Here is a 57,671-nt window from a genome sequence, read left to right on the forward strand (position 1 = left end):
TTTTTAATATTTTTTTATTTTTTTTGAAGTTATTCTTATAAATGCTGTTTAAGCTTAATAATTATAACAAAAAAGAGGCTGGGACAAAACAAAAGATAAGCTTTCTAAACACGAATAATAGAATTACAACTAAAATTTGAAAAATGAAGGTTGTGTCTAAATAAAATTTTGAGTTAAAGTTAGTTCGTTTCATTGCGCTGCACCCACTCGCTTTCCGCGGGGAGGTATGGAGCCTCCTCGTCTTCGCCTGCGGGGTCTCATCCTTTCCTCTATTTCCCTTAGTAGTCGAGTGGCCTCCGATCCATTCCACTAAAATTTCTAATTTTTTGTATTTAAACTAAAAACAAAAAACCGAACTATTTAATCAATAGTTGATTAAGTAGTTCGGTCTAGCTGGTTCACATACTTATGTCCCAGCCTCTTCCATTCTATCTTATTGTTTGTAAAAAGGTGGAACACGCAGCCATTCATGTTCATCCAAGTATTGTTTAACCGTCATACCTGCAATTGTCTTTTTCAAAATAAATTTTGAAAACAATAAACCGACATCTGCCCGAATCGATTCCGTCAGCCCCCTTGCCCCGTAATTAACACCTGCAGCTAAGTTATAGGAAAGTAGATTAGCCATTTCTTCATCATTCAGCTTAGCACCAGCTGGAATATCTTGAAAATCCCCAAGTGGTTTTTGAGGCGTAGTCGGTGGTAGTGGAACTCCTTCCTTTTTTAAAAATTCCTGCAGCTCATCTCGCATTGGAATATGTATTGTGTCTGTTATATCCTTTATCAAAGACTTCAATTTCGGGTCTTGCGCTAAATTATAGGATATTTCTTCATTACGAAGTGTCGTTTCTGTAGCTAACAAGTAAAACCACAAATTAGAGACTTCCATAACGTTTAAAGGCTTTTTTTCGCCATCCAAAAATGGCGCAAATGCATCATGCATAACATCCATCAGTTTCATATAAAAATCCCACCTATCTTAAGATGTTTTTCTTAATTTTTCCGAAATGGCCAAAAAACATGCTAAGAAAAGTAAGTTTCTATTATTTTTTCTGCTGTCCGCACAGCCAGCGCCTGTGTTGTAAGGGTTGGATTGACGCCGCCTAGTCCATTTACATGCACACTGTTGTCTGCGATATAAAGCCGTTTTACTTGATAAGCTTCACAATTGCTATCGACTACTCGGCCAATTCTCATCGTGCTCTCCATATGAATCATAATACCTGAGGGCCAATTAGAGCGAAGAACTTTTTTTGCTCCTGCTTTTTTGAGGACGTCAGCAGCAAGACCTGCCAGCTTTACTTGCTTCCTCTCCGACTTTTTTGTTGCTTTATAACGGATGACTGGGACAAACCCATTTTCATCAGACAGAAGTGGATCAAGTGTCACACCATTTTGCTCATCGACTTCATCATCTGTTGTCACTAATATACTTAATGACCGCGGGTATTCATCCATCCATTTCCTTAGGAAGGGTCCTGCAAGGCCTCCCTCTACATCCCATGAACTTTTTGAAGGTACATTCTGATTAAAGTAATAACCAGATTCACTTAAACTGTAGAAGGAAGCGGTTAAACCCGGACTTAATCCAGTTGTCTGCAACGCCCCAAGTCCAGGATAGTCAAGCCTTGCTCCACATGTATTCCCAACAAAAGGTCTTATTTCCCTGCTCCCTAAAATAGAAATCAAATCCTTTTCATCAAAAATGCCGGTTATCCAATCCATATTATGTGTTACTAAGCCTTTGCCTACAAACTGGTTTTTTGGCAAGTTCGAATTCAACCACAGTCTTGGTGATTCAATGCTTCCGCATGCCAACACGACTGTTGCTGCCCTTAGCTCCTCCTGCTCCCCTGTCCAAGTATTCCGTACTTCCACACCGGTAGCACGCAGCTCTGAATCAATTGTTTCTGTCAGAATCTTTACAGCAAATGCATTTGGCCTTATACATACATTTCCAGTTTTTAAGGCAAGGGGAATATAGCTTACATTCGTTGAACGCTTGGCAATTTTGTCGACAGACGGACCATGAGGGCACCCGTTAATACAGTGGCCTGCCAACGTACAGCCTTCCATCCACGAAAGCTGCTCATCTGTGACACCAGAAGAATTAAGGATAGCCTGATTTGGGGGAAGAATAGCATTCGGCTGTGGACGATAACCGGGCCATTGTACATTTAATACTGGAGTGAAGTTCATGCCAAGCCTGCTCGCACCATAATAAAATAATTCTTCCTTTGCAGTAGCAGCTGCAAAATGGACAGGCAGCTCTGCTTCAACCTTTTCATAATAAGGAACAAGCTCTTTGTAGGAAAATGGCCATACACCGTCAATCGCATGTGGATATGCTCTTGGACAATTTGCCGTATAAACTTGGGTAGTGCCACCAACGCCTGCTGTTTGCCAAATCATTGCCTTTTGTTTAATGTTGCGAAACCATTGCGCCTTGCTTCGATCCGCAGGACCCCAACGAAACCTTCCAGTGACAAGATCATTCATATTCATTTCTTCCTTATTCAATAGCTCCTTATATAGATGAATATTTAAATCAGTCAAAGCACTGCTGGATTTTCCGCCTGCATCCAGATTAGGTTGGGGCCATTTTTGATTTCCATACCATGGACCTGCCTCTAGCACAAGCACCTTTAAGCCTTTTTCACCTAATTCTTTTGCAATAACAGCACCTCCACCGCCAGATCCAATCACGATAACATCATGCATTGCCCATCACTTCTTCCTCTTATTAGGCATGAATGCTTTAAAACCTCTAAAATCCCGATATGCGTAGGAAGGGCCTGGATAATGTGTCTGTTCCCATCCAACCGGAACGTATTCCAATCTTCTTTTCTCAGGAGGAAGTGTAGCAGAGCTTCCATAACCAGTCCATTCAGAGTAAAATCCAAATAATGTTAGTTGATTTAATACATCCATCATATTCTTTATTAATCCAAGATTATCTTTGTAAGGCAAACTTAAATGCTTTTTATTAATCTGAAGTCGATCTATTATAGAAATTGCCTTAAGCCTGTCTATTTGTGATAAATAGGTAAAAGGTCCGCCATAAGGAAAACCAGACACAGTTAAAAGATTTACATTTTCACCTGACTGTATTAATGCAACAGCACCACTATCAAGTAGTTGTGCTGTTGACTCAGCCATTGATGCAACATTCATTTGACTCTTTATCTTTTGCGACATGGACTGATGCAGTATAGCCAATATATATTCGTAAATCCTAAGTTCTAATGCTCCTGGTTCTATTTTGATTGATACATTTTGAAAATAATACGCTGGTGGAATAACAGCCTGTGCAAGTGATTGAAAGGTTGACGTTATGTAAAGGTCACTGCTTCCTTTCCTAGTCATGGTTAACCCCTTTAAGCTTTTATTTACTCTGTTAATAGTATTCAAGGCTGATTGTGACTATGTCGGGTATTTGCATAAAAAAAGCATAAACAACATTGTGTTCATGCCTTCCGATAGTAATAGTTTTATGCTTAGATTTTTTTCAAGTGTGTATTTAATTGATAGACAAAATCATTTTACCATCCGGCTTTCTAATCGGCCTTTTTTCTTGAAGTTCAGTTTCACTTCTGATACAACCAACCCAGCTAATGTCAGGAGAATGCCCAATGCTGACAGCTTTGTTAGTTGTTCCTTTAATACAATCATGGATGTTACAACGGTAATAACAGGTACCATATAAATATAAACACTCGTTTTAATAGCGCCTAATTTACTGACAGCCATATTCCATGTTACAAAGCAAAGGGCAGATGCGCCTATGCCGAGAAACAGAAAATTAAATAAATTGACTGGACTTGTAAACCTGTTAAGTCCTAGCTTAAAGTCAGATAAAAACAGCGCTGGCAGCATTAGGATAAGACCATAAAGAAAGACTTTTCTTGTTGCCTGAATGGTATGGTAGCCGTAGCTGGAGATTTTTTTCGTTAACACAGAATATGCAGCCCACACAACTGTCGCAGCAATTGCCAAAATATCTCCAAGCGGATTTATTTGAAAATTCGCTGTGCCATTGTAGCTGATCAGGAATATTCCCATCATCGCCATGGCAAAGCCGGCAAAGAAATTCACCTTTAATGACTCATCCTTTAAAAACAGCATCGTAAGCAGTGCTGTTGAAAATGGCACCATCCCGCTGATGACACCGACATTGGAAGCCAAAGTCATCGTTAAAGCGATATTTTCGAGAAGATAATATAATGTTACGCCACATAAACCAGCACATATAAACAGTAGTTCATGCTTTTTATGCTGGAGTTTCATTCTGTATGGAAATATAATCAGCAATACGACAAACCCAAGTACAAAGCGAAAGAACAAAATCTCAATTGGTGTAAAATCAATCAGCAGCAGCTTTGTTGAAATAAACGTAGTTCCCCAAATTAAAATAGTCACAAGTGCTGCGATATGACCATTTGATGCATAATTTCTCATTGTAATGTCCTCTTATTCTTTTATATTCAGGCTTGCTTCTTTTCTCTATAAATGTCGCGATATTGGCCTGGTGTTAAACCGATAAATTCTATAAAAAAATTACTAAAATGACTTTGATCAGCAAAGCCTATCTCCACTGAAACATCTAGTGGCTTCATGCCATGCTCAAGCAGTTTTTTTGCTTGATTAATTCGGACTGTTTGCAAGTATCTATAAGGAGTTATTCCAAGCTTGCGGGTAAATGACCGCAAAAAGGTATATTTGTTCATGCTACCTACACTTGCTAAGTCATCTAAAGTTAAATGGTTTTTATAGTTTTCTTCTATGTATCTGCAAACAGCATCAAGACGTTTATCAGCTGTACTCGCTTTTCTGTCCTCTGGAGCTGAACTCCATTCTTTTATTAAGTATTCCATCAAAAAATAAAAGCTTTCTTCCTTTTCAAGACCATTTTCATTTTTCATTATCATCTCATGTAATTCCTTTAATAACGATGCATAACTCGTTTTAACAAGTACAGGTGAAGTGAAATACGGAAGATAATCCTTACCCATAATTTCCTTGGCCACCTTAGCCATTATTTCTGGATTGATATTAAGACAGCGATAATCTAATGCAAGATAGTCAACTTGTTCACATGCATGGTTATCAAGTGGATTGAAAATGACCATATCCCCTTTATTGATAAGATATTCCTTATGCTTACATGTCAGTTTTCTTTGTCCGTTCTCTATAAACCCTATTACATAATATTCATGAAAATGGTTTGGGAATTTCTGCATGATTCCATTAAAGTGATATGCCTCAATCTGCAGCTTTTCATCATATGTTACAGTCCTTTTCTCCCTGCTCATTAGTAATTCTCCTTTCCATATGCTTATCATGAAACAAGTGTAGCATAGTTGATTGCGGACACTCTTGTATGATATTGACAATTCACATAAAAAAAGCCTTGCTGAGTAAAAAGCAAAGCGACAAAATTTGTATTAGGTTAGAGCTGGAATTTTTCCTTGATGATTAAAGCAACTTCAGCAGGACTTTTGGTTGTATTATTAATCTTTAAATAATTTTCCATATGCAGCTCCCCTTCATTCGAATTTAAACGATACTTCTCAAGGGAGCTTTTAAGCTCAGCTTCCGACCAGTCTACATTCCTTTTTGTCGGTTTATGTTCAAGCCTGTTGGGAGTTTTGTTTCTTAGCAGCCGCTCCTTTAGGTCTGCCTCCAATTCAACATAATAAACGGTGCCGCCTTGCTTTTTAAAGATATCACTGATTTTTTCAACATACTCCCAATCCTCTTGCAGGTTAAATGCCCAAACATAGGTGAAAATTAATCCATGGAGATTACTCTTTGCAACTGATTCGAAAATTTCCTGCCGAAACAAATGGACAAGACGGTTGCCTTCTGCGGTTCCATACCCAAAAAAATTACTTACTAAATCAATCGACATATGATTATGAAAAAGCTTTAACTCTGTTAATGCTGCTAGTTCCTGGCCAACAGTCATTTTACCAACAGCCTGCGGACCGAATATTAAAACAAACTTCATTTGTTACTCCTTTCCAGATTCCCTTAATAAGAAAAATCCTCTACTACATGATATTAGGAGAACATGGCACTCAACCACTCGATTTTTTTTATAAATTTCTTAAACTGGAGACCAATGTACTTAACTAGAAAAAAGTGCTAGTTACACAGGCTGACCTGGAAGACCCTTCCCCCACACCTGTTTAAATGTGCTGATCCTTTCCATTCCAGTGATGAGCGGTTTTGCTTGCAGAATCAACGATTGGACTGCTTCAAGTGATAAAGAAGCTTCATGAGCGTCTTTATCTGTCCATACTTCATAAACATAAACACTATCAAGCTCTGTGTCTGAAAGATTGATTGTATACAGCTCACAGCCTTCCACAGCCTCCATGGAGGAAGCGGCTTCCATTAAAATTGCTGCAAGCATATCTCTATTCTCAGGTTTTGCTGTAAACTTACCGTACAATCCGAATTTATCCATGATATCTTCCTTCTTTCTCTCTAATTTAATTGAAATCTGACTAGTAGAACAAGCCGTCTTTCTCACGTCTTAATCGCTTCACAAGAATGTACTGACTGCTTTCCTTTATCGTATGCTCTTTTATAACACCTGCAATCTCATACCCGTGCTTGCGATAAAATTCGGGGGCTTGAAAACTAAAAGTATCAAGTTGAATATGGCTGCATTTGTATTCAAGCGCACACTCCTCGATTTTCTGCAAAAGGCCGCTCCCACACCCACACCCTCTGATTGTCTCATCAACCCATAATGATTCAATTTGCAGGTGATGCCAAAACATTACTGCAGTAATCCCGCCTATAATTTGGTCGTTATCATCTCTAGCAGTAAAACAAATTTTGTTAACAGGATGTTTTATAGTGTCAGGCAATTTTGACAGATTATATTCAACCACTCTCTTCCGAAGAAAATCACTGTTTTCAGAATAATCTTCCCTGCAAATGTTCATTCTATTTTCCTCCCTTCATCAATTTGTATTTTACGAAAATTTTATCACTTTAGTTTGTTAACGCTTACCAATAACTTGATTTAAGAAGCAGCTTCTTCGTTTATTCCTACTATTAGCCATTACCCTCCTAATCCGCTTCATTAACCAGCTTATCTAGTTTTGAGTAATGGTTTTCTACATTTTTTTAATACATTCTTTCGTTTGATTTTACATGGAATAATTCTCCACTTATTCCCTTTATCCCTTCTTATCCTTCATGCAAAATACAAAAAAATAAGAGGTGTGAACAAAAATAACCTATCTGAATATTAATTAATTTCCAGTTACTTTTTCAAAATGGCAGAAATATAGTTTAGATGATATTTAATACAGATAGGTAAGGGTTTGAGGTTATCGCTCCCTTTTCCCCCTGTTCACACCGTACGTGCGACTTTCACCGCATACGGCGTTCCAACTAAACCAATTTATTGTTTTCTATGTATTTAAGCAGTTAGAGTGCTGGATTCCAATGTTAGATAATTTCATTTTGACATTTTAATCGTAGTTTATTTACTTTTTCTTTCTGCTTTCTATCTAGATTTAAAGATTGTAAAAGATTTTTTATTTTAACTTTGTCTCTTAGATGTATCAACTGATGTATTGCTTTATGAACAACAATCAAGTTTGAATAACTGTCATCTCTGGACAGTGAAAAAGGAGTTATATGATGGCAGTGCCATTCATTAATTCCTAACTTTTCATCTAATATGGCACATTTTCCATATTGTGCGATAAACTTACTGATTCTGTTGTCATTGTACTCAATTGTTCTGTTTGGAATGTAGTTTTTCATGATATAAGAGAGCGTTGTTTTATCAATAGCTTTCAGGCTATTGTGTATTTTATCTCTACCTTCGGTAGTAAAGTTACAAATCGTTTGCGAGAAACACAGTGGAGTTCTCCAACGCTGGGCATGTATGGGGACAAATACCATCTGTTGTATCTTAAATAGTCTCACATTATAACCCTTGTACCTCTTCTGTAAGGTTTTTGTCATATCATGAATACTTGCCTCTGTTCTAATGTTCTTTAATTGATTATATATCGATTTACGAAGATGAGCGTTTAACTGATTAAGATTAATAGTAATGTTTGTTGCGAAAGCGTAATAGTTTTGGATACCCATAACGACAGTATTGAAATTCCAAACAGTTTCAGCACAAGGTTTTCTTTTGACTACTTTTATAGCCTTTTTAATCTGTCGGGAGGTATTTTCTTTAGCCTTTTTGGACATATCAGACCTCGCTACATAACCAAACCTTGTTTTTCCTTTCCTTACAGCCTTTATTAAGAATCCAAGGAACTCGGAAGAGTTTTTCTTTAGATTTATTACTTTCGATTTCTCCTCGCTAGTTTCCAACTGCAGTCTTTTTCTCAAGAAATCTCTCAATGCGTAATTCATTCTTATTGCTTGTGACCTAGTTCTGCACAGTACCTTAAAATCGTCCGCATAACGGATGATAAAACATTCTTTTAACGACGTTTTCTTTAGCTGCTGATATTTATTACCAGAGGTGGAATAGGTATATCTGCTTTCAAACGTTTCCCATTGGTCACTAACCCACCAATCTAATTCATTTAACACAATGTTAGATAATAAAGGTGACAGTATACCTCCTTGCGGAGTACCTTTAATAGGTACTCCTTCCCCTTCAATCTCTGCTTTAAGTAGCCTAGATATAATGGAAAGAAGTGATTTATCCCTAATACCTATAGACCACATTTGCTTCAAAAGCTTGCTATGATTAACGTTATCAAAGAATCCTTTAATATCCACATCAACACAATGATATAGGCCCGATTGGTTAATGAGAAACTCAAGTCTGGCTTTGGCATGATGCGTGCTGCGATTCGGTCTAAATCCATAACTATGTTTATGGAATTTTGCTTCGCAAATTGGCTCTAAAATTTGAAGTATGCACTGTTGAAAAATTCTATCCCATATGGTTGGAATACCCAAAGGTCTAGTTTTCCCATTTCCTTTTGGAATAAATACGCGCCTTACTGTTTGTGGTTCATACCTTTTAAACATAGATTGAACCTTTGCTATTACATCTTCTACTGTTAAATGCAAAATATCATTAATTGTTAACTTGTCAGTTCCACCAGTTTTACTACCAGTGTTCCTTTTAATGTTCCGGTAGGCAAGTCGTATATTATCTTGAGAACTCATTAATTCTGTTAATTCATAGAAGCTATGACCACTGACACTTTGAGAATATAGTCTGTCAAAACAATCTTGCATACTATAATACTCGCTGTGCCTCAATTTCTTCCGTTTCAATAAGTTGGTGACTCCTTTCGGAGTTAAACCTCTTTTAGTCTTACGAGAACCTTATTAATCGATAAAGAACTGCCTTACTTGGTTCAATAAATCTTTATTAGTCTAGTGGCTATCCCTCCATGTGGATTAGACATTTCATAGGTACTGTGCCACCACTTTCACTGATATAAAGACAAGTTATGCAGTAACTAGTATCATTATTGCTTTCCTTGTCATCGTTTCATTAGAAGTAAGTCCTCCACGTTATCAGTTTACAACGTTGAGTTATATCTATTATAGAATGAACTTAGGTGCTTCCTTTAAGCCTGTTAACGTTCATACGCCTGTAACGTATCATGGGTTTTTATATTAGTTATTCTTACTCACCCACAGCTAACCTCACAATTTGGTGATATACACATTTCTATGTATCGCAGTTATAGACCCGTACATTCAGAAATTTGTCAGCTTAACCTTTACTTTTAGGTTTTTTCGCATTCTCACCATATTCATTCAACTCAAGCACCATGAATTACACCACTCCATCGAGTAGGCTTTCGTCAGCCGAACTGATACGGTAATTTCTCATGCCTTTTCATCGAGCTTATAACACTTTCATCCTTACTAAATCAGTGCTATTCGACTAAGAGAGAACCCTTCCGAGCGTTACCTCATCATTTGATTCTTTGATATAACCCTTCAGTTCCGAAAGGAACTGCCTAATCTTTACCGGAGTAATGTATCCATCCTCCATTTAAACTAGGAACATTTCGCACAACTAATCTGCCAAATCTGTTAGGCTACATTCCTTGCAGTGACTTTCTATATACTGCAGCAAATTTAGAACTTTCAAGCCTTTTTGTAATATTGTTTCTCTCTATGCTTGTTAAGCTGTTGCTATGGCGCATTAACTCCGTAAACATGATAAATAAATGAGCATCTATCATTCCAGAAGATAAGGCATCTGCCTTGATAAACATAGATTAGCTCAATGTATTGATGGATATATAATGGTACAAAGGCAGTAGGTAGGCATTGCGAAATAAAGATATTATCCTCAATTCTACCTGATACGTGTTTTTTATACGGTTCCAATCAGTAGAAGCCATTTTATCCTCCCTCCTTTATATAAAAAGACAGCACTGCGATGCAGTACTGTCATTTAAACCAATCGGCTTGCTCCATATGAACAAAGGGAATGTCTGTATCAATAAATCCTTCTACTTTTTCAATCAGTAAATTCTCGCCATCGAGCCACTTTGCAAAATCGAATTCAATTGGCTTTTGATCACCGCCAAGTACAAACCACGCTTTTTGAGTTTTTGGAAAATAAGCAGAGGTATGGATTGTTCCAGCCCAAGCCCCATACAGCTTGGAGAATATGCCTGAATCACTGCCATTCAGCAGCTTAAATGCTGCTTCTCCATCCAAATTACCAGTTTGATTTTCCTCGATAATTTCCAATCTTCTTTTTGAATCATTCAAAACATGACGATTTTCTTCTGTCATGATATTAAAATGATTTGTGCACGAGTACCCTCTTCTGACCTCTACCCGTCTTGGGGAGGTTTCGACAATGAATGGAGTGTCACAGCTTTTATCAAACAGTACATAGCTAAAGGAATGACGGTGCGGAATTTCCTTCAGCAAATCAGCCGCTTCTTCGGCAGAGCCGCAAAGCTCTAAAATAAGCCTTCCGATCATATTGCACACAAAGCCAGTACCAGGGCGTTTTCGATTCATAAAATTATAGCCCATCGTCAAGCCTTTTTCATTCATGCCGTCCATTCGCCCTGTTCCTCTTTGGCTAGGGCCGATAATCGCATTCCCCCCGTCTGTCGGTTTAAAAATTGTATATCTGCCGTCATAGGTTTTTGGATGATAATCATAATTACGGATTAAATAATCATTTCCGACATAAATGGAACAGCCTGACTTGTCAATATCAAGACGGTAGCCGCAGAATTCCAAAAGCACCCGTTCCATCGGCCAGCCTAATGCATCACGAAACCCTTCCAACTCCTCCCAGATAAGCGGGGCAAATCTAGCAAAAATCTGCCTTGTTTCTTCTACATCTATCGAAAATTTTGGCTTTCTTACCTTCCATTGTTTTTCTCTGTTTTTTACTAGTATAGAGTCCTTGAAATACTCACCCTGTTTAAAGCCAAAATTATAATGTGTCCCCCGAAATTGCATAACATCTGCATAAACTTTTTTCATTATGTATCCTCCCATCTGTTCTATATTTTAGGATACTGGTAAAAGTAGACGATGAAAAGGAATAAGCAATATGAAAACGTGAAAGAGCCAGCCCCAAAATTTTGAGGCTGGCTGCTATTTATACTTTAAACTTACTAATCAGATCTTTTAAGCTTTCTGCCAAATGAGACAATGCTTGTGCAGATGCTGCGATTTCCTCCATAGATGCAAGCTGCTCCTCTGCTGAGGCAGCGACATTTTGCGAATGCATGGATGTTTGTCCAGAAATATTTCGTATTTCTGAAACAGTTGCTGCAACACCCTTAGTACCTTCTGCTAGTATTTCAGATGTTCCCGCCATCTCATCAATTTGCGCTGTCAAGCTTTCCATAAATTCCATGATTTCCGTAAAGTTTGCTTTTGTCTGCCCGACAATTTCAAGCCCTTCTTGCACATCCAATGTGACTTGCTCCATGGAAGCATTTGATTGCACCATATCTGCTTGAATTGTTTTAATAAGTGCTGAAATCTGTGCAGACGATTGCTGGGACTGCTCTGCAAGCTTTCTGACTTCATCTGCAACCACAGCGAAGCCCTTTCCATTTTCACCTGCTCTTGCCGCCTCAATCGCTGCATTTAATGCAAGTAAATTTGTCTGATTAGCAATATCTGTTATGACATTTGTGATTTTCTCAATTTCCTGTGAACGAGAATCAAGATTTTTTATTGCCTCGCCTGTTTTCGCGACAGAATGATGAATTTCTGTAATCTTCTGGACTGTTTTATCCACAAAAACTCCACCATTTTTGGCCTTTTCTGTTGCCTTTATGCCAACAGTAGACACTGATTGAGCATTTTGGGCAATAGATTGAATTCCATCTGTCACTTCCCCAAGAGCATCAGCACTGTCTTGTACATTTGTTGCTGATTGGTCAGCACCATTTGCAACCTGCTGGATAGATTCGGTAATGACTTCTGTAGCCTTGCTCGTCTCTTCTGAGCTTGCAGTCAATTCTTCAGAGGAAGAAGCAAGCTGCTCAGATGTTGAGATGACTTCATTCATCATTACTTTTAAACTGTCCGCCATTTTATTGTAGCTAACAGACAGATTTTTCAGCTCATCAGAGGATTTATCAGAAACACTTGCTGTAAAATCTCCGTTTCCTGCCAGCTCCAGTGCAGTAGTGAGATTTTCAAGTCTATTTTTAATTGTTCTTGTAAATATGAAAATAACCACAGAAGCAATTACAATCACCACAACCAGCACAATAATAAACTTTGTTAAGAAAGCAGATAAAATACTGTCGATCATTGCTTCTGAAGCACCGACATACATAATTCCAACAACTTCTCCAGCAGCATTTTTTAGTGGCTTATATGCTGTCTGATATTCTTTTCCGAGTACATTTGCTTCGCCATAGAAGGTTTTTCCATTTGTAAGTACTGTGTCAATCACTTCTTGAGAGGCTTGTGTACCTGTAGCCCTTTTTCCATCTTTCTGTACATTTGTTGCAATTCTCGTATCATTTAAGAAAAATGTAACTGTATCGTCTGTTTCCTTACCAATCAAATCTACTAACTGGTTGTTATCATTTATAACAGTTTCACCCTTTAAAAGCTTGTCCCCCACGACAGTCCAATCACCAGGGTATTTACTGTCAACATAGTTGTAACCAAGTGCAAGGTCACCCTTCGCTTTTTCTATCGCAAATTCCTTTATCCCCTTTGTAATCTCACTATGTGCCAAAAAACCGATCACAACGGATAAAACAATTATTATAGCAAATACAATTAAATTAATTTTTGTGCCTAACTTTAATTTAAGCTTTAACTTCATGCTTCTTCCCATCCCTTAACAGTTTAGCAAATTATTTTGCTAATGGTTGTATCGGTACAATTAAATAAAGTTTTATAGCTTTTTAAGGCAATAGAAAAATATTGTTGTATAACAGAGGAAAACCCTCCCACAACTTCTATATATTAGAAAAAAAGACGGTAAAAAAGCTTATATATATGCTTTTTTACCGTCTCAGTATCCTATTTATACCATTATTTCACCGTTAAGATGACTCTTTGATAATGCTTTAACTCATGAGCTCCATCATCCTGTACTTCTACGATTATATGAAGAGTATCTCCAGATTTCGCATCATCTGGAACAGTGAAGCTAACAGTATCACTGTCCTTGCCTGTTAGTTCAATCGTATCTGTTGTTTCTCCTTCTGCCAGTTCACGTTGAAGACCAAGCTGAAGACCATCAACAACTTCAGGGACTGTATCTTTTTTGGCTACCTTTGACTCTTCGTACGTATCTGCTTCAAAGTATCTCCACCATTTAAAGGACAGCTTGTCACCATCAGGATCACTGCCTTTCGCATGCAACGTAACCTTCTCTCCCTTTTCCACTGTTAAATCCAATCCTTCTGTGACTTCAACCGTTGGGTTATGGTTTGCATCCTCATAACTTTCTGCCGTCAGCCAATCTGCGCGTGCTGCAAAGTCGCTTTGAATATCATCAAACCAGCGTGTTAAGGAGTACTCTGCTTCGTATCTGTTTGCGTATACATTAAAGTCTGTAACAGTGTTTTTATATACCTTGCTGCTGACAGCATCAAAGCGGCCGCCCCAGCCTCCATATGTCGGATCTTCTAAGCTTCTTAGTCCGTTGTCAATTAAGTAGAAGAAGGATGGAGAATCACCTTCAGAAATAAAATCATATTTATTATATTGAGGGTTTTTCTTTAAGTATTCTTCTGTTCCGCGCTGCTCCTCAAAAAGCTCTCCTTCAATCATTTTACCATCACCCATTAACGCATACATATCCATTAACGGTCCATGGCCGACAATATTCTCTTTATGCCAATCACCTGTCAGCTTTGTGTTCAACTCTTCTGAATGTAATTGCCAAGCGTAAGCGAAATGCCAAAAATTCGAAGTATCATTAATGATGCGGATATCTGGCCAATTTTTCGCAATATACTTGCTATAACTGTCATCCTGATCCAAAATAATGTAAAGCACAAGCTTATCACTTACTTTTGATTTTACACTTTCCCAATCATCTGACTTGCTGTATTCTTCTTCAATTGATTTCAGTGCACGAGCAGTTGTGTTAGTTCCACCCCATGTCTGTACATATAAATCACTGTCGTCATCATTAAGGAACAGCTCCTTTAAAAACTGGGAACCATCTGTTTCTTGTTCCATTTCACCTACATTTGATATATTGCCAATCTTTGTGATGCTGCGCAGATAATCCGGTTTTGGGTAGCCGTCTGCATGTTTTTCAAGATTTGGATAGGCATCCTCATAGGCATCTATCATATTGGTCAGCCACTCTGTACCCGTCCATCTAAATGGCTCAATTCCTTTGTCTTTATCGCCTGCATAATGGTAAACAGAGCTTGTTAACACGATTCCTTCTAAATTCATCTCATTTGCATAAAGTAAGTAGCGAAGAACAGAGTTCATATCATCCACTTCTCCATCTGTAGTAATAACCGTTCTTGCCTTTTGCTTTTCTGCTGTTTTCGTATCTGTATCTGTTTTTGGTTCACTTGCAGGACCGCTTTCCTCCTTACTACTGTTTGTGCAGCCAGCAAAAATAGCACAAACAAGCAGCAATAACACGATTAATCCTGTTCTTTTCATGTCCTTCATCCCCTCTTTCTGTTTAGTAGGCATGATTTTTGTTAATAAAAAACAAAAAACCCAAACAAGCACATGAAAATCCATGCATTTGTTTAGGTTATGCCCGATAGGTAACATTCCTGTTTCGCATATGTAATTAAGCGATTACAAGATAATGCTATCAGTTTATTAGAGCGCTTTCATCAAACTTTTCTCCTATTTTCTCCAATTTACGATAAGCTTGTATGGGTCAAGCTCCTCCTTTTCATCGGGAACGTACATCTCTCGATCATGATAGGGCAGCTGAAGATTATCCCATTCTTTATGTGTTTCTGGTTCACCAGGCAGACATTTTACATAAAGATCATAGCCCTCCCAGTCACTAGTCGATACACAAGCCCTGCCCTCCCCATAAGTAAGTGCCATATCTATGGCGTTTTTGAGCTTGACTAATGCCTCCCTATTGCCAACAATTAAACTGTCATCATGCCAGTACCTTTGCCCATATAGATGCAAAAATGGGTCTATTATCGTTTCTTCGTTATATTCCTCCAGCGCCTTTTCAAACTTTGGAATAAGCGCTTCATGAGAAAGATCTGTTGAGCTTACATCCAGGTTAGGGCTGCTTATTCCAAATATTTCTTCCATGTCCTGCAAAAAAGGCGTGGCTTCTACAAAAAGCACAACTGCATCTTTAAAGAAGTAAGTACGAATTATCGTATTCTCTTTTTTGTATGTTGCAAAGGACAAACTCGGCGATAGTTCAATCAAATCAACTCGTTTTATATGTTGCTTTTTTCTTTTCTCTAAGTTGCTTGTTAATGTTATGCTTGTATCAATTCCGACAAATAACGTATTAACATCCATGATAATCCCCTCCTTTTCATGGCTTCATTTGCTGATATTTTCCGTATAATTCCGCCCACTTTTCCCTCGGAAAATCGATTACTTCCCCGTCCAGTAAAGAAGTTAACACATCTAAAGATACATGCCAGCCAGCTAAATCTTTAGGCGTATGATCTGTCCAGTAAGGGATAGATTCCAATAAAACAAGGCTGCTGCCCGCTCTTGTTGGAGATATCTCGAATCGGACACTTCCCTCTCCCCATTCGTATTCAAGGAGAACACCTTCCTTGAAATCCAAGATGTGCATTTCAATGGAAGTATCTGTACCATCCCTCATATAAAAGCGAATGCATCCCCCTATACGAAGGTCTTCTGCTTCAAGATTATGAAACCAGGCTGCTAATTTTTCATTTTCTGTCAATGCAGACCATACATGCTCCACGTTATAACGAAAACTACGTTCAAATATTGCTGTATATCCTTCTTCGACTTTTTTTATGTCTGCGAGCATCTTTTTTCTCCTTTCAACCTAATGTAAAATGCTTCTTTTATTATAAACCGACAAATATATTTTGAATATTATCCATGGAAACAATTAGTATATTTGATCCTTTTTTACACATAATAATCTCGTGCAAAGAAGGCGCAATCGCACAAGAAAGAGAGAGTACTTCCCAGATGATGAAGGAAAATATATCGTTAAATCAGCTGCTTGCTTTAATCATTGGCTTTAATTTGGGAAGTTCTGTCGTGCTTGGAATTGGTCTTCTAGGAAAACAGGCAGCATGGATAGTAGTCCTCTTCTCTTCCTTTATTGGCTTGGTAATTGTATTAGCCTATTATTTTATGTCTTCATTTTCTCCAGATAAGAATTTATACGAGATAATGGAAATCTGTATCGGCAGACCACTCGCTGTTATAGGCAGTATTATTTATGTCCTATATTTTTTTTATATGGCATGCAGGGTCATCCGAGATTTTATTGAGCTGACCTCGACTGTCATATTGCCAATCACGCCGATCGAGGTATTAACATTAGCGTTGGTATTAATCATCGGCTATATATTATATTTAGGTGTTGAGGTACTTGGGAGAACAACGGAAATTTTCACTCCCTATTCGATTCTTTTTATCATCTTATTGGCTATTTTTCTTTATGCGAGTAAAAACTTCTCTATTGATAAAGTCACGCCAGTATTGCCGGATGGTGTTAAACCGTTAATAAAGATTATTTTCCCGTACGAACTTGTACGTCCATACGGACAAATTATCGCATTCACTTGTATATTTCCATTAGTAGGAAACTTTAAAAAAGGCAATAAAGTTTTAATTTTTGCGATTGCTTTATCATCCTTTTTTTTAACAGTCTCAACATTGTTTGTCAGCCTTTCACTAGGAAGCAATATCGCATCAAGAGCAGTATTTCCCTTATTAAGTGCTACTCGTTTAATCTCAATTGGTGAATTTATTGAACGTATCGATGCATTTACTGTTTTCATTATTATGCTGGGTATCCTCGTAAAAAGCTCGGTCTTTATTTTTGCAGGATTAAAGGGTCTAGAGTATGTATGTCATATCCCCTATAGATACTTCATCATGCCTGTTGTATGCATTATTTCTTTGTTCACTGTGTTTATTGGCAGAGGAATAACGGACCATGTACAAGAAGGTTTTAAAGTAGTGCCATTCCTTTTAAACCTGCCATTGCAATTCATAGTTCCTGTCATCCTGTTGGCTATTTTATTAGGGAAAAAGGCAACAGGTAAACTAAAAAATTAACAAAACAAAAACAGTGCCTTCCAAGAAGACACTGTTTTTTTCCATTATAGTTCTGCACCATTTGTTGCAATGACATTTTTATACCAATCAAAGGATTTTTTCTTTTTCCTTTCTAATGTACCATTGCCATAATCATCTTGGTCTACATATATAAAGCCGTAACGCTTAGACATCTCTGAAGTTCCTGCACTGATGAGGTCGATACAGCCCCAGCTAGTGTAGCCCATTACTTCGACACCATCTTTGATTGCCTCGCCCATTTGTTCAATGTGAGCACTCAAGTAATCAATGCGGTAGTCATCCTGAATAGAACCATCTTCCTCGACTTTATCATAAGCACCTAATCCATTTTCAACGATGAACAAAGGAACTTGGTAACGGTCATACATTTTCTTTAATGTAATACGCAAGCCCTTTGGATCGATTTGCCAGCCCCAATCAGATGCTTCTAAATAAGGGTTTGGAATTCCACTGAAGAAGTTTCCTTTTTCTTTCATTTTATCTGGTGAACCACTTGACACCATTGTCATGTAATAGCTGAATGACAGGAAGTCAACTGGATGCTGAAGCAAAATTTCTTCGTCTCCTGGCAGCATGTCAATTTTGATGTCGTTTTCCTCGAAATAACGGTTCATATAGCTAGGGTAATATCCGCGCACTTGAACATCTGTGAAGAACAGGTTCTTCTGATCTTCCTCTAATGCCGCAAGCACATCATCAGGACTACAAGTTTCTGCATATGTTTCCATACGAGCAAGCATACAGCCAATCAAAGCATCAGGGATGATTTCGTGACAAGCTTTAACCGCTCTTGCACTTGCAACAAACTGATGATGAAGTGCTTGGTATACAGCCTGTTCGCGATTTTCAACACGGTCAACAAGAATTCCGCTACCGATATATGGTGAAATCGTGGAAACGTTAATTTCATTAAATGTCAGCCAATATTTCACTTTGTCTTTATATCTGTTGAAGACGGTTTCAGCATAATGTACAAAATATTCAACTAAGCGACGGTCTGTCCACCCGTTATACTTTTGTACTAAATGAAGCGGCAGCTCGTAATGAGATAGTGTTACGAGTGGCTCAATTCCGTGTTTTTGCAGCTCATCAAACACTCTGTCATAAAATGCCAAGCCTTCTTCATTCGGTACTGTTTCATCACCATTTGGGAAAATACGCGGCCAAGAAATCGACATACGGAATGTTTTAAAGCCCATTTCAGCAAACAAAGCAATATCCTCTTTATAACGATGATAGAAATCAATTCCACGGCGTTTTGGGAAATTGTCACCGCCATTACCAGCAAGCAGCGCTTCTAATTCTGCTTCACTTCTAACATCCATCTCAATTTCGTGACCTCTTTCTTCCTTCGGTACGAATGCTACCATATCAAAAATGGATAATCCTTTTCCGCCTTCATTATAAGCACCCTCTAGCTGATTGGCAGCAGTTGCGCCACCCCATAAAAACCCTTCAGGAAAATGACTCTTTTTCATATCAATGCCTCCTAATATGTTTATAAATCTATCATACTAGCATTTTTTAAATAAAACTGGTCTGATTAAGACTAGCTTTCCAATTAGACATTTACGATATGATCCCATTATGAAAGAAAGCTTTTTAGAGTCATAATATAAGGTACTTATTCATAATCGGTTGCTGTCAAGTGATTAAACTGGTCTGGTTGAGACCAGTTAATAGCGATAAAACAGCACATCAAACAGCCTCAATAGTGTATAGCTGCTGACACTTGAGTTTTCTATTTTGCCACATTGGATAATTTCATCAAAAACGGCTAATTTGCCAAGCTCACCAGAGAAAGTAATCAGCAGTTTTTGACCTTTTGCTGCTTTAAATTTTTCTATGAACGGAAAATACGAAGATAATATATTACCTTGAATCGATATTGTAATAATTAAATCATCCTCATCCAGTTCTGTTAATGCATCCATCTGCTTAAAAAAGTTAGTGCCGCATTCACTTAATTTCCCTAATAGAAGCAGCTTTTTCTGCAGCTCCATTGCTTGAACTTGGTATTTCTCAAATCCTAAAATAATAATTCTGTTTGACTTTTTAATACGCTGAACGATGCGATCAATTTGTTCAATCGGAATTTGGTCAATAATGGCCAAGTTTTCATTTAATTGCATAAACAGCTCATTTGTATGTAATGGTGTATTATTCGCTTCATGTAATGATGCACCAATTGGAATGTTGACACTGTTGCGCATACTTGAAAAATTGCGAAAACCGATTCTTTTGCAAAAACGGTTAATCGTTGATGGCGCCACATGACAAGCATCTGCCGCACTTTCTAGTGAAAAGCTTTCCAATTCATGAATATGTTCTAAAAGACCTTTTGCGACATGATAATTAATATCTTTGTTCAAGGAATTATTAATATATGCCAACAGCGTATAAATCAGCTGCTCCATTTTTACCACCTCGAATGCAATTCTACCATAATTTCCGCAGTTGCTGAAACTTTTGCACTAAGAAATTGCGGTAGCAATTGTGGGGAGTGTTTAGTTGCTGCTTATGACAGTACCGCAATTTTTTCCTTAAAAAAAGAAATGAATAAACTTACTTCCTCTGTTTTTACCTTTGATAATAAATAAGTCGACGAAGCTGGTGGCAAAACTTTATCTGGTCTCACTTCCATCAGCTTTTTCTCGTTTAATTCTTCCATAACAGTAGTATAAGGAAGATATGATACGCCAAGTCCTTGTTCAATAAAGCGCTTTGTTATTTCCATTTGATTAACCTTCATTGTCCTAATAAACGGATAGCTTCCTTTTACAGTCCGCTGTAATTCCTCCCAGTACTCTGGATGATTATGAGTAATGAGCCTGAATGTCGTTAATACATGCTGTTCACTTAACTTTAAAGATTCATGATATGGTGCGACGAGTATCACTCTGTCCTGATGGAGCGCTTCAACCTGAACAGTGGATTGTATAGGCTTTAGTCTGGATATCCCAATATCTGCCCTCGACATACTTATTTCTTCACCAATTTCATAAGAGCTGACAATATGCACAAGCACCTCGATATCTGGATATTCATCCATAAACTTTCGCAAAATCATCGGCAGTATACTTGAGGCAATTTGTGGTGCTGCTGCAATGACAAGCTTTCTCACATATCCTTGCTTCCATGCTTCAAAACCCTCTAAGCCTTGTTCGTATTGATGAAAAATCTCTTTTGCAACTGGAAGGAAATGATGCCCTGCTTGTGTAAGTACGATTTTTTTACCAACTCTATCGAACAACTCTATATTCACGGCTTCTTCTAATCTCTTAATATGCTTCGTAATCGCAGGCTGTGTCAAAAAAAGCTCTTCTGAAGCAATTCGGAAATTTTCATGCTCTGCTGCCACAATAAATGTTTTTAGCCACTTAATATCCATCATACCCGCTCTCTAATAACCAACTGTTATTAATTTCTTCATTTTTTGTTAATTTTCATGTTTATTTCTTTTTATTATAATCTAATTACAGGAAATCACCTATTAGAAAAGGAGGATTTACAATGAAGACATTTAAACAGGATCCATGGAATGCAAGCTTATATGATGGAAAACATTCATTCGTATCAAATTTTGGGGAGGATCTTGTCAGCCTTCTATCCCCTAGTCCAGGAGAAAAAATTTTAGATCTTGGCTGCGGAACAGGTGATCTTGCAAGCAGCTTGGCAAAATACGATTGTGAGGTAATTGGAATTGATAATTCACCAAATATGATTGCACTAGCACAAAAAAAATACCCACATATTCCGTTCTTTGTCGAGGATGCCACTGCTTTACCATATGACTCGCGATTTACTGCTGTCTTTTCTAATGCGGCACTTCATTGGATAAAATCTCCAAAACAAGCCTTAACTAGTATTTATAGCAGTTTGCAGCAAGGAGGACGTTTTGTCGCTGAATTTGGCGGCAAAGGTAATGTGCAAATAATTACAGATGCTATTATAGAGGAATTTGCAGAACAAGGAATCAGCTTTAACTGGGCAAATTTCCCCTGGTATTTTCCGAGCATCGCAGAGTATACACAACTTATGGAGGAAGCAGGATTTCGTGTCGTCTTTGCTCAGCATTTTGACAGACCCACTTCATTAGATGGGGAAAATGGGTTAAGCAATTGGATAGCAATGTTTGGGGATTCCTTCTTTAAAGGAATTTCAGAAAACAATAAAGAAATGATTATCCGAAATGTTTCTAATAAACTACATGCAGATGTATATAAAGATGGATCATGGCTTATTGAATATAAACGACTTCGCATTATTGGCATTAAGGAATAAGCAAAAACAGAATGCTAGTGTGATAGCATTCTGTTTTTTGTTTACAGGCCGTTCCTAAGCAGTTCATCAAGCCTGCGGAATTGAGATTCTGTTCCTTGAACAAAGCCCATTTCCACTACTTGCTGTATTGCATCCTCTGAAGCAAAAGCACTTATAAATTGTAATATTGTTTGCTGTCCGTCTGCCTTAAAAGAAGCGGTTATGTGCATTTCTGGCATTCCTGCTTGAGCATTGCCTAATTCATCTGCAAATGAATCTGTATAGACGATTTCTTCTGGCACAGTAATTTTCTTATAAACAGCAAAGCCCCATGATTCCTGGCCAAAAAACTCCCCTTGATTTTCATCCATACAGCGCATGCAATAATGCCAAACACCGTCTGGTTTAAATTCAAAGCGAGCATTTGTTGTTTGCCAGCCTTCTGGTCCCCACCATGCTTCTAATAGCTTTGAGTCAGAAAACGCCTTAAAAACCGTATCCTGAGCTGCATCAAATCTTCTTTCAACTACAAGCTTATTGCCTTCTGTGTAATATATTAACTTATCAAAATACTGTTTTTCAGACATGCTATCCCTCCAAAAAGTTTTGGTATTTTTTAGCGGTTCTCCTTTAGTCTAAACAAAAAAGAATATTTACTGTTACATTCTAGCAGTTCCCACAGAAATCCTCTTCATTCACACGGTAAATTAGGGAAAGGTCTATATATCTCCAGTAAAGCTCATGTGGAGGCACTGACGAGGATTCTAACCTGGTTTTCCACATACTTTAATGCCGCTGTAAACGGCAGCTACATCCTTTACCCCTTCTTGAAGCGATCGATATCCCAGGATTTCCACAAGCTGAACCTTTGCCCCTGACTGTATAGGCAAGGATTCAATGGATAACTAATTTAAAACAATAAGGATATATAAATAAGTTTTTTTCGTTTATATAGTCGAATCACTATACCTTTGACCTTTTTTCTTTCTCTTGCCGAACCTTAGTTTTTTTCATTGTAATAAAAGGATTACAGCAGCATTTATTCCTTAATTCTTTTGACAGAACATGCTTGCAAATCAGTTTTCTTTAAAGGAAAGCAGCCTACAAACAAGCTTATGTCTTAAAAATATGCGTTTGCACTGATTAATTAGCGGATGCAGCTTGGTCGTGTTTTTATATACTGTACTATACGCAAGGGGGTGAGGGAGTTGGCAGGAAAATTCAATATAAAAGATCAATTCGATTTTAAGTTTAATGTAAATGGGAAAGAGGTTTCAAATGAAGAAAGAGCAGCCTATGTAGATCAATTTATGAGCAAGATGACAAATGAAATGGGCGGCTTAGCAAAAAAGCTTACTAGCAAAGTCTCTGATACTGTTGCGACCAAAAGTGTGGATGCGATAAAGGAAAAAGCAGTAAATACACTTAATATCAATTCACTAAAGGATTTGCTGAACGAGGATAACCTCGGTAAGCTGAAAGAAAAGCTACCTGTCATTGATGCTTCTAATGAGGATGGAAATCTTAAAGTAAATCTAAATGGCAAATCACTTTTCTCATTAGACCTTTCCAATTTTATAAAGAAATAAACGAAAGAAATTATGCTTGAAAGGAGGTGAAATCATATGTTGTCTGGATGCACATCTGATTCTCACAAAAAGAGCCGTTCTGGCTCTGGTAACGGTACAGAACTTCGTGCATTTACAAACGCTACTCAAGGAAACGGTAACCTAGCTAACCAATTTTCTGCTGCTGGTGCTGCTGGAGGAGCTGCTGTAGGTGTAAACTTATTGAACTTCTTTATTGGTGGAATTCTTGTAAATGCAAACAGCGCTGGTGATGCTACTGCTGTTTCTTTCAACGAGAATAACCCTGAACAAGTGAACGAAGCTTAATTTCACTATCAATAAATAATGTTATGGGCAGCATTTCTAAAATTGATTCGTCAATTATGGGAATGACTGCCCATCTTAACTTATATATATTACATATACGAGAGGAGTGGGAACATGACAGAAAAGAATATCGGTTTAACAAAGGAAAAGCTAAAGGAATTAGGTGTGCCTGATGAGCTTGTTGACAAAATACTTGAATCAGGTGCTCCCTCTGTCAATACACATGCTGAAGGTGGCAATGGAGGCAGTGCAGTTAGTTTAACATATGTAGACAATTATTCTAGTCTTGTGCTCGTATATACCTTCCTTCTTCATACAATCCAGAGCAGTAGCAACAAAGATCGAGAAACAAAGCAGCTTAATAAATCCCTGCTTACAACCTTAGAAACTGCAATGAAGGATCAGCAGGAATACAGAAAAGCCTTCCTTCAAGCAATTAACGTTCTTAATAACAAGTAATTTTGTACAAAAAACAGGCCAACATCGTTAATGATGTTGGCCTGTTTATATGTAAATCAGTGAAGCTTATTCTGTTTCTGATCTGGCGTTTTATCTTCATTAAATGCATCAACAACATTGTTTGCAATTGTTTTTGTAACCATTTGCAGCATGTCATTGACGATTTTTTGCGACTCTTTGAAATCGGCCACGATCGGTAGCTCATCAATTTCTGCTTGAAGTGCATCAATCTTCGCTTCCGTATCCTTCAGCGCGGAGATTTTCCCATAATGCTGCAGGTTTACTGCTTGCTTTTGCAGTTTTTTAATCTGAGCGATACGGTCATTCACCTTGCTGTTTTGGTTGATTTGTTTTTCCGCTCTAATATAGAAATCAACCTCTTCTGTCTGTTGAATCATATGAGCAAGCTCTTCTGTCCGCTTTAATATTTCTTCTTTTGTATATTTAACCATTAATTTACCTCAACAGCCTCGATGACTTCAATCATTTCACCGTTTAATGACCAAGTTTTTGCATCTGTAATTTTAACTTTAACAAGCTTACCGATTGCTGATTTAGGTCCTACAAAATTGACAAGCTTGTTTTTGCGCGTATAGCCTGCAAGTACATGGGAGTGCTTTTTGCTTTCGCCTTCTACAAGCACTTCGACAACTTGGTCTTTATAGCTTGTCATTGATTCAGCAGATTTAGCATTCACCAATGCATTTAAGCGCTGTAAACGTTCCTTTTTGACTTCTAACGGCACATTATCCTTCATTTTCGCTGCAGGTGTTCCTTCACGCGGTGAGTAAATGAACGTATAGGCTGCTTCAAAACCAACTTCCTCATATAAAGAAAGTGTTTCTTGGAACTGCTCTTCTGTTTCATTCGGATAACCAACAATAATATCTGTTGTCAAAGTCAAATTCGGGATTGCTGCTTTCATTTTGCGGACTAGCTCTAAGTATTGCTCTCTTGTGTATTTCCTTGCCATAATTTTCAGCACATCAGTTGATCCTGATTGGACCGGTAAATGAATATGCTCGACCATATTTCCGCCTTGAGCCAATACTTCAATCAGATGGTCATCAAAATCACGGGGATGGCTCGTCGTAAAGCGAACTCTCGGAATATCAATTTTGCTGATTTCATTCATTAAGTCACCTAAACGATAGTTAATGTCAGTAAAGTCTTTTCCGTACGCATTAACGTTTTGGCCAAGCAGGGTGATTTCCTTATAACCTTGTGCTGCTAACTGGCGAACCTCCTGGATGATATCCTCTGGGCGTCTGCTTCTTTCCTTGCCTCGTGTAAATGGCACGATACAGTACGTACAGAATTTGTCACAGCCATACATGATATTAACCCATGCTTTGATTTTTCCGTTTCGCACCTTCGGAAGGTTTTCAATGACATCCCCTTCCTTCGACCAAACTTCCAATACCATTTCCTTCGACATATATGCTTCGTGAAGAATATTTGGTAAGCGATGGATATTATGTGTTCCGAAAATAATGTCAACTTGCGTATATGTTTTTAATATTTTGTTAACAACAGATTCTTCTTGGGACATACATCCACATACACCAAGCAGAAGATCCGGTCTTTCTGTTTTCAAAGACTTCAGATGACCTAATTCACCGAACACTTTATTCTCTGCGTTTTCTCGAATCGCACAAGTATTCAATAGAATAACATTCGCATCATCAACCGTATTTGTCGGCTCATAGCCTAAGCTCATGAATATTCCTGCCATTACTTCCGTATCATGCTCGTTCATCTGGCAGCCGAATGTACGGATATAAAACTTGCGTCCCTCTCCCATACCGCGGAATTCTTCAGGAATCGTGAAGTCATTCTCATAACGAATTTCTTCTTTCCCTCTGCGCTTCGCATCCCTTAAGGATGGTGGTGTATAGACTGTTTCAAAATATTTGCTGTAATCCTTTTCGGATTTTTTGTCCGTTGAATTAGCAGTTACTACTTTTTGAGTTTCTAAACGCTGTTTTTCGTTCATTTAACATACTCCTCTCTTATCGATGAGATGCTATCATCCATAAGCTTTTGTTAAAAAATTTCCAAATTGCGCATTCATATGCTAGTTTTGACAAGTTTACATTATATTAGTATAAGCCTTTCAAGCTATGAACACAACCGGAAGGTATTAAGAGTATGTCATAAACAGAAAATGCCGCTTACTTGCGTGGATAACGTTTTTTCATATTTTGAAACAAAAATTTTTCTGCTTGACTGCTAGTGTAATATTTTAGCAGCTCGTTAATTAGATTCTCATAGCCATAAATAGAATCCAATCCTAAAACAAATGAATCTATTCCATCAAAATCAGAACCGAAGCCAATATGATCCTCTCCGCCTAATGAGCATATATAGTCCACATGTCTAATAACATCCGTAATCGTCACAGTGCTTTTTCCACTTAAAAACTGCGGCACAAATGTAATACCTATCGTACTATCCAGTTCAATTAATGCCTTTAGTTGGTCATCACGCAAGTTTCGTGGATGCGGACAAAGTGTAAATACATTTGAATGAGACGCATATGGATAGTCAGCTGTTTCGATTGTATCCCAAAAGCCTCTTTCAGAAAGATGGGATACATCGCACCAAACATGCTGTCTATTAAGCTCCTTCACTACTTCCTTACCGAAGACAGTCAGTCCAGCTCCCCTCGGCTCCATTGCTCCATCTGCAACAGCATTAGCATGGTTCCAGGTAAGCCCTACAGATGTTACCCCAAGGCGGAGCAGGTTTTTGAGCTTAACAATATCCTGCCCAATTGCCTCACAGCCTTCTAATGTTAACAAAACACCAATTTCCTCATACCTAAGTGATTCTATGTCCTGTTGACTTTGAATTAATTTTAAATGTGGATAAGGTTTTAAAATATGCTCATAAAATATTTCCACCATCCTAATTGCTGCATCAAATCGCATATCAGGATGAACAGACTCCGGAATATAAATGGCAAAGCATTGAACTTTTGCTCCACTGCTACGAAGACCGTTATACGTGACCTGTAGCTTCTGACTATCTTGAAAGCGAATTTTACTGTCTAGAAACATTTTATATAACACATCACAATGTCCATCAAAAAATTGCAGTGCCCTCATCTCCCCATTTTTAAATCTACTTTATTATATACTTCCACAATCATTACATGCTTATTTTCAAAAAAAGAACCTGTATGGCTTAGCATACAGGTTCACCCCCTTTATTACCTGCATTAACATGCTAAGCAGATAATAAAGGGATAGGTTTTTTTCATATTGTGTTTTTATTGCCCTTTTTATCTAGGCTCCACAATGAGCTTGATCGCTGTTCGTTCCTCACCGTCGATAACAATATCAGTGAAGGCCGGGATACAAATTAAATCCACTCCGCTAGGTGCTACAAACCCTCTTGCGATAGCAACTGCTTTAACAGCTTGATTCAATGCACCTGCTCCAATAGCCTGGATTTCTGCTCCGCCTCTTTCTCGCAGAACCCCAGCAAGCGCACCAGCTACAGAATTGGGACTAGACTTTGCTGAAACCTTTAATATCTCCATTTCTAGCTCCTCCTTGTTTAACCCCCCCGCATGTTCAGCAGTAAATTTAGAACACATCAGGATATATATCATTCCATTGCTACTATATTCTGCTTTTAAATCACTTATTCCAGCTTGGACAAAAATTTAGGAAAAATAATCCTAGAAGAGCTAATCTTTTTGATAAAAATAAAGAACCCGAAACTTAAAAAAGTTTCGGGTACGTGTCTTATGAGAAAAACGGATGATCATCATTAATAAGTATCCGGTTGATCTTTTTGGCTTTACCTGTTTTTTTATCTACCTCAATTAGACATGCACTCAATGTCGCTCTGCCTGTTTTCGGCGGTTCAAACCTTGTCGGCAGATTTGTCAGAAATCTGTTAATGACAGCAGATCTCTCCATCCCTAATATGCCGTCATATGGGCCTGTCATGCCGACATCTGCCATAAATGCCGTCCCTTGTGGAAGTATGCGATTATCCGCTGTTTGAACATGTGTATGTGTGCCAATTACGGCAGTAACCCTGCCATCTAAGTACCAGCCCATTGCCTGCTTTTCACTCGTTGCCTCTCCATGGAAATCAACAAAGATAATATCAGTGCGTTTTTTCGCTTCAGCAATCAGTTCATCTGCTTTTACAAATGGATCATCACTTGGATTCATAAAGGTTCTTCCTTGCAGATTAATGACAGCTACCTCCACATCGTTGATTTTAACAAAAACCATTCCTTTTCCAGGATTGTTCTCAGAAAAATTCGCAGGTCTTACCAAGTATTTTGCATTATCGATAAATTCAAATATCTCCCGATTATCCCAAGTGTGGTTTCCTAAAGTCACTGCTTGGGCTCCCACTTCTAAAAACCCACGGTAAATTTTTTCTGTGATTCCCTTGCCGCCAGCAGCATTTTCACCATTAATAATCGTCAATTGAGGGCGATATTTTTCTTTCAGCTTCGGCACATACTCTTTAATCATGTCCCTGCCCATTGAACCTACTACATCGCCTATAAATAAAATATGCATGATTTAAATCCTTTCTATAAAGTCTCCTGCATTAATAAACAGGGACATCTCTGTTAAACTGTCTTCTCTTTAGTTTAACATATATTTTTTGAATTTCTCTTATACAGCTTATTTGAAATCTTTCAAAATAAAAACGGTGCACATGGCACCGTTTTTTATTTTGCGTATTCAACAGCTCTTGTTTCGCGTATAACTGTAACCTTAATATGTCCTGGATAATCCAATTCTTCTTCAATCTTCTTACGGATATCACGAGCTAATCGATGTGATTCCAAATCGTCGATCAAGTCTGGTTTAACCATAATTCGTATTTCACGGCCAGCTTGAATAGCAAATGACTTCTCAACACCATCATAAGATTCAGAGATTTCTTCTAATTTTTCAAGACGGCGAATATAATTTTCTAATGTCTCTCTGCGTGCACCTGGTCTTGCAGCTGAAAGTGCATCAGCAGCAGCAACAAGTACAGCAATGATAGAAGTTGGCTCTGTATCACCGTGATGGGAAGCGATACTATTAATGACCACTGGATGTTCTTTATACTTTGTAGCAAGCTCTACCCCAATTTCAACATGGCTTCCTTCGACCTCATGGTCAATGGCTTTACCGATGTCATGGAGTAATCCTGCTCTTCTTGCAAGCGTCTCATCTTCGCCAAGCTCTGCGGCAAGTATTCCTGAAAGCTGCGCAACCTCAATACTGTGCTTCAGTACATTTTGGCCATAGCTTGTTCGGAATTTCAATCGGCCGAGAATTTTGATCAAGTCAGGATGAAGTGCATGTACACCGACTTCAAATGTCGTTTGTTCACCAATTTCACGGATATGCTCATCTACTTCCCGTCTTGCCTTATCAACCATTTCCTCAATACGAGCCGGGTGGATACGTCCATCCTGTACAAGCTTGTCAAGGGCAAGTCTTGCTGTTTCTCTTCTAATTGGGTCAAAACCGGAAAGAATAACAGCTTCTGGAGTGTCATCAATGATCAAATCAATTCCAGTAAGTGTCTCAAGCGTACGAATGTTGCGCCCTTCTCTACCGATAATTCGGCCCTTCATCTCATCATTAGGCAAATTAACCACGGAAACTGTTGTTTCTGCAACATGGTCGGCAGCACATCTTTGGATTGCGAGCGACAGAACCTCTTTAGCCTTCTTGTCTGCTTCCTCTTTTGCTCTTGTATCGCTTTCTTTAATCATAACAGCGATATCATGAGCGATATCTTGCTCAGTTTTGTCTAAAATGATGGATTTTGCCTCTTCACGAGTTAAACCGGAAATGCGCTCAAGTTCAGCTTTCTGCTTGAGGACCATTTCATCCACTTTGCTCTCCATCTCTTCCATATGCTGTTGTCTTTTATTAAGAGAATCGTCCCTCTTTTCTAAAATTGTTTCCCGTTTATCAAGCGCCTCTCCCTTACGGTCAAGGTTTTCTTCTTTTTGCAATAAACGATTTTCTTGTTTTTGTAGTTCATTTCTTCGATCACGAACTTCTAGTTCTGCTTCACTACGAAGCTTGTGAATCTCATCCTTTGCTTCTAACAAAGCTTCTTTTTTCAATGCGTCTGCTTCACGTTTTGCTGTTTCAACTAATTGTTCAGCAGTAAATGTCGCATTAGCAATTTTTGCATTAGCATTGGACTTACGAATAAAATATACAACAAAGCCAACAACGGCAATTACGATTAGGCCAAGCAAAATGGAGATGATTATATTGGTTTCCATCATTTCACCTCCTCTTGCTATTAAATTGTGTTGTTACGATTTTAAAAGTATTGGCTTATAATTCTTTTTAAAACGAAAGTGCTGCCCTAGCCGCAAATAGTTTCTAGGTTTTTCATACTCATAAAAATGTAAAATATACAATATAATTGTATAGTTGTGCCAATTCATTGTCAAGAGCTTGAATTAGGAGGATAGACACTAAATTAAAGGGATTTAGCTTGTTTGGTTATGTATACTCTGGTATTCATTGGTAAAATATACAGCATTGTCTATTATTTTGACGACAGCAGTAGTGATATTACGATAATATTGATATTTATCCACTGTGACGGGCACCTTATACTAGTAGTATAGACAGGAAAAAACTGACCTAAACAGTTTAGCGCTTCTATTCCTGTATAGAAAAAGGATAGCGGTGGTGCTACCGCTATCCTTTCAGGACATTAATCTATCAATTCAAGAGATTCTTGATCTTCTTCTTCCTGATCTGGTTTCAAGACAACTTCTTTATCTAGACCGTAGTGATCACGGATTTTCTTTTGAATTTCAAGAAGGATATCTTTGTTTTCTTTAAGGAATAACTTCGCATTTTCGCGGCCTTGACCTAAACGCTCATCATTATAGGAGTACCATGATCCACTCTTTTGAACAATATCCAACTCAGAGCCTAAATCAATTGTTTCTCCTTCTTTAGAAATTCCTTCTCCGTACATAATATCCACTTCTGCTACTCTGAACGGCGGAGCTACTTTATTTTTTACAACTTTAATTTTTGTTTTGTTACCAACCATGTCCGTACCTTGCTTAAGTGTTTCAGCACGGCGAACTTCCAAGCGGACAGTGGAATAGAACTTCAACGCACGGCCACCAGGAGTCGTTTCTGGATTACCGAACATAACTCCAACTTTTTCACGAATCTGGTTTATGAAAATAGCAATAGTTTTAGATTTGTTGATTGCACCAGAAAGCTTACGTAATGCTTGAGACATTAGGCGGGCCTGCAAACCAACATGGGTGTCACCCATTTCCCCTTCAATTTCTGCTTTTGGCACAAGTGCTGCAACAGAGTCAATAACAAGGATATCAACTGCGCCACTTCTAACCAATGCTTCAGCTATTTCAAGCGCTTGTTCCCCTGTATCCGGCTGAGAAAGAAGCAATTCATCAATATTAACGCCTAGCTTTTGTGCATAAACAGGATCCAGTGCATGCTCAGCATCGATAAATGCAGCTTGTCCTCCTTTTGCTTGCACTTCTGCGATTGCATGAAGGGCAACAGTAGTTTTACCAGAACTTTCAGGACCGTAGATTTCAATAATACGGCCTCTTGGATATCCGCCAACCCCAAGCGCTGCATCCAGTGCTAATGAACCACTAGGAAAAGTGGATACAACTCGGTCTGTCTGTTCTCCCAGTTTCATGATGCTACCTTTACCAAATTGTTTTTCTATCTGTTTTAATGCCATTTCTAAAGCAGCTTGACGATCGCTCAAAAAATTCTCCTCCTTAATATATAAAAATGAATCATTCTCCATTCGGTAGATTCATTTGGTGTTCAAGAATATATATTAAATATACTCCTTTTCTTCGAGTTTGTACAGTAAAAAGTAGAACATTCATTCGTTTTTTTTACAGCCCATAAAGATGCATAAGGAGACTTAAAAGAAATCGCTTATAGCTTCTGTAATTCTTTAAGCAGGAAGAATTGACCGTATTTTGCCGACCTGCTTCTGTTTGCGGACCGCCCGCCCCCTAGAAGAAGCTTTTCACAAGTTGTCGGCTGGCCTTTTATTGAAATACCAATATAAACAGTACCTACAGGATGACCTTCTAATTCATCTGGACCTGCTACACCTGTGAAGCTAATGCCAATATCTGTGTCTATCAGCTTAGCAACATTTTCAGCAAGCTCTTTGGCACACTGTTCGCTCACAACACCATCATTAGTTATAGTCTCCTCTTTGACAGAAAGGACATTTTGTTTTACTTCATTTGTATAACAAACAACTCCGCCGCTAAACACATTTCCTGCTCCAGGAATGTTCGTCATCTCCTGCTGGAACAGACCGCCTGTCAGGCTTTCTGCTGCAGCAATTGTAAGGCCGTGTTTTCCAAGCTCCTTAGAAAGCTCTTTGGCAAGCGTTGTGTCGTCGTATCCATAGAAAAACTCGCCAACGCGTTCAAAGATTGCCTTTTCCGCCTCATCTATAAGGCGTTCTGCTTCTTCCTGTGAATCATGCTTGCACGTAATGCGAAGTGTAACTTCCCCTTCTCCTGCAAGCGGTGCGATTGTTGGATTTGATTGCTTTTCAATCAAGTCGAGGATTTCTGTTTCCAGCAGCGATTCTCCAATTCCGAAGAAGCGTAGCACTCTGGAAACAATCAGTTCTTTCGTTGTCAGCTTCTCTTGAAGCGCGACATATCCATATACATCAAACATCGGCTGCATTTCCTTAGGAGGTCCTGGCAGAAGCATATAGAAGCGGCTATCTTTTTCCAAAAACATTCCTGGTGCCATGCCGTAATCGTTAGCAAGGATACGCGACCCTTCCAAAACAAGCGCCTGTTTTTTATTGTTTTCTGTCATTTGTCGCTTAGAGCGGACAAAATACTGCTCAATAGAATGAAGAGCAGCTTCATCAAAAACAAGCTCTTTTCCAAGATGGCCTGCAATTGTTTCCTTTGTCAAATCATCCTTTGTAGGACCAAGCCCACCTGTAAACACAAGAAGATTAGAGCGAGATTCAGCAACCTCAATGGCTTCCTTTAAGCGGGCTGGGTTATCTCCAACCGCTGTATGAAAATATACGTTAATTCCTAATTGAGCCAATTGCTTTGAAATGTATTGTGCATTCGTGTTAGCTATCTGCCCTAGTAATAATTCGGAGCCAACCGCTATGATTTCTGCATTCATCCGTCTATTTCCCCTTTCTTTCCCTCGTATCTATATAACCGTATTCCCTTATTACATGAAACTAAAAGTTTTTTCCAATTAAAATTACTTAGAATTAACAAAAACATGTTTGTTTTTGTTGAAATAATCCCAGCCAGACCAAATCGTAAAGATTAAAGCAATCCAAAGAGCAATATCACCAAATGGAAGTCCAACTAATTGGAAAATCATATTATGTAAAAGCAATGCGGAAATCGCGACGATTTGTGCCCATGTCTTTATTTTTCCGAGCATATTCGCAGCAACCACTTCTCCGCCGCCTGCAAGGATAGCACGAAGCCCTGTCACAGCAAATTCCCTGCTTATGATGACAATAGTGATCCAAGCTGAAGCCATATCATAGTTAACAAGCACAACAAGCGCAGCAGATACTAGCAGTTTATCTGCAAGCGGATCAAGAAATTTCCCTAAATCTGTGACAAGATTATATTTTCTCGCAAAGTATCCGTCGACCCAGTCTGTTGTCGATGCTAATATGAACAGCAGTGCTCCAACAAAATGGGAAACAGGCAATGTCACGCCAAGTAAAGTCATTTCGCCCCATGAAAAATCAGCGAGCATGATGACAAGAAATACCGGTATTAACAGTATTCTTGAAACAGTTATTTTGTTTGGTAAATTCATCTTACTTCCTCCGTTTTATGTACAAAAATATCGATTTCTCAAATATTGGCTAGAAGTCTTTTAATTCTTTTATAAAAGAACGGAAAAGAAATTAGCCAAAATAGTATGAAAACATTAGTATTATACCCAAAAATACTAGAAAAAGCGAAAAATAGCCATCAGAAAACGATGACTCTCCTACACTTTTCTATTAAAGCAAAAGCAAGAAAGAGCTGATTACACAGCCCTTTATGCTTAACCTTTACTCTTTTTCTTCTTTCACATACTTGATTGTAATATCCTGACGCACAGAATCTGACGGGGAAACAGCAAAATCAATTTTCTCGTCATTAACATAAACATCTGTTTGGCTGCTGTTGCCAATAACTAGTAGTGCTTCTGTTTCCTTTGAGTAATCAACTGTCTTTGAATCTTCCCCATCTTTATCTAAAATACCCTGATAGAAGGAATATCCTTTGCCGTTTTGCATGTTTACCCATGTTTGCCCTGTTGAAACAAGCTTAACACTGAACTTGTCCGCATTTTTCAACTCATAAACGGTAGAGCTTCCACTTGTTTCTGCAACCTTTATTTCCTGCTTTGGCGTTTCTTCTTCCTTCTCTTCTTCCTCGGCAGCTTGCTCTTTATCAGCCTCTGTGTCTGCTACCTTCTGGTCAGTTGCATTTTCATCCGTTTTCTTTTCGTTCTCAGCGTCCTTTAATGTCGCTGACTCTTCATACTTAGCTCCCGTTTGATCGTTTTTTGTGTCTGCAGCAGAATCATCACTTCCACGATTTTGGATTAAGTACCAAGCAAGTGCAATAACACCGACAACAAGTAATGTGATCAGAACTTTAGGCAATATATCCATTACCTTTGATCCGCCTTCTGACATGGTTTGTCTTGTTGTTACTCTTGACAGCTTTTCTGGGATTTCTTCATTGCCGCTTGACGGAATTTCACTTTTATACTCCTCAAACAAATCCTCTGGAGGCAAATCCACCGCTTCGGCATATTGTTTGATGAATGCTCTAGCATAAAACTTCCCTGGCATCATACTAAAATTGCCCTCTTCAATCCCTACCAAGTAACGGGTTTGAATTTTTGTCATTTCTTGAAGCTCCTCAAGACTTAAGCCTTTGGCGAGCCTCGCTTCTTTTAATCTGTTTCCTAATTCACTCACAAATAACACCTTCCAACTTGCTAAAAATCAAATCCTTGAAACTCATTTTCTAAAAGTAGTGCATTCTTTTTTCTGACATCGAGTATAATTTCTTCATTCGGCTCATGTCGAAGCTCAATAATATAATCGAAATCATCAAGCGTATATTCTGTATTATGTACAAACACATCTGGATGCTCGACCACTTTAACAGCAGGAAGTCGCATCACTTCCCTAATAAGCTGCCAATGCTTCTCATTAATCTGCTTGCTTGAAACAACTCCATCTATAATAAAAAGATTGTTTTCACTATACTCATCTTGTATTAACGTACTCCTGACAGTCTGCTTCAGTAACGTAGAGCTGATTGGCAGCCATCGCTTGTTGGAGCTGACGCTCGCTGCGACAATTGACTCTGTTTTACCAACCCTTGGCATGCCTCTTATACCTATTAGCCGATGCCCTTCCAACTTAAACAATTCTGCCATAAAATCGACCAATAGCCCCAGTTCGGTTCGAACAAACCGAAAAGTTTTCTTGTCATCTGCATCCCTTTGTATGTATCTGCCATGGCGAACGGCCATCTTGTCCCGAAGTGTCGGTACACGAAGCTTAAACACCTTAATCGTATCCATCGTATACAGGATGGATTCCAGCCTTTTCACCTGTTCATCATCTGTTGTAGTCATAAGCAGGCCGCGTCTGCCATCATCAACTCCATTAATCGTAATGATATTAATGGAAAGCATACCTAGTAACGATGCGATTTCCCCTAAAAGTCCAGGTCGATTTTTTTGAATTTCATACTCTAGATACCATTCCTTCTCGCTCAAAAAATCCTCCCCAAATCATGTTCTGTTCGTTTTTTTAACTCTATATAATAATAAAGGAAAGTCCATAAAGATGAAAGAAAAAACCAAGCACTTTCCGATAAAATTAAAAACCATTGTCCTTATGTATAAATTCCTTATTATATTTAACAAGAATTGTCATTTTCATAAAAAAAAGGACAGCTCATCAACAAGGTGAGCATAAAAATAAAAAAAGGAATAGCTGAAAATGCCTTCTTGCTTTTTACGTTCTCCCTATTTGATAAGCCGCCCCTAAAAGCTAATTAACGGTCAGATCCGTTGTTTTGAACAAGCTTGACCATCATGTTCGCAATTGCATGCTGCTCTTCTTCAGATGCAACAGACCAAAGATCAGCAAGGATTTTTTCCTGATCATTTTTTGGTTCTACTTGATTTGACAAGTAATCACCAATTTGGAATGCAAGATCGCCAATAACGCCTTTATTCATTCCGTCATTTTGAGCATGATGAAGGCGGTCACCTAAAAAGTCTTTCCATTGATCCCAGTTTTGCAATATAGACATAGTGGTACTCCTTTCAATTCCATAAGTTGTATTACATAGTTATTTTGGATTGTTCGTCTCCATAATATGCATCAACTTACAGGAAAAAAAATTCAGTTACATATGCCAGCCGCCATTAAGGGATAAAACTTGTCCTGTCATATAGGAAGAACTGTCTGAAAGGAGAAATAACACACTTTCTGCTACTTCCGCTGCACTTCCTAGCCTGCCCATGGGGATTTCCTCTGTCATCCATTCCTTTTCTTCTGCAGTAAACATACTAAGCATTTTTGTGTCAATTGCTCCTGGTGCAACTGCATTTACGCGGATACCATTTCTCGCCATCTCCTTGCTTAATGCTTTAATAAAGGCTATTTGGGCACCTTTTACTGTAGAATAAGCAACCTCCATGGAAGCACCAACCTGTCCCCATATGGAGGAAACGGCAATAATACTGCCAGCTTGCTTTTGCGTCAGTTTGGGCAGCAGCTCCCTTGTTATCGATATAAGTGAGGCAACATGGAGGTTCCAGAGCTGATCAAGCGTCTCATCCTGTAAATCAGCTAGCATTCCATACACACTGACACCACTCGCATACACAATTCCATCAAGTGCAAAAATAGAGCTTGTTACATGTCTATAGGCATCACGTTTGCTTAAATCAGCCTTGATTGGAATATATTCCTGTCCATATTGTGATATGTCGTTTAATAATATGCGGAGACTCTCCTCATTTTTGTGATAATGCAAGTATAAAGAATAGCCTTTACTTGCCAAAAGCTTTGCGACACTTGCACCGATTTCTCCAGTTGCACCTGTTATTAAAATATGTTTCCCCATTGTTTTCCTCCGAAATTCGATTTATGTACAGCAAAAAAGGAAGTGGGCGAACCCAATTCCTTTACAACTTTACAATCGGTTATGCCTTTGGCACAACCTGACATACAGTCATTCTGTTCTCGTCAATAAAACGCTGTGCAGCAGCTTGTATGTCTTCTACGGTAATTTGCTCCATTGTTCCAACAACATCAAATAAGTTCATGCCATTAAAGGAATACCTTGTAAACTGGTTTGCAATATACTCAGGCGAGTTTACTGCTCTTAAAAATGCACCAATTCGTTTCTTTTTTGTTCTTTCCAGTGTATCCTCTTGGATGGTCGTTGACTTTGCTTCAAGTAAAATCTTTTGAATACGATCCGCAAGCTCATCAGGCTTGCCTGTATCTCCGCCTATCATGGCAAAGCCGAAGCCCTTTTCCTGTGTGTAATCATAGGAAAACGTATCATCGATTAAACCCTCTGAAAACAAATCCTGGTAATTTTCCGAGCTATTTGAGAAAAGCATATCAAGCAATGTATTAATACTAAGCTCATTTTTAAGCATTTCAGCACCTTGCTGCTCTACATCCAATGCTTTAATGCCAACAAGACATTTTGATGTTTGCACATTCATTTGAAGCACTTGCTTTTTCTTATCAACCGCTTCTGGCTCTTCCTCGAACCTTCTTTTAATTTCAGACTTTTTCGTGTAATCCTTTTTCTGTTGGTTATTTCTAATATTCTTCATATATTCTTCTGGATCAACAGGACCTACAACGAACAAGAGCATATTGCTTGGGTGATAAAACGTGTCATAGCACTCATATAGCAAATCCTTCGTGATAGGAGTAATAGACTCAATCGTTCCAGCAATATCAATTTTAACTGGATGGTTGGCATACATATTTTCAATCAAACCGAAATATAGGCGCCAGTCTGGATTATCATCATACATCGTAATTTCTTGGCCAATAATTCCCTTTTCCTTTTCCACTGTTTTTTCAGAAAAATAAGGATCTTGCACAAAATCAATTAACGTCTCTAAATTATTTTCAACATTTTGCGTACTTGAAAACAAATATGCCGTTCTTGTAAAAGAAGTGAACGCATTAGCTGACGCACCATTTTTGCTGAATTCCTGAAAAACATCACGATCCTTTTTTTCAAATAGCTTATGCTCTAAGAAGTGTGCGATGCCATCAGGAACCTTTTTATATTCTGTGCCATTTAAAGGAACAAACATATTATCTACAGAACCATAATTTGTTGTAAACGTACAAAAGGTTTTATTAAAGCCTTTTTTCGGAAGAATATATACTTTTAATCCGTTGTCTAGCTCTTCAAAATATAGCTCTTCCTGCAGCTGCTCAAAAGAGATTTTTTCCATTAGTTATTCCCCTCCGATCCTGATAGGAAATAGATTGTATCTAATTCGATTTTTTTGGCCACATTTTGTATTTCTTCTTTTGTTACCTTGCTAATTGATTGAAGCCAATGGGACATATCTACGTCTACTCCACTAACAGCATTATGATAGAAAACCTCAATCATGCCTCTTGATGTATCGAGAGTTTCCAGCATTTGATTATGTGTAACCGCCTTTGTTTGCATGATTTCATCCTCTGTAAAATCACCTTGCTTCATAAGCTCAAGCTGCTCCTTAATAATGGAAACTGCCTTTTCATAATTTTGCTGGTCAATACCGGACAATACCATTAATAATCCTTTATGGCTTTCAATACGGCTTGCCGCATAATAGGCAAGACTTTCTTTTTCCCTAACATTCAAAAACAGCTTCGAATGAGAAAAACCGCCATAAATGCCATTGAAAACCTGCAAAGCAAAATAATCCTCATCCCCGTATAATACATTTGTTCTGTATCCAATATGAAGCTTACCTTGTTTAACATCTTGGACTTCCTTTACTTCCTTTTCCTTTACTTGATTATGTACCGCTCTCTCTCCTGCGGTAACTGTTCGTTGTTCAAACGGCAGCTTTTCATTAATGTAGGAAGCAATTTCATCCTCCTCTATATCTCCAACAATAAAAATGTCAATCTGATCCTCTTTGCGAGCTGTTTCGTAATATTCATACAGCTTTTCTGAGGTAATTGTCTCGACTTGCTCCGCCTCGCCGTTTACTCCTAAAGCATAAGGCTCTCCTTTGAACATTTCCTCAATAAGGCGAAAATTTGCATATCTCATTTTATCATCATATATGGATTGTATTCTTTGCTTTAATGCCCTTTTCTCATCATCCACTGGTTTTTGTGCAAATGTTTTACCATCAGCATTTGGGTGAAAAAGAATTTCCGCCAAAAAGTCGACCCCTTTTTTCAGGAGTGGTTCTGGATCACTTAAAAATTTTTCATTAGCAATTTCCAAGGAGAAAGATATGACTTGATAATCCCCTTTTTTCGATAAATCAATAAAAAATGTCGCTCCATATAATTCTTCTAAATACGAACGAAGTGCTGCCGTAGTTGGGTACTTATTTGAACTGTTTTGAAGAACATACGGCAAAAGTGCCCTTAATGTAGCTGTTTCCTCTATGATAGGCGCCTTCCACTTTACTACTATAGTATTCGTTTTAAATTTATCTGTCTTGACAGTATGCAGATTATATCCGTCATACTTCGTGACTTTTTCTTCCGCAACACTCATTGGCTACCTCCTAGGTTCACTGCAAACATGCAAATTTTTTATAGCTTTAGTATTGACTCAATTTGTAAGGATATTCTTACTATAACTTTGTTGAACTCTGTTTTTCAAGTTTTTGGGTATATGAATATATTTATCGAATAGATAACAAAAAAAACTCCTTTTGCAATGTTTGCAAACAGGAGTTTTTATTTTTATCTGCTTCCTTTAATATAAGGCACACCAGAAGCTTTCGGAGCGTCTGCTCTGCCAATAAAGCCTGTAAGTGCAATGATTGTCAACACATATGGTGCAATCAGCAAGTACACATTCGGGATATTCTCAAGGAATGGAAGACTGCTTCCAACAATGCTCAATGATTGGGCAAATCCGAAGAACAGTGCCGCACCCATTGCACCTAATGGATTCCACTTTCCGAAAATCAATGCTGCAAGCGCCATGAAGCCTTGTCCGCTGATTGTTGAATGAGTGAAATCATTTGTAATAGACTGGGCGAAAACACCACCGCCGATACCACCTAAGGCACCTGACAGAATAACACCGATATAACGCATTCTTGTAACATTAATACCCATTGTATCTGCAGCCATAGGATGCTCACCAACAGCACGGAGACGCAGACCAAATGGTGTTTTAAACATTACAAACCAAGATATAATTGCGACAATAATCGCAAGATAAGATGTCCAGTACGTATTTTGGAAGAACAGTTCCCCAATGACTGGAATGTCTTTTAGCACAGGTATATCAACTTTTTTGAAGCTATATTGAATCGTTGCAGTTTGTCCTTTTCCATCATATATCAGCTTCACAAGGAACATCGCAAGACCTGCTGCTAGCAAGTTAATCGCAACACCAGAAACAGTCTGATCAGCACGGAATGTGATGGATGCAACTGCATGAAGTAAGGAAAAGAGTCCGCCGACAACCATCGCACATAATAGTGCAACCCATGGTGTCCAAGCTCCTAAACTATCCGCGAATGTTAAATTAAATACGATGGAAGAGAATGCCCCCATCAACATAAGACCTTCTAGCCCGATATTAACAACACCGGAACGCTCTGAGAAGTTACCGCCAAGGGCAGTAAAAATCAGCGGAGCAGCCCATAATAGCGAAGAAGGAATGACAATTAATAATACATCCATTAATCCCACTTACTTCTCCCCCTTTTTACTTTTATTTTTGCTCAATTTCTCTAAGAAGATACGAATCATATAGTTAGCTGCAACAAAGAATACGATTAATGCGATGATAATATCAACCATCTCATTTGGCACACCAGCTTCTAAAGGCATATTTAACGCGCCGACTTTCAAAAAGCCGAATAAAGCGGCTGCAAATACAATCCCAAGAGGTCCATTTGCACCAAGAAGAGCTACGGCGATTCCATCAAAACCTACCCCTGTAAATCCAGCTTTATTACTCACATATTCAAATGTTCCTAAGCCTTCCATTGTACCTGCAAGACCTGCAAACGCACCAGAAATCACCATGGAAAGAACAATATTTCTATTAACATTCATCCCTGCATATTGTGATGCGTTTTGGTTAAAGCCAACTGCTTTCAGTTCATAACCTTTAACTGTTTTCTCAAGGATGAGCCACATGATAAGTACACACGCAAGGGCAATCAATATTCCCCAATGCAAACGGGAATAATCTGTAATGCTGCTCAAGAAATCTGAGCGAAGGGACGCAGATGCTGGAATATTTTCCGTGCGGTCTGCTTTATCTGTTAATACATTACGAATTAGGTAGTTAGATACATGTAATGCGATATAGTTCATCATAATACTGACGATTACTTCATGCACACGGAAGCGAGCTTTTAAAAAGCCTGGCACAAATGCCCATAATGCACCTGCTGCTGCTCCTGCAAGTACTGCTAAAGGCAAATGAATGATCTTCGGCAAATCAAATGCGACACCTACCCAAACTGCTGCAAGCCAGCCGACAATTAATTGACCCTCTACCCCGATATTAAACAAGCCAGTGCGGAAAGCAAATGCTACCGCGAGTCCTGCAAGGATTAACGGAGTAATCTGACGCACTACTTCACCGACAAAGTATACTTCACCAAATGCACCGTTCCATAACGCTGTATATGCTGCAGCAGGATTATAGCCGGTAACGAGCATGATGATTGTACCAACTATGACGCCAAGCAATACCGATATAACAGGTATACTAATTTTTCTGATTGTATTAGACATTCTTCTCCACACCCACTTTTTTATCTTTCGATCCTGCCATTAATAGACCTAATTCTTGTTCTGTTGTATTTTTCGGGTCAACCTCTGCAATGATATTTCCTTCAAAAATAACAGCAATTCGGTCACTCACGTTTAAGATTTCCTCTAATTCAAAGGAAATAAGCAATACTGCTTTCCCTTTATCTCTTTGCTCAATAAGACGTCTGTGAATAAATTCAATCGCCCCAACATCGAGTCCGCGAGTTGGTTGTGCTGCGATTAAAAGATCCGGGTTTCTGTCCACTTCTCTTCCGATAATCGCTTTTTGCTGATTTCCTCCTGATAAAGCTCTCGCCGGAGTATGTGCACCAGGTGTTCTGACGTCATACTCTTCAATCAGTGTTTTCGCCTTCAAGTCAATTTCTCGTTTGTTAAGGAAGCCTGCTTTAGAGAATGGCTGCTTATAATACGTTTGCAGCACCATGTTTTGCCCAATTGGGAAATCAAGCACTAAACCGTGCTTATGTCGGTCTTGCGGAATGTGGCCAATGCCGCTTTCTGTGATTTTCCTTGGTGTCAGCACACTGAGTTCCTTCCCATTTAGCTTAATGCTGCCATTATCTTTTTTAAGCAATCCTGTGATTGCTTCAATCAGCTCAGACTGACCATTTCCATCAACTCCGGCAATTCCCACAACTTCACCGGCACGAACGTTCAAGCTAAGTGAGTTTACTACAGGTACTCCTCTATTGTCCTTAACAGTTAAATCGGAAATTTCCAGAACAGTTTCTTTTGGCTGTGACGCTATTTTATCTGTTTTAAACGTAACTTCACGGCCGACCATTAAGTTTGCCAGTTCTGTAGGATTTGTTCCGCTTACGTCGTATGTACCAATTCCTTCACCCTTACGGATAACTGTTACACGGTCACAAACTTCCATGATTTCTTTTAGCTTGTGTGTAATTAGAATGATGGATTTGCCTTCCTTAATTAAGGTTTTAAAGATGGCAATCAGCTCCGTAATTTCCTGTGGAGTAAGCACGGCAGTTGGTTCATCGAAAATAAGAATTTCTGCACCGCGGTACAAGGTTTTCAGGATTTCTACCCGTTGCTGCATCCCGACAGAAATATCAGAAATTTTTGCTTTTGGATCAACAGCAAGGCCGTATCTCTCACTAATTTCTCTAACTTCCTTTTCTGCCTTCTTTAAGTCTATTTTCCCTTTACTTACCGTTTCTTTTCCTAAAATAATGTTTTCTGTAACAGTAAATGTGTCAATCAACATGAAATGCTGATGGACCATCCCGATGCCCAATTCATTTGCGACGTTCGGGTTGGAAATGTTAACGACTTTCCCTCTTGCTTTGATTTCTCCTCTTTCCGGCTGGTAAAGACCGAATAAGACGTTCATCAATGTTGATTTGCCTGCACCGTTTTCCCCTAACAATGCATGAATTTCACCCTTTTTCAGTTGAAGGTTTATATTGTTATTGGCAACAATTCCTGGGAATTCTTTTCGGATATTCAGCATCTCAATAACGTATTCCATCTAACTCACTCCTTCTTATCCACAAACGATTATCAAAAAATTAAAATTAGAGCTGGTAAAAAAATACTTAAACGGAAGCAGTGTGGAAGAGTTTCTGCCACCTCTATTCATTCATTATCTTGCTATAGTTTCACCATCGTAAAATTTTTAATAAAAAACAGAAATTTTTCTGCCTTTTAGTTAAAATTCTAGGTTATGGTCGTAAAAAAGGAATAAGCGTTTGCCATGCAAACCACTTATTCCTGTAAAAAACTTTTTAATGAAGAAAATTATTGTACAGTATCAGGAACAGTGTACTCACCGTTTTTAATTTTGTCTGTCCATTCTTTAACAGCAGCTTCAATATCTGCTTTGTTTTCTACTTCATCATTGATAGCTGCCAAGCCTACACCGTCTTCAGCAAGACCGTATACAGAAGTTTCTCCACCTGGGAAGTTTCCTTCTTGAGCTTTAGTAGAGATATCTTGTACAGCAGCAGATACTCCTTTAAGTGCAGAAGTCAACACAACATTGTGGTCTCCGACAACACCTTCATTTTCTTGGTCAGAGTCAACACCGATTGCCCAGATTGCTCTTGAAGGATCTTTTTCTTTCAATTCACGTGCTTCTGTGAAAAGACCAGCACCAGTTCCGCCTGAAGCGTGGAAAATTACGTCCACATCAGAAGAGTACATTTTACTTGCAATTGTTTTTCCAACTTCTGGCTTATCAAATGCACCAGCATATTGGGAATCAATTGAAGCGTCAGGGTTAGCTTCTTTCACACCAGCTTCAAAACCAGCTTCAAAGCGTGTGATTACTTCACTTTCCACCCCGCCGATGAATCCGATTTTGTTAGTTTTTGTTGCTTTACCAGCAGCAACTCCAGCAAGGAAGCCTGCTTCTTGTTCTTTAAATGTAATGCTTGCTACGTTTGGTTGATCAACTACAGCATCAACAATTGCAAAATGAGCATCTGTTTGTTGTTTTGCAATTTCCTCCACTGCACCTTCCATCATGAAACCAATACCATACACTAAGTTATACTTTTGACGAACTAAGCTGTTCAAGTTCGTTGAATAATCAGAATCTGATTGTGATTGTAAATAGTCGATACCGTTACCTTTATCAAGTCCATTTGCCTTACCGAAAGCTTGTAGGCCTTCCCATGCTGACTGGTTGAATGATTTGTCATCAACACCGCCAACATCTGTTACCATTGCTACGCTGAAAGAATCGCTCTTGTCTTCGCCAGAAGATCCTTTGTTATCATCGCTTTTACCACAAGCCCCTAAAACAGTCCCAGCAGCAAGTACTAAGGACAGCGCTAAACCAAATTTACGCTTTTTCAAGGTTTGTACCCCCTAATTTTTTGTTTTTTTTGAATTTCATAGTGAGAAATGCAATAACGATAGTTTCTCCGATTGTCACGAATAAATTCGTTTTCTTAGCACTTGAAAGCTAAACTTATCGGCCCTAAAGTAATTGACTGAAAACAGAATCGGCTCATCCTTATCATCATAATGCATCTGCTTTAGAACCAGCAGAGCAGTTTCTGGCTCGCATTGTAAGATGGGAGAGATTTTCTCATGATATCCGATTGGCTCAATTTGCGCGACAGCATATGTAATATTCTTCTGTGCATCCGATTCCAAAAACTGAAAAATCGAGTCATTTTCATACGAAAATTTATCTGGCACGATTTTCTGCGGAAGCTTGTCTATGCAATATACAACCGGTTCACCATTAGCGGTTCGAACACGTTCGATTACCACTAGCTCCTCGTCTTGCGGGCAGGAAAATCGCCTTGCATCTTCTTCAGTTGAACCCTGAGTTGTTGAGCTTAGAAAAATGGTTCCTGGATTCATACCAGCTTGCTTAATCATGTGGGTCACACTGTAGAGCTGTTCAATGCCTGAATTAAAAAGCGGCTTGCTGTTGACAAATGTCCCGACGCCATGACGTCTTATGATGACATTTTCCTCTTCTAATGTGCGCAGTGCCTCTCTTAACGTGGCTCTGCTAACACCTAAAGTTTTGGCAAGCTCAAATTCAGAAGGGAATTTTTCTTTTTCTTTATAAATCCCTTTCTCAATATCCCGTTTCAGTCTGTCCACAACCTGCAAATATAAATGCCTTGTATCTGACTTAATTAGCATGCTATTTCCTCCAAAAACTTTCTAAGACATCAGACATCTGATGTTCAATCATTCCTACTAATCGAAAATACTATAACACTTTTTTACTAATAAATAAATAGAGAATTGTGAAATAAGTCGAAAAAAAAAGAGAAAAGAAACAATTGTCCGGAAATGACTTCCAAATTTCTAGTTTCTTTCTCTTAATATTCGCCTTTATTCCATTTTATATCCTTTAATCAAGTAAAACATTTGTATTGAAATCACCAAAACCGAACAATATAAGTATAACCTATTTCGTATTACGAAGTATATTTCTTCTTCTTAATTTATTTCTTCTGATGCTTTTGGCACAAGAACAGTCCTTGGTTTACTTCCCTCATATGGACCGACAATTCCTCTTGCTTCCATTTCATCGATAAGTCTTGCTGCTCTTGTATAGCCGATTCTAAACCGCCTTTGCAGCATGCTGACAGATGCCGTCTGCATTTCCACTATCAAATCAACTGCCTCACCGTACAAATCATCCTCCACATCCTTAGCAGTTGTTTCGGTGATTTCATCAGGAATCATTTCCTCCTGATATTGTGCCTTCTGCTGACCAATAACAAAGTCGACAACCTCTTCTACCTCTTCATCTGACAAGAACGCACCTTGTACACGGACTGGCTTGCTTGCACCATATGGGAAGAACAGCATATCACCGCGCCCAAGAAGCTTTTCTGCACCGCCCATGTCGAGAATTGTGCGAGAATCTGTTTGTGATGACACAGCAAAAGCAATCCTAGATGGAATATTCGCCTTAATGACACCTGTGATGACATCGACAGAAGGACGCTGTGTAGCAATAATTAAATGAATGCCCGCAGCACGTGCCATTTGCGCAAGCCTTGTAATAGCATCCTCTACGTCATTTGAAGCAACCATCATTAAATCAGCAAGCTCATCAACAATTACAACGATGTATGGCAATAATGGCTGCTTTTCGTCTTCCTCGGCATTATACCTGTTCACATAGTCATTATAGCCTTCAATATTACGTGTGCCTGTATGAGAAAAAAGATCATACCTTCTTTCCATCTCACTAACAACCTTTTGCAGCGCCTGAGATGCTTTTTTCGCATTTGTAACAACAGGAGCCAGAAGATGGGGTATACCATTATAAACATTCAGCTCCACCATCTTCGGATCAATCATCATCATTTTCACTTCATGGGGCTTTGCCCTCATTAAGATGCTTGTGATAATACCGTTAATACACACACTTTTCCCGCTTCCTGTTGCACCGGCAACAAGAAGATGGGGCATTTTATTAAGCTCTGCACAAACAGCATTTCCCGTAATATCTCGCCCGAATGCAATCATCAGCTTGCTGTCTGGCTTATCATTTTTGTTTGTTTCGAGCACTTCCCGCAATGAAACCATAGCAACTTCTGAATTTGGCACTTCAATTCCAATCGCTGATTTCCCTGGAATTGGTGCTTCAATACGAATGTCTTTTGCTGCAAGCGCTAATGCTAGATCATCACTTAAATTGACGATTTTACTTACCTTAACACCTTCACTAGGGTGAACCTCATATTTAGTAACAGCTGGTCCAAGATGTACCTCTGTTACCTTCGCCTTTACACCAAAGCTGTGGAAGGTTCGCTCAAGCTTCGCCGCATTCGCATGTATCTGTTCATATTCGCCGCTTTGGTCAGCCTTTTTCGGCGCCTTCAATAGTTTAATAGGAGGCAGCTTATAATCCTTGTTCTCTACCTCTGTGAAGGTAATCGGTACAATCGCTTCTTCCTCTGTATCATTTTCCACAGGCGCTTGGCTTACTTCCTCCTGTGGTTGTGTATCTTCATAAGCATTTGCAGTAAACGATGAGATTATCGGCTCAGCATACGGCTCCTCGCTGTGCGCAATCGGAGGATTGACGATTAAAGGCTGCACCTCCTCTTCCTGCTGCTGTTCTTGTTCTTGCGTTCTTTGTCTTCTTTGTGACTGCGATCTTGCTCTTGAGGCTTGCCTGTCCGCTTTTTTCGCTTCCCGCTTTGCTGCTGCAGACTCCTTCCATTCTCTTATATCCTCTAAAAATGCAAGCCACTGTCGTTTAATGAAATTCCACACGGATAGCATCATTTTGCGAAAAGCCCCGCTTAATGTTTTACCTGTCAGCAAAATAACACCTGTTATAATCGCTAAGAAACTGACAATCTGTGTTCCGGCAGTATCAAACAGGAAATGGAACATTGCGAACAGGACTGCACCAACCATGCCTCCCCCTAAATCCATCCCAGTAGATTTACCGTTCACCTCAAGCCAAAACAGCTCCCAAGTATTGAAAATAACACTTGGATTGTCGAATCGCCCTTCACTTGAGAGCATATTAAACAATGTGACATGACTTAAAAGCAGAATCGCACCAACGATTAAGTAGATTCCATTTAATTTAGTATGAAATAAATACGGCTTTTCCCTCTTCCACATTAAATAGCCGCCGTATACAATCAGACCAAGGAGACAGAGAATATACCATTCTCCTGTAAAAAAACGAAAGAACAGCACAATAGTCGTACCAACTGCGCCAAGCTTTAATATAGAGATAAAGCTTAATGTGATTAAAATAAGTGCAGCAAGCTCAAATTGAATCGTCTTTTTGAGATGCTGCTGTTTTTTCGTTTTTCTGGTTTTTCTTTTTGCCATGTTATCACCTAATGTTTCTATATGTTTTCTTTTCATTCGCTTTTGTTTTTTTGTTTATGTACGAAATAAGCAGCCTTGTTTCGGCTGCTATAATTTTGGTTATTCTATTTTTTATTATATCATAAGATGAAAATTTACAGTTATATTAATGGTATTTTTGCACCTGGCTGAACAGGCGCATGCAGGTAATGACTTGGATCTGTTGAAAGGACACGGACCACTTCAAATTCATGCAATTCGTTTTTTGCCACAAGTAGCGGAATACCATTATAATCAATCACCTGTTGCTTTTCAAATGTCTCTTGGCCAATGGGGAAAATTAATTCATCTGGCATCATTGTATACATTATCATTGCACTAAACCTTCATTCTTGTCCTTTTTTAAATCAATAAGTTCATTAAGCTTTGTCATTGCTTCCCCAACACCGCCAACACTGTCAATTAATCCAGATGTTACAGCATCAGCGCCAATTACATTTGTCCCAATATCTCTTGTCAGGTTGCCTTTTGCAAACATTAAGTCTTTAAAGCCCTCTTCTTCAATTTTGCTGTGCTTTGTCACAAACTTAACGACTCTTTCCTGCATTTTGTCTAAGTATTCAAAGGTTTGTGGAACACCGATTACAAGCCCTGTTAACCGAATTGGATGGATTGTCATCGTCGCTGTTTCAGCTATAAAGGAATGATCGCACGATACGGCAATTGGGACACCGATGGAATGTCCTCCACCTAAAACTAACGATACAGTCGGTTTAGACAGAGAAGCGAGCATTTCTGATATAGCTAAGCCTGCTTCCACATCTCCACCGACCGTATTTAAAATAACTAATACGCCTTCAATTTTTGGATTTTGCTCAATCGCAACAATTTGCGGAATAAGATGCTCATATTTCGTTGTTTTATTTTGCGGTGGGAGCTGTAAGTGTCCCTCTATTTGTCCGACAATTGTTAAACAATGTATTTTCGAATCCTGAGATAGCTGAGGCACATTTGTTTGTCCCAGCTGCTGAATTTTTTCCATGAGCGTAGACGACGGTTTATCTTCCTTCGGCTGCTGCTCTTCTGTATTATTATAATTCTCATTTCGGTTAGCCATTATTTTCTCCCTTCCTACACATTATGTTTTTATTATGAAGCTAGAAAGGGAATTTCATGCGAACCAAAATTAAATTTCCATCGGCAGCATTGCTTATAAACAGCTTTTGGGCTACGCAAAGCTAAATCTGTTAAGGTTTGTACTAATAAAAGAAAAGGCCGTGCTTTATCAGCACAACCAGTTTTATTCTATTCTTGCTCAGTACCGCTGTCTTTATTGTGTTTTACACCTTTGCTTTTATAAGGTTTTGCATTTTTGGCTTTTTTCGCGCCTGCTTGCCAACGATTCCAGCCTTTTTTACCAGTACCTCTGCCAGTACCGCCCTTACCCTTTGCTTTGCTCATTTTTGTCACCTCTTATGTTGAGTGCTTCTTTATAATTGTTTTCATCATGTCTCTCATAAATACAGACATGCATAAAAAATGCACCTCCAATTGTTTAGCGTCTTCGGTAAACAATTGGGGTGCACATTAAAAGAATGCGCTAAATTACTTACTTCGTATCCTTATTTCTTGGCGTTTTCACTTCCATAATAATTGGAAGTATCATCGGTCTGCGTTTTGTTTTTTCATACAAGAACTGATTCAGTGTATCTCTTATGTCTTGTTTAATGCCCGTCCAGTCAAAGCTGTCTTTGCTGATGCTTTTTTCGACGATATCTTTAACACGGTTTGCAGCCTCTTCCAAGAGCTGTTCGGATTCCCTTACATACACAAATCCTCTTGTAATAATCTCAGGTCCAGCAGAAATCTTGCGTTCCTGTTTGTTTAATGTAACAACAACCGTCAAAATTCCGTCCTGAGACAAGAGCTTACGGTCTCTTAAAACGATATTGCCGACATCACCAATACCGCTGCCATCAATTAAAACATTACCAGCAGGAACTTTTCCGCTTGTACGAAGCTTGCCGTCTTTAATTTCCATCATTTCTCCCTGTTCAGGAATATGGATATTCTTCGGCAGAACTCCACATTTCTCAGCAAGCTGCGCATGTGGTTTTAATACACGATACTCTCCGTGAATTGGAATGAAGAACTTCGGCTTCAAAATATTAATCATAAACTTAAGCTCTTCCTGACTGCCGTGGTTAGAGCTATTGAATGTTTTGTTACCAGTTAGAACACTTGCACCTAAACGGTATAGCATATCAATCGTTTTATTAACAAATACTTCGCCACCAAGTAACGACGATGCTGCAAACAAAATAGTATCTCCATCACCGATGTTTACTTGTTTATGATTTTTCCTTGCCATTCTATGCAATGCTTCAACTGGCTCACCCTTGTTGCCTGTTGTTAAAATGATTGTTTCGTTTTTCTCACGACCTTGAATCTCTTGGAAGGAGACAAGGATATCTTCTTGAATATCAATATAGCCATGCTTTAGCGCAATATTTAAAATAACTTGAAGATTTTTACCCATTACTGCAATCTTACGGTTTGCTTTTGCGGCTGCATCAAAAATATGCTGAATTCTGTTTAAATCTGTTGCAAAAACAGTTGCGATGATTCTGCCTTTCGTACGAAGAAAGGCATTTGTCAATTCCTCTGTTACAACCGAATCTGATGTAGAGTAGCCAGGCTTGTCCGCATCTGTACTGTCAGATAGCAAACAAAGAACGCCTCTTTCACCTAGTTTTGCCATCTCAGCATAACCTGGTTTATACAGGTCACCAGCAGTTTGATCAAATTTAAAGTCACCAGTATGAACTATTGCACCTTCAGATGTATGAATGACAATAGCAATGCTATCAGGTATGCTGTGGTTCACCTTGAAGAACGACACAGAAGCAGAGCTGAATTTCAATACTGATTTGGAAGTTACAATTTCAAAACGAACTTGTCCTTTAAAGTCTTGCTCCTTCATTTTTTCCTTCGCCAATTCAGCCGTTAGCCTTGTAGTGTAAACAGGTACGTTCAGCTCTCTAAGAAAGAAGGATAGTCCCCCAATATGATCTTCATGTCCGTGCGTTAAGAAGATTCCCTTCACTCGTTCTTCGTTTTGTTTTAAATAAGTAATATCTGGAACGACGATATCGATTCCAAGCATCTCATTTTGCGGATACATTAAGCCAGCATCAATTACAAATATGTCTTCATCGACTTCGACTGCAAACATATTTTTACCGTTCTCCCCTACTCCTCCGAGGGCAACCAGCTTTATCTTTTCATTTTTCTTCACTTTTTGTTTCCTCCTATGTTGAGTTAGCCGACCATTGATCAGTTAACAATATTATACTTTATCTATTTAAATGTTTACAACCAATTTCAAAGAAAACGCGTACAGCATGGAGGAAGAAAGCAAGAGCAACCAGTTACTGACATTGCCAGAAGTGTTGATGAAAAGCCAATCAACAGGTTACATCATTTTACTTTTTTAAATTTAAAAATAGACATAATGATCAAAAATGCCAGTACAACCAAACAAGCAATAATACTGATTCTGTTATCCTCATTCATTATAAAGCTGATACTTATTAGTGTAAGTGCTGCAGCTGCAAGCCCTGTAATATATGGATAACCCCATAAACGAAAACTTGGCATCGTTTTATAGCTCTTACGCAGTTTAATTTGAGCTAGGCAAATACTTATCCAAACAATCGAAACAACAAAGCCTGGGAATGCCATCAGCAGTGTAAATACTTCATTTTGTGCAACAAGGGCAATCATTGATCCAAGCAATAATACGACACCTGTTAAAACAAGGCTATATGTTGGAACACCGCTTTTTGAAAGCTTACTGAACGCTTTTGGCGCTTCTCCCTCCTCTGCAAGAGAGTGAAGCATTCTTGTACATCCATAAATGCCAGAGTTAGCTGCAGACAATACAGCAATTATCAAGATAAAGTTCATGATATGTGCAGCACCTTGCAGACCTGATATGGACAGTACTTGTACAAACGGACTTGATGCTTCCGTTAATTCATTCCATGGAATTAATCCACAGATGATTAAGATTGGCAATGTATAAAAAAGGACGATTCTGAAAATAAAGCTTTTTATAACCTTTGGCAGTATTTTCTCCGCATCTTGAGCTTCCGTAACTGTGACACCGATAAGCTCAGAGCCTCCATATGAAAACATTACAACTAAAAGAGCAGCAAAAATGGATGTAAAGCCATTCGGGAAGAATCCGCCATGCTCTGTGAAATTCCGGAAATAATTAGAGCCATCAGAAGGTATAATACCAAATAAAATCCCTGCACCTAAAATAATAAATACAATAATCATAGCAATTTTAATGCCCGCAAACCAAAACTCAAACTCTCCGTAGTGCTTAACATTCATTAAGTTTATGCTCAAAATGAAGATAGTACAAAGTATACTTAATAGCCATAATGGCACATCTGGAAACCAATATTGCAAAAAGCTTCCGGCAACAACTACTTCAATAATACACACTGCAAGCCAAAGAACACAATAAAGCCAGCCAATAATAAAGGACATTCTGCTTCCAAACGCTTTTAAAACAAATCCCTTCATGTTTGTGTTTGGATAAGCGATCGCCATTTCAGCAATTGCGCCCATCACAACCAATAACAATAAACCTGCAAAAATATAGGCAACAACTACTCCAGGTCCAGCAACGCCTACCGTTTCACCGCTCCCTTTAAAAATGCCTGTCCCAATAGCTCCACCCATCGCCATCAGGCTGATATGTCGCGGCTGCAATTTTTTCTGCAGCGTATTTTTTGTTTCCATTTTACTCCTCCTTAATTTAATAAACCCTCCAATAAGTATCAATCAAACAAGCTTTAGTATTAATCCGTTTGCTTTTAAGAAATAAAAATAACCAAATTTCCCGAAAAACCCTGTTCCACTGACGATGCAGTAGGGATTGACGGGAAATCTGGTTTTATTTCTATAAACCTGAATTAAATGGATTCGTCTATATGGATAGACTAGCTATGTAATACTGATCTACCCATCAAAATAAGCTTCATTAGAAAAAGCTTGCCAGTTTTGTTCTTTCCTCTTCTGTCAGCGGTACAAGAGGCAATCGGACTGAACCGACATCAATGCCTTTTAATTGAAGAGCTGTTTTAACTGGTACAGGGTTAGGTGCAGCAAATAGTGCTGTCATAACTGGCAGCAATTCTTGATGCATCTGTGCTGCTTTTGCGATATCTCCCTCAAGGAAAGCACCTACCATTGCCTGCATCTCAGGACCAATTACATGTGAGGCAACGGAAATAACACCTGTTCCGCCGACAGACAGCAATGGCAATGTTAAACTATCATCTCCACTATATACATAGAAATCACTTGGGGTACCTGCAATAATTTTTGTGATATTATTTAGGTTTCCACTTGCTTCCTTCACTGCCACAATATTTTCAACAGCTGATAATCGAATAATTGTTTCGGGTTCGATATTAACAGCAGAACGACCTGGAATATTATAAATCATAACAGGAAGGGATGTAGCATCTGCAACTGCCTTCACATGCTGATACAGCCCTTCTTGGTTAGGCTTGTTATAATATGGGCCTACAACCATTACAGCATCAACGCCTGCCCGTTCTGCTTCTTTCGTCATCTCGATGGAGTCATAAGTGTTATTACCACCAGTCCCTGCGATGATTGGAACTCTCTTTTCCACTACCTTTACCACATGCTTAAATAATGCAATCTTTTCTTGTTTTGATAATGTTGGAGATTCGCCAGTTGTTCCTGCAACAACTAAGGAATCTGTTCCATTTGCAATCAAATGATTAACAATCTGTGTTGTTTTCGGAAAATCAATATGTCCCTTTGCATCAAATGGTGTAATCATGGCCGTTGACACTCTACCAAATAAACCCATCGTTCCACTCCTATTCTCATTTTCAATCTTGTTGTGTTTAATACTGTTCCTTATCTAATTCAAATGAATCATGCAATACGTTTACAGCGCGGACTAAATCCTCCTGTTTAACGAGGACCCAAATAGTCGTATGGCTATCCGCAGATTGTAAAATGCGAATTCCTTTATTAGAAAGTGCTGTGACAATTTTTGAAGTAACGCCTGGCACGCCTGCCATGCCGGCACCAACCACTGAAACCTTCGCACATTCTTTCTCTACTATTGGCTCATAGCCCATTTCCTGTAATACAGCTGTTGCTTTTTTTGCCATTTCATCTGTTACTGTGTATATCACACTGTTCAGTGAAATATTAATGAAGTCAACACTGATTTCTTCATTGGCCATTGCCTTAAATACTTGAGATTGCAGATCATACTGGTCTTTTTTTGCAAGAACCTTAATCTGCGTTACATTTGCGACATGAGCAATTCCTGTCACAGGTCTTTCTTTAATATCACTGCCTTTATTCTCATGGCTGCTTGATGTTACAAGTGTTCCTGTTCCTTTTGAATGTGTGGAACGGATGCGAATTGGAATTTCCGCCTGCATAGCAATCTCCACCGCTCTTGGGTGAATAACCTTTGCACCTTGATATGCCATATTGCAAACCTCCGTATACGTCACAACGGAAAGTGGTCTTGCATTTTCAGCAATTCGCGGATCTGCCGTCATAATACCTTCCACATCTGTGAAGATATCGATTACTTCTGCATTTAACGCGGCACCTAATGCAGCAGCGGACGTATCACTTCCGCCTCTGCCCAATGTTGTTGTATCACCGTTTTGAGCAGCACCCTGGAAGCCGGCAACAACTACTACATCATAAGTTTCAAGCTCTTGATGGACGCGTGTGCAATCCATTTCTAGAATTCTCGCATTAGTGAAGTCATCATTTGTAACAAATCCGGCTTGAGCGCCTGTAAGTGCTGTTGCTTTTATGTTGTTTTCCAGTAACAGCTGTGTAAATACGACACTGGAAATGATTTCTCCACAAGACAACAGCAAGTCATTTTCACGTTTGCTTAACTGACTCTCTGAACCACCGATAAGAGATAAAAGAGTATCTGTTGCATACGGTTCCCCTTTTCTTCCCATTGCGGAAACAACTACTACTACTTTTTGGCCAATTGCTAAAGCATCTTGTATATGCTCTTTAGCTTGATTGCGGCTTTGTTCATCCCTTACAGATGTTCCACCGAATTTTTGTACTACTATTTTTGTCATTGCTATACACCTCTGTACACCTAAAAAAGTGTTTTCTATTAAAAAGGGGATCATCCGAGCATCCGCATCTTCGTATATCAGAAAGCTGCAGTTTCTCAAGACATCCCCTTATTGCTATTATATGAAAACAGGTGGCCGTATTTTTGCTCTCATCTGCGGTTTTTCGACCGCCTGTTTTAGCGAATATAATAAAGAGATGTGCTGCATTAGTTGTGTTAGTCTGTTTATTTCACTAGTCCTAGCTTAACAAGACTTTCAGCAATTTGAACTGAATTCCAAGCAGCACCTTTTAGCAGGTTATCTGAGACAACCCACATATGAAAACCGTTTTCTACATCCAGGTCTTTGCGAATACGTCCAACAAATACATCATTTTGTCCGACACAATCAGCCGGCATTGGATATACTTGGTTTTGGATGTCGTCCTGTAGGATAACACCAGGAGCCGCTTTAAGCAAGCTTTGAACATCACTTGCAGTTACGTCTGTTGCAGCAACCTCAAAGTAGACAGACTCAGAATGACCTGTAGCAACAGGAATTCTTACACATGTTGCAGCAACCTTCAGGTTCTCGTCATGCATAATTTTTTTCGTTTCGTTGATCATTTTCATTTCTTCATACGTAAATCCATTTTCTGTAAATACGTCAATTTGCGGAATGGCATTAAAAGCGATTTGGTAATGTTTTTTATCGCTTTTAACTGGAAGGATTGCCGGTTCAAAGCTTTCTTCATTAATGATTGCTTTTGTTTGGCTGTGAAGCTCCTCAACAGCAGCTGCTCCAGAACCTGATACAGCTTGGTATGTGGATACAAGTACTTTTGACAAACCGTATTTTTCTCTCAACGGCTGTAATGCGACAACCATTTGGATAGTCGAACAGTTTGGATTTGCAATAATTCCATTATGCTTGTGCAAATCCTCTTCATTTACTTCCGGAACGACTAAAGGTACATTCTCATCCATGCGGAATGCACTTGTGTTGTCAACAACGATTGCCCCGTGGGAAACAGCATGTGGAGCTAACTCCTTCGATACACCACCGCCTGCTGAGAACAATGCAATGTCAATTCCTTTGAAGCTCTCAGGTGTTGCCTCTTCTACAGTAATTTCAGTGTCTTTATAAGTAACCTTTGTCCCTGCAGAACGCTTTGAAGACAAAAGAGTTAATTTTGAAATAGGAAAATCTCTGCTTTCCAATGTTTTAATCATTTGTTGTCCTACTGCTCCAGTTGCTCCGACTACTGCTACATTAAATCCTGTTTTCTGCTCCATAAAGGGTCCCCTTCTTTCAGGTGTTTTCTCTGTATATTATACAATAATGACGGCGACAAGCTCGCCGCCAAATGAATATTCTCTATTTTAACATATTCGCGCTATATGAACAGAACCTTTTTTCTTGAAATGTGGCAAAAAGTTAAAAATCATGCATAATTATGCTATTATTTCTACTAATCTAAAAATTTCTCGATGATGACGGGCTGAATTTGTTTCCCTTCTATTGCTGCACCAATCGTTTCAGCAAGACTACTCATTCTTGCAACCATGGAATTTGGTTTTTTGACCGGATCGTCCTGACCGAAAGGAATGAAATAAATATGTTTGGTTGCCATCAGACGCATTAGGTTAACTCCGTTCAGCCCTAAAGCATCATTTGTTGATATCCCTAAAACAACTGGCTTTTGGTTTCTTAATGTTGCTTTTGCTGCCATAAGTACTGCATTGTCTGTCATGGCATTAGCAAATTTGCTCATGCTGTTTCCGGTAAG

General features: G+C 38.8%; 54 protein-coding genes (1 of these 54 only partly in view). 5 read left to right on the forward strand and 49 right to left on the reverse strand.

Annotated elements, in window-relative coordinates; all coding sequences use genetic code 11:
- Positions 1–433: 433 nt before the first annotated feature.
- The 15 genes from NQZ71_RS14340 to NQZ71_RS14410 form a co-directional block, all read right to left on the reverse strand.
- Positions 434–961, reverse strand: coding sequence for a DUF3231 family protein (locus tag NQZ71_RS14340; protein WP_144452503.1), 528 nt, complete (start codon positions 959–961; stop codon positions 434–436).
- A 62-nt stretch (positions 962–1,023) separates the two neighbouring features.
- Positions 1,024–2,721 (reverse strand): GMC family oxidoreductase N-terminal domain-containing protein, encoded by a 1,698-nt coding sequence (locus NQZ71_RS14345; RefSeq protein ID WP_275005089.1) that lies wholly within the window; start codon positions 2,719–2,721, stop codon positions 1,024–1,026.
- A 6-nt stretch (positions 2,722–2,727) separates the two neighbouring features.
- Entirely contained in the window at positions 2,728–3,366 is a 639-nt protein-coding gene (locus tag NQZ71_RS14350; protein WP_275005087.1) for a hypothetical protein, read from the reverse strand.
- 171 nt (positions 3,367–3,537) lie between these two features.
- The gene (locus tag NQZ71_RS14355) at positions 3,538–4,458 is read right to left on the reverse strand and encodes a DMT family transporter (RefSeq protein ID WP_317010904.1); all 921 of its coding nucleotides are present in this window, start codon (positions 4,456–4,458) and stop codon (positions 3,538–3,540) included.
- Between the two features lie 26 nt (positions 4,459–4,484).
- On the reverse strand, positions 4,485–5,312 hold the full coding sequence (locus NQZ71_RS14360; RefSeq protein WP_275005085.1) for an AraC family transcriptional regulator: 828 nt from the start codon (positions 5,310–5,312) through the stop codon (positions 4,485–4,487).
- A gap of 137 nt (positions 5,313–5,449) precedes the next feature.
- Positions 5,450–6,010: an AAA family ATPase gene (locus tag NQZ71_RS14365; protein WP_144452498.1), complete on the reverse strand. Its 561-nt coding sequence runs from the start codon at positions 6,008–6,010 to the stop codon at positions 5,450–5,452.
- A gap of 141 nt (positions 6,011–6,151) precedes the next feature.
- Entirely contained in the window at positions 6,152–6,472 is a 321-nt protein-coding gene (locus NQZ71_RS14370) for a putative quinol monooxygenase (RefSeq protein WP_127734400.1), read from the reverse strand.
- 40 nt (positions 6,473–6,512) lie between these two features.
- Positions 6,513–6,959: a GNAT family N-acetyltransferase gene (locus tag NQZ71_RS14375; RefSeq protein WP_317010906.1), complete on the reverse strand. Its 447-nt coding sequence runs from the start codon at positions 6,957–6,959 to the stop codon at positions 6,513–6,515.
- 511 nt (positions 6,960–7,470) lie between these two features.
- Positions 7,471–9,282: a group II intron reverse transcriptase/maturase gene (gene ltrA / locus NQZ71_RS14380; RefSeq protein WP_455710047.1), complete on the reverse strand. Its 1,812-nt coding sequence runs from the start codon at positions 9,280–9,282 to the stop codon at positions 7,471–7,473.
- 779 nt (positions 9,283–10,061) lie between these two features.
- Complete coding sequence (locus tag NQZ71_RS14385; protein WP_275005081.1) at positions 10,062–10,241, reverse strand: hypothetical protein; 180 nt, start codon at positions 10,239–10,241, stop codon at positions 10,062–10,064.
- Between the two features lie 178 nt (positions 10,242–10,419).
- On the reverse strand, positions 10,420–11,481 hold the full coding sequence (locus NQZ71_RS14390; RefSeq protein ID WP_260054144.1) for a C45 family autoproteolytic acyltransferase/hydrolase: 1,062 nt from the start codon (positions 11,479–11,481) through the stop codon (positions 10,420–10,422).
- 118 nt (positions 11,482–11,599) lie between these two features.
- Positions 11,600–13,297 carry a methyl-accepting chemotaxis protein gene (locus NQZ71_RS14395; RefSeq protein WP_317010907.1) on the reverse strand — a complete coding sequence of 566 codons (1,698 nt, stop codon included), beginning with the start codon at positions 13,295–13,297 and terminating at the stop codon, positions 11,600–11,602.
- Positions 13,298–13,509: 212 nt separating this feature from the next.
- Entirely contained in the window at positions 13,510–15,111 is a 1,602-nt protein-coding gene (locus NQZ71_RS14400; RefSeq protein ID WP_394374112.1) for a DUF1593 domain-containing protein, read from the reverse strand.
- Between the two features lie 195 nt (positions 15,112–15,306).
- Positions 15,307–15,957 (reverse strand): hypothetical protein, encoded by a 651-nt coding sequence (locus NQZ71_RS14405; RefSeq protein ID WP_275005078.1) that lies wholly within the window; start codon positions 15,955–15,957, stop codon positions 15,307–15,309.
- Positions 15,958–15,973: 16 nt separating this feature from the next.
- Positions 15,974–16,447: an SRPBCC family protein gene (locus tag NQZ71_RS14410; RefSeq protein WP_144452488.1), complete on the reverse strand. Its 474-nt coding sequence runs from the start codon at positions 16,445–16,447 to the stop codon at positions 15,974–15,976.
- Positions 16,448–16,614: 167 nt separating this feature from the next.
- Here NQZ71_RS14410 and NQZ71_RS14415 point away from each other — a divergent pair, with 167 nt between their 5' ends.
- Positions 16,615–17,715 (forward strand): GerAB/ArcD/ProY family transporter, encoded by a 1,101-nt coding sequence (locus NQZ71_RS14415; RefSeq protein WP_144452487.1) that lies wholly within the window; start codon positions 16,615–16,617, stop codon positions 17,713–17,715.
- Positions 17,716–17,759: 44 nt separating this feature from the next.
- Here NQZ71_RS14415 and NQZ71_RS14420 read toward each other — a convergent pair whose 3' ends face one another.
- From NQZ71_RS14420 to NQZ71_RS14430, 3 genes are all read right to left on the reverse strand, one after another.
- Positions 17,760–19,214 carry a glycoside hydrolase family 1 protein gene (locus tag NQZ71_RS14420; RefSeq protein ID WP_144452486.1) on the reverse strand — a complete coding sequence of 485 codons (1,455 nt, stop codon included), beginning with the start codon at positions 19,212–19,214 and terminating at the stop codon, positions 17,760–17,762.
- 198 nt (positions 19,215–19,412) lie between these two features.
- On the reverse strand, positions 19,413–20,153 hold the full coding sequence (locus NQZ71_RS14425) for a MurR/RpiR family transcriptional regulator (RefSeq protein WP_144452485.1): 741 nt from the start codon (positions 20,151–20,153) through the stop codon (positions 19,413–19,415).
- 101 nt (positions 20,154–20,254) lie between these two features.
- Positions 20,255–21,130 (reverse strand): LysR family transcriptional regulator, encoded by an 876-nt coding sequence (locus NQZ71_RS14430; RefSeq protein WP_275005074.1) that lies wholly within the window; start codon positions 21,128–21,130, stop codon positions 20,255–20,257.
- A 119-nt stretch (positions 21,131–21,249) separates the two neighbouring features.
- Here NQZ71_RS14430 and NQZ71_RS14435 point away from each other — a divergent pair, with 119 nt between their 5' ends.
- Entirely contained in the window at positions 21,250–22,020 is a 771-nt protein-coding gene (locus NQZ71_RS14435) for a class I SAM-dependent methyltransferase (RefSeq protein ID WP_260054150.1), read from the forward strand.
- A gap of 41 nt (positions 22,021–22,061) precedes the next feature.
- On the opposite strand, the gene NQZ71_RS14440 is transcribed toward NQZ71_RS14435, so the two are convergent.
- On the reverse strand, positions 22,062–22,586 hold the full coding sequence (locus NQZ71_RS14440) for an SRPBCC family protein (RefSeq protein WP_317010908.1): 525 nt from the start codon (positions 22,584–22,586) through the stop codon (positions 22,062–22,064).
- A gap of 621 nt (positions 22,587–23,207) precedes the next feature.
- On the opposite strand from NQZ71_RS14440, the gene NQZ71_RS14445 reads away from it, so the two are divergent.
- From NQZ71_RS14445 to NQZ71_RS14455, 3 genes are all read left to right on the forward strand, one after another.
- Positions 23,208–23,588: a hypothetical protein gene (locus NQZ71_RS14445; protein WP_275005069.1), complete on the forward strand. Its 381-nt coding sequence runs from the start codon at positions 23,208–23,210 to the stop codon at positions 23,586–23,588.
- 36 nt (positions 23,589–23,624) lie between these two features.
- Complete coding sequence (locus NQZ71_RS14450; RefSeq protein ID WP_127734433.1) at positions 23,625–23,894, forward strand: hypothetical protein; 270 nt, start codon at positions 23,625–23,627, stop codon at positions 23,892–23,894.
- A 114-nt stretch (positions 23,895–24,008) separates the two neighbouring features.
- Entirely contained in the window at positions 24,009–24,353 is a 345-nt protein-coding gene (locus NQZ71_RS14455) for a hypothetical protein (protein WP_144452482.1), read from the forward strand.
- Between the two features lie 56 nt (positions 24,354–24,409).
- Here NQZ71_RS14455 and NQZ71_RS14460 read toward each other — a convergent pair whose 3' ends face one another.
- The 30 genes from NQZ71_RS14460 to dpaB form a co-directional block, all read right to left on the reverse strand.
- Positions 24,410–24,805: a YlbF/YmcA family competence regulator gene (locus NQZ71_RS14460; protein WP_144452481.1), complete on the reverse strand. Its 396-nt coding sequence runs from the start codon at positions 24,803–24,805 to the stop codon at positions 24,410–24,412.
- Positions 24,805–26,349, reverse strand: coding sequence for a tRNA (N6-isopentenyl adenosine(37)-C2)-methylthiotransferase MiaB (gene miaB / locus NQZ71_RS14465; protein WP_317010909.1), 1,545 nt, complete (start codon positions 26,347–26,349; stop codon positions 24,805–24,807). Before miaB ends, NQZ71_RS14460 begins: the two co-directional genes overlap by 1 nt.
- A gap of 178 nt (positions 26,350–26,527) precedes the next feature.
- Positions 26,528–27,454: a dipeptidase gene (locus NQZ71_RS14470; RefSeq protein WP_275005588.1), complete on the reverse strand. Its 927-nt coding sequence runs from the start codon at positions 27,452–27,454 to the stop codon at positions 26,528–26,530.
- A gap of 185 nt (positions 27,455–27,639) precedes the next feature.
- Complete coding sequence (gene spoVS / locus NQZ71_RS14475) at positions 27,640–27,900, reverse strand: stage V sporulation protein SpoVS (RefSeq protein ID WP_016201204.1); 261 nt, start codon at positions 27,898–27,900, stop codon at positions 27,640–27,642.
- A gap of 208 nt (positions 27,901–28,108) precedes the next feature.
- The gene (locus NQZ71_RS14480; RefSeq protein WP_144452479.1) at positions 28,109–28,906 is read right to left on the reverse strand and encodes a TIGR00282 family metallophosphoesterase; all 798 of its coding nucleotides are present in this window, start codon (positions 28,904–28,906) and stop codon (positions 28,109–28,111) included.
- A 155-nt stretch (positions 28,907–29,061) separates the two neighbouring features.
- The gene (rny, locus tag NQZ71_RS14485; protein WP_394374130.1) at positions 29,062–30,630 is read right to left on the reverse strand and encodes a ribonuclease Y; all 1,569 of its coding nucleotides are present in this window, start codon (positions 30,628–30,630) and stop codon (positions 29,062–29,064) included.
- 443 nt (positions 30,631–31,073) lie between these two features.
- Complete coding sequence (gene recA, locus NQZ71_RS14490; protein WP_275005051.1) at positions 31,074–32,123, reverse strand: recombinase RecA; 1,050 nt, start codon at positions 32,121–32,123, stop codon at positions 31,074–31,076.
- A gap of 179 nt (positions 32,124–32,302) precedes the next feature.
- Complete coding sequence (locus NQZ71_RS14495; RefSeq protein WP_275005049.1) at positions 32,303–33,544, reverse strand: competence/damage-inducible protein A; 1,242 nt, start codon at positions 33,542–33,544, stop codon at positions 32,303–32,305.
- A gap of 84 nt (positions 33,545–33,628) precedes the next feature.
- Positions 33,629–34,207 carry a CDP-diacylglycerol--glycerol-3-phosphate 3-phosphatidyltransferase gene (gene pgsA, locus NQZ71_RS14500; RefSeq protein WP_275005046.1) on the reverse strand — a complete coding sequence of 193 codons (579 nt, stop codon included), beginning with the start codon at positions 34,205–34,207 and terminating at the stop codon, positions 33,629–33,631.
- Positions 34,208–34,448: 241 nt separating this feature from the next.
- On the reverse strand, positions 34,449–35,369 hold the full coding sequence (locus NQZ71_RS14505) for a helix-turn-helix domain-containing protein (RefSeq protein ID WP_317010911.1): 921 nt from the start codon (positions 35,367–35,369) through the stop codon (positions 34,449–34,451).
- A gap of 20 nt (positions 35,370–35,389) precedes the next feature.
- Positions 35,390–36,181 (reverse strand): YmfK family protein, encoded by a 792-nt coding sequence (locus NQZ71_RS14510; RefSeq protein WP_127734451.1) that lies wholly within the window; start codon positions 36,179–36,181, stop codon positions 35,390–35,392.
- A gap of 281 nt (positions 36,182–36,462) precedes the next feature.
- Positions 36,463–36,723, reverse strand: a complete 261-nt coding sequence (locus NQZ71_RS14515) for a DUF3243 domain-containing protein (protein ID WP_144452475.1) — start codon at positions 36,721–36,723, stop codon at positions 36,463–36,465.
- Between the two features lie 96 nt (positions 36,724–36,819).
- Complete coding sequence (ymfI, locus tag NQZ71_RS14520) at positions 36,820–37,542, reverse strand: elongation factor P 5-aminopentanone reductase (RefSeq protein ID WP_317010912.1); 723 nt, start codon at positions 37,540–37,542, stop codon at positions 36,820–36,822.
- Between the two features lie 79 nt (positions 37,543–37,621).
- On the reverse strand, positions 37,622–38,908 hold the full coding sequence (gene yfmH, locus NQZ71_RS14525) for an EF-P 5-aminopentanol modification-associated protein YfmH (protein ID WP_144452473.1): 1,287 nt from the start codon (positions 38,906–38,908) through the stop codon (positions 37,622–37,624).
- A complete protein-coding gene (yfmF, locus tag NQZ71_RS14530) occupies positions 38,908–40,185 on the reverse strand; it encodes an EF-P 5-aminopentanol modification-associated protein YfmF (protein ID WP_260054154.1) in 1,278 nt (425 codons plus the stop codon). The genes yfmH and yfmF overlap by 1 nt, the downstream gene beginning before the upstream one ends.
- A gap of 191 nt (positions 40,186–40,376) precedes the next feature.
- Positions 40,377–41,339 carry an ABC transporter permease gene (locus NQZ71_RS14535; protein WP_144452471.1) on the reverse strand — a complete coding sequence of 321 codons (963 nt, stop codon included), beginning with the start codon at positions 41,337–41,339 and terminating at the stop codon, positions 40,377–40,379.
- Positions 41,340–42,398 carry an ABC transporter permease gene (locus NQZ71_RS14540; protein ID WP_127734463.1) on the reverse strand — a complete coding sequence of 353 codons (1,059 nt, stop codon included), beginning with the start codon at positions 42,396–42,398 and terminating at the stop codon, positions 41,340–41,342.
- A complete protein-coding gene (locus tag NQZ71_RS14545; RefSeq protein WP_127734465.1) occupies positions 42,391–43,926 on the reverse strand; it encodes an ABC transporter ATP-binding protein in 1,536 nt (511 codons plus the stop codon). Before NQZ71_RS14545 ends, NQZ71_RS14540 begins: the two co-directional genes overlap by 8 nt.
- Positions 43,927–44,195: 269 nt before the next feature.
- The gene (locus tag NQZ71_RS14550) at positions 44,196–45,257 is read right to left on the reverse strand and encodes a BMP family lipoprotein (protein WP_317010913.1); all 1,062 of its coding nucleotides are present in this window, start codon (positions 45,255–45,257) and stop codon (positions 44,196–44,198) included.
- 75 nt (positions 45,258–45,332) lie between these two features.
- Positions 45,333–46,064, reverse strand: a complete 732-nt coding sequence (locus tag NQZ71_RS14555; RefSeq protein WP_144452469.1) for a GntR family transcriptional regulator — start codon at positions 46,062–46,064, stop codon at positions 45,333–45,335.
- Between the two features lie 303 nt (positions 46,065–46,367).
- Entirely contained in the window at positions 46,368–48,737 is a 2,370-nt protein-coding gene (locus tag NQZ71_RS14560; RefSeq protein ID WP_260054155.1) for a DNA translocase FtsK, read from the reverse strand.
- A gap of 140 nt (positions 48,738–48,877) precedes the next feature.
- Positions 48,878–49,090, reverse strand: coding sequence for a YlzJ-like family protein (locus NQZ71_RS14565; protein WP_144452467.1), 213 nt, complete (start codon positions 49,088–49,090; stop codon positions 48,878–48,880).
- Positions 49,087–49,758 (reverse strand): ClpP family protease, encoded by a 672-nt coding sequence (locus NQZ71_RS14570; RefSeq protein WP_375545215.1) that lies wholly within the window; start codon positions 49,756–49,758, stop codon positions 49,087–49,089. Before NQZ71_RS14570 ends, NQZ71_RS14565 begins: the two co-directional genes overlap by 4 nt.
- Before the next feature lie 263 nt (positions 49,759–50,021).
- Positions 50,022–50,177 carry a DUF3934 family protein gene (locus NQZ71_RS14575; protein WP_144452465.1) on the reverse strand — a complete coding sequence of 52 codons (156 nt, stop codon included), beginning with the start codon at positions 50,175–50,177 and terminating at the stop codon, positions 50,022–50,024.
- A gap of 148 nt (positions 50,178–50,325) precedes the next feature.
- Positions 50,326–52,014 carry a ribonuclease J gene (locus NQZ71_RS14580; protein WP_144452464.1) on the reverse strand — a complete coding sequence of 563 codons (1,689 nt, stop codon included), beginning with the start codon at positions 52,012–52,014 and terminating at the stop codon, positions 50,326–50,328.
- Between the two features lie 182 nt (positions 52,015–52,196).
- Positions 52,197–53,534 carry an amino acid permease gene (locus tag NQZ71_RS14585; RefSeq protein WP_144452463.1) on the reverse strand — a complete coding sequence of 446 codons (1,338 nt, stop codon included), beginning with the start codon at positions 53,532–53,534 and terminating at the stop codon, positions 52,197–52,199.
- A gap of 241 nt (positions 53,535–53,775) precedes the next feature.
- Positions 53,776–54,639 (reverse strand): 4-hydroxy-tetrahydrodipicolinate synthase, encoded by an 864-nt coding sequence (dapA, locus tag NQZ71_RS14590; protein ID WP_144452462.1) that lies wholly within the window; start codon positions 54,637–54,639, stop codon positions 53,776–53,778.
- A gap of 37 nt (positions 54,640–54,676) precedes the next feature.
- Positions 54,677–55,903 (reverse strand): aspartate kinase, encoded by a 1,227-nt coding sequence (gene dapG, locus NQZ71_RS14595; protein ID WP_317010914.1) that lies wholly within the window; start codon positions 55,901–55,903, stop codon positions 54,677–54,679.
- Positions 55,904–56,127: 224 nt separating this feature from the next.
- Positions 56,128–57,177, reverse strand: a complete 1,050-nt coding sequence (asd, locus tag NQZ71_RS14600) for an aspartate-semialdehyde dehydrogenase (protein WP_144452460.1) — start codon at positions 57,175–57,177, stop codon at positions 56,128–56,130.
- 176 nt (positions 57,178–57,353) lie between these two features.
- Positions 57,354–57,671: the 3' portion of a dipicolinate synthase subunit B gene (gene dpaB, locus NQZ71_RS14605; protein ID WP_275005027.1), read on the reverse strand. Its footprint extends 276 nt past the window's final position; only the last 318 of its 594 coding nucleotides appear in the window; the start codon falls outside the window, past its right edge — the gene reads right to left on this strand; the stop codon is at positions 57,354–57,356.

Origin of the sequence: Niallia taxi, from assembly GCF_032818155.1 — a bacterium.
Lineage (GTDB): Bacteria > Bacillota > Bacilli > Bacillales > Cytobacillaceae > Niallia > Niallia taxi_A.

Coding starts and splice junctions, on each gene's coding strand:
- NQZ71_RS14340 (WP_144452503.1), bottom strand. CDS start 961: ATGAAACTGATGGATGTTATGCATGATGCATTTGCGCCATTTTTGGAT.
- NQZ71_RS14345 (WP_275005089.1), bottom strand. CDS start 2,721: ATGCATGATGTTATCGTGATTGGATCTGGCGGTGGAGGTGCTGTTATT.
- NQZ71_RS14350 (WP_275005087.1), bottom strand. CDS start 3,366: ATGACTAGGAAAGGAAGCAGTGACCTTTACATAACGTCAACCTTTCAA.
- NQZ71_RS14355 (WP_317010904.1), bottom strand. CDS start 4,458: ATGAGAAATTATGCATCAAATGGTCATATCGCAGCACTTGTGACTATT.
- NQZ71_RS14360 (WP_275005085.1), bottom strand. CDS start 5,312: ATGAGCAGGGAGAAAAGGACTGTAACATATGATGAAAAGCTGCAGATT.
- NQZ71_RS14365 (WP_144452498.1), bottom strand. CDS start 6,010: ATGAAGTTTGTTTTAATATTCGGTCCGCAGGCTGTTGGTAAAATGACT.
- NQZ71_RS14370 (WP_127734400.1), bottom strand. CDS start 6,472: ATGGATAAATTCGGATTGTACGGTAAGTTTACAGCAAAACCTGAGAAT.
- NQZ71_RS14375 (WP_317010906.1), bottom strand. CDS start 6,959: ATGAACATTTGCAGGGAAGATTATTCTGAAAACAGTGATTTTCTTCGG.
- NQZ71_RS14385 (WP_275005081.1), bottom strand. CDS start 10,241: ATGTTTATCAAGGCAGATGCCTTATCTTCTGGAATGATAGATGCTCAT.
- NQZ71_RS14390 (WP_260054144.1), bottom strand. CDS start 11,481: ATGAAAAAAGTTTATGCAGATGTTATGCAATTTCGGGGGACACATTAT.
- NQZ71_RS14395 (WP_317010907.1), bottom strand. CDS start 13,297: ATGAAGTTAAAGCTTAAATTAAAGTTAGGCACAAAAATTAATTTAATT.
- NQZ71_RS14400 (WP_394374112.1), bottom strand. CDS start 15,111: ATGAAAAGAACAGGATTAATCGTGTTATTGCTGCTTGTTTGTGCTATT.
- NQZ71_RS14405 (WP_275005078.1), bottom strand. CDS start 15,957: ATGGATGTTAATACGTTATTTGTCGGAATTGATACAAGCATAACATTA.
- NQZ71_RS14410 (WP_144452488.1), bottom strand. CDS start 16,447: ATGCTCGCAGACATAAAAAAAGTCGAAGAAGGATATACAGCAATATTT.
- NQZ71_RS14415 (WP_144452487.1), top strand. CDS start 16,615: ATGATGAAGGAAAATATATCGTTAAATCAGCTGCTTGCTTTAATCATT.
- NQZ71_RS14420 (WP_144452486.1), bottom strand. CDS start 19,214: ATGAAAAAGAGTCATTTTCCTGAAGGGTTTTTATGGGGTGGCGCAACT.
- NQZ71_RS14425 (WP_144452485.1), bottom strand. CDS start 20,153: ATGGAGCAGCTGATTTATACGCTGTTGGCATATATTAATAATTCCTTG.
- NQZ71_RS14430 (WP_275005074.1), bottom strand. CDS start 21,130: ATGATGGATATTAAGTGGCTAAAAACATTTATTGTGGCAGCAGAGCAT.
- NQZ71_RS14435 (WP_260054150.1), top strand. CDS start 21,250: ATGAAGACATTTAAACAGGATCCATGGAATGCAAGCTTATATGATGGA.
- NQZ71_RS14440 (WP_317010908.1), bottom strand. CDS start 22,586: ATGTCTGAAAAACAGTATTTTGATAAGTTAATATATTACACAGAAGGC.
- NQZ71_RS14450 (WP_127734433.1), top strand. CDS start 23,625: ATGTTGTCTGGATGCACATCTGATTCTCACAAAAAGAGCCGTTCTGGC.
- NQZ71_RS14455 (WP_144452482.1), top strand. CDS start 24,009: ATGACAGAAAAGAATATCGGTTTAACAAAGGAAAAGCTAAAGGAATTA.
- NQZ71_RS14460 (WP_144452481.1), bottom strand. CDS start 24,805: ATGGTTAAATATACAAAAGAAGAAATATTAAAGCGGACAGAAGAGCTT.
- miaB (WP_317010909.1), bottom strand. CDS start 26,349: ATGAACGAAAAACAGCGTTTAGAAACTCAAAAAGTAGTAACTGCTAAT.
- spoVS (WP_016201204.1), bottom strand. CDS start 27,900: ATGGAGATATTAAAGGTTTCAGCAAAGTCTAGTCCCAATTCTGTAGCT.
- NQZ71_RS14480 (WP_144452479.1), bottom strand. CDS start 28,906: ATGCATATTTTATTTATAGGCGATGTAGTAGGTTCAATGGGCAGGGAC.
- rny (WP_394374130.1), bottom strand. CDS start 30,630: ATGGAAACCAATATAATCATCTCCATTTTGCTTGGCCTAATCGTAATT.
- NQZ71_RS14495 (WP_275005049.1), bottom strand. CDS start 33,544: ATGAATGCAGAAATCATAGCGGTTGGCTCCGAATTATTACTAGGGCAG.
- pgsA (WP_275005046.1), bottom strand. CDS start 34,207: ATGAATTTACCAAACAAAATAACTGTTTCAAGAATACTGTTAATACCG.
- NQZ71_RS14515 (WP_144452475.1), bottom strand. CDS start 36,723: ATGTCTATATTGCAAAACTGGGATCAATGGAAAGACTTTTTAGGTGAC.
- ymfI (WP_317010912.1), bottom strand. CDS start 37,542: ATGGGGAAACATATTTTAATAACAGGTGCAACTGGAGAAATCGGTGCA.
- yfmH (WP_144452473.1), bottom strand. CDS start 38,908: ATGGAAAAAATCTCTTTTGAGCAGCTGCAGGAAGAGCTATATTTTGAA.
- yfmF (WP_260054154.1), bottom strand. CDS start 40,185: ATGAGTGTTGCGGAAGAAAAAGTCACGAAGTATGACGGATATAATCTG.
- NQZ71_RS14540 (WP_127734463.1), bottom strand. CDS start 42,398: ATGTCTAATACAATCAGAAAAATTAGTATACCTGTTATATCGGTATTG.
- NQZ71_RS14545 (WP_127734465.1), bottom strand. CDS start 43,926: ATGGAATACGTTATTGAGATGCTGAATATCCGAAAAGAATTCCCAGGA.
- NQZ71_RS14555 (WP_144452469.1), bottom strand. CDS start 46,064: ATGCTAATTAAGTCAGATACAAGGCATTTATATTTGCAGGTTGTGGAC.
- NQZ71_RS14560 (WP_260054155.1), bottom strand. CDS start 48,737: ATGGCAAAAAGAAAAACCAGAAAAACGAAAAAACAGCAGCATCTCAAA.
- NQZ71_RS14565 (WP_144452467.1), bottom strand. CDS start 49,090: ATGATAATGTATACAATGATGCCAGATGAATTAATTTTCCCCATTGGC.
- NQZ71_RS14570 (WP_375545215.1), bottom strand. CDS start 49,758: ATGGAAAAAATTCAGCAGCTGGGACAAACAAATGTGCCTCAGCTATCT.
- NQZ71_RS14575 (WP_144452465.1), bottom strand. CDS start 50,177: ATGAGCAAAGCAAAGGGTAAGGGCGGTACTGGCAGAGGTACTGGTAAA.
- NQZ71_RS14585 (WP_144452463.1), bottom strand. CDS start 53,534: ATGGAAACAAAAAATACGCTGCAGAAAAAATTGCAGCCGCGACATATC.
- dapA (WP_144452462.1), bottom strand. CDS start 54,639: ATGGGTTTATTTGGTAGAGTGTCAACGGCCATGATTACACCATTTGAT.
- dapG (WP_317010914.1), bottom strand. CDS start 55,903: ATGACAAAAATAGTAGTACAAAAATTCGGTGGAACATCTGTAAGGGAT.
- asd (WP_144452460.1), bottom strand. CDS start 57,177: ATGGAGCAGAAAACAGGATTTAATGTAGCAGTAGTCGGAGCAACTGGA.